Source organism: Thermodesulfobacterium sp. TA1 (assembly GCF_008630935.1).
GTDB lineage: Bacteria > Desulfobacterota > Thermodesulfobacteria > Thermodesulfobacteriales > Thermodesulfobacteriaceae > Thermodesulfobacterium.
This window is the reverse complement of record NZ_CP043908.1, coordinates 339,762-395,618: the sequence shown is the minus strand read 5'-3', so window position 1 is coordinate 395,618 and position 55,857 is coordinate 339,762. Positions and strand designations below refer to the sequence as shown.

Here is a 55,857-nt window from a genome sequence, read left to right as displayed (position 1 = left end):
CCCATTTTACTGTCAGGTTTAGTTACTGCCTTTGGTCTTCTTATTTTCGGACGGTTTATGCCACGAAAAACCTCCAAAGGCACTGAGATGTTAGAGTACTTAAAAGGTTATGAAGAATTTATTACTAAGGTAGAAAGGGATGTTATAGAAAAACTTTTCTCCCCTGAAAAAATTCCTGAAGTTTTTGAAGTCACTTTACCCTTTGCAATCGTCTTCGGAGAAGGTGATAAATGGGCAGAAGCCTTTGAAAGTTTGTTTACTAAACCACCAAGATGGTATGAAGGAACAGACAGTTTTTCAACCGTTTATTTTGCCCATTCCTTAAATAATTTCACCAGTCAAGCATCCCAAATTTTTACAACCTCACCTCGTTCTTCATCCTCTGGAAGTGGTGGAGGTGGTTTTTCCGGTGGTGGTGCAGGTGGTGGTGGAGGTGGCTCTTGGTAAAAAAATAATTATTTTAAAAATTTAACCACTCAAAATACTCCACTTATGCTACAATCTATGGTAGGGATTCAAAAAAACATAAACTTAACCTCATCAACAAAATAGAAATCAATACTTCAAAAAATGAAATAAAACCTCCATATCAGGTTTACTAACCTTTTATAAGGTTGTTAAAAAACTTTTATTATTAAGATTAGCAACACCTCGCAATCCCTTTTTAAGTAAGACAGGCTTCAACACTTTTTGTAGTTTTACATTAGAATTAATCTTTAAAACAGTTATTCTAAAAATCTTTGCTTTATTTCTTGATTAACTTAAAAATTGCTATGGTTTCACCAACAAATAAACCTTTTTTCTAACCGGTAAAATTTGAAAAATTTTAAAATCTTTTTCGTTTAAACCCAAAGATTCAAACCTTTTTTTAGATAGTAAAACCCATCGGTCTTTGAGCTCAAAAATCAAACGTTTATCACAAGGCTTTAGGTATTTAAAATCTAAAGTCTTGTATTTATATTTTCCGTAGTAAATTAAATGATGGGGTGCCTCCTCACAGAGGTATATCACTTCTCCTTTACCTACGGCTAAAACAAGGTTTTGGGATGCTTTTCTAAAATAATCTACCTTTTCTTTATGGTAAGAATAATAAAAAGCTGCATAAACCTGTTTAACAGAAAAAACACAAAAGACTAAAAACCACAAAAATCCTTGGTAAGAAACCTTTTTCCAAAACCTAAACCCAAAAGCCAAACTCCCTATTATCAAAACCCAAACAACTACCAAAGCCTCCCAATAATAAAACTTTCTAAGGATCAAATAACCTAAAAACATCACTCCTAAAGCTGCTAAAATCCAAGGTAAAAGCTTTACAAAAATTCTTAGCGACCGATTTAAAATTTCTTTTTTATATACAATAAGATACAAAAATCCGATAGCAGAAATAAAAACCAATCCTCCTATCGCTGGAAGCATATACCTAAGTCTTGCACCCAGAGAGAAAAAATGAAACATATAAGAAAACATAAACAAAAACAGAGAAAATATTATCAACTTAAAAAAATTAGGATGCTTTTTAAGAAAAACCTGGATAAAACCAGGGTCTTTAAACAAAAACAAAACAAAGATCCAAGGAGCATATCCTGTCAAAAAACCCAAGGTAAAGAATTCAAAATGTTCCCCCAAAGAGACTTCAGCCCCTGACAAAGCGTCTTTATATTCTCCTAACCAGGCAGAAAAAAGGTTTAAATCAAAACCTAAACTAAAGAAAAACCAAATTCCAAAAATCCCTAAGGTTATTCCTATACCTAAAAAATGAGGAAAGGTGAAGAGCTCTTTTAACTTTTTAAAATAAAAAAGATATGGTATCCAGGCTAAATAAAAGAAAAGTAAGGCATGAAAGGTTTTGGTTAAAACAGAAAACCCCATAAAAATGCCCCATAACAAAAAGCCCAAACATCTTCTTTTGGTCAGTTCATAAAAATAAAACCAAGAAAAAATACCGGTTGTGACCAAAAAGGTATAAAAACCGTCTATCTCAGCCCTTAGCCCCTTATCTATAACCTCAGGTATGGTTAAAAAAATTAAACCTGGTAAAAAAGGTAACAAGGAAAGAGCAGGTCCTTCCTTATCAAATCCTTCTTTTCGAAGGATTTTTATCCAAAACCAAGTTAAAACTAAAGAAGTAAGAATTATTATAAATGCAGAGCTAGCTCTGGCTGTAAACTCTGAAAAGTCTTTGGTAAGAAAAAACCACAGGGCAAGAAACCAATTATATCCAGATGGTTTTAAAAAATATGGTTCTCCAAAAAGTTTAGGAAAAAGAAATTCCTTGGTTTCAAGCATTTGTAAGGCAAGCAAAACCCTTCTTCCTTCTTCTCCTTGAAACTCTTTTTCTCCTATAAAAGGCAAGAAAAGAACTGTTCCAAAAATGATTAAAAACAGACTGATTTTTAAAAAGACTTTATTTTTCATAAAAATCTCTTAAACTTATAAAGCATATTACATTTTAAATTATCTAACAATCTTAGCAAGGAGGCAACAATTTGTGTTTTAAAGGTAAAAGCTTTAACATAGAAGATCCTTATCCCTTTTAGGTTTAAAACAAAGCTGAGGTGTATCCTTAAAAGGCAAGTTTTTTACCCTTTAACCAAAAAGAAGAAAAGTTAAAAAAAGCGCTAATTTAGCAGAGTTTTTTATGAAAAAAGAAAACGTTATTTTTTTAGCTTTATTGGTAATAGCCTTTTTTTTGATCTTTTGGAACTTGGGAGAGAGGCCTTTATTTGGAGTAGAAGGTAGATGGGCAGAAGCAGCAAGGGAAATGGTCCTTAGAAATTCTTGGTTTGTTCCAACCCTTAACTTTGACCCTCATATAACCAAACCTCTGATACCATTTTGGTTGATCAAACTTTCTGGAATGCTTTTTCAACAGTTTAACGAATTTTTCGTAAGGTTACCTGGGGCATTGCTTGCTTTTGCAAGCTTATTGGTTTTTTATAGAGGTGTAACCCATCTTTTTTCTTATCCTTGGAACCTTATAGCTACTGGACTTCTGCTTACTTCAATAGGATTTATAGAGTTTTCTCGTTTAGCCCAATCTGAGATTTATCAACTTTTTGGGATTATCGTAGGGATTACCTTTTATGTTTGCTTTAGAAATCAAAAAAGCTTTTTGGGATACTTAGGATTTTTTATCGGAATGGTTTTAGGTGGTCTCTCTAAAGGAATAACGTCTTTTGTGGTGCTAATTACCCTACCTCTGATAGACTCAATCCTTGAAAAAAGGTTTTTTCATCTAAATTGGAAATCCATTTTAGCAGCCCTTATAGCCTTAAGTCTATATTTTCTCCCTTATTACTTAACCTCTCAAGAACTAAAAAGCGAAATTCCCTTTTATCTATGGTTTAGAGAAAACCTAAAACAAGCAGTAGACCCTTATGACAACCTTAGACCCTTTTTTATCTATCTTTATTTTTGGCCTTTATGGTTAGCTCCTTGGTCTCTCCTTTTAATAGGGGCTTTGGTTAAATTTACCTCAAATTTCCAAAAACTATCTACCGAAGAAAAACTCTTTTTCTTAACCTCTCTTGCCATCTTTTTTATCTTTACCATAGCTAAAGCCCGAAGAGGTTACTACCTTCTTCCTATTTTACCCTTCTCTATAATCTTGATTACCTACTACTTAAAAAACCATTGCCATCAGTTTTTGCTAAAAACATACCAGCTACTAAAATATCCTCTAATATTACTACCTTTAGGGGCTTTTTTTATCCTTCTATCTTTAGGTCTAAAACCTTCTCTTGGCATAAGTTTAGGATTAATCTTAGGTTTTTTGATACAGGGTCTCATCTTTTTTTTACTTAAAAAAGAAAACCTTTTTAGTCTTATCTTACATTTTGCAGTGATTGAATGGTTGGTCTATGGTCTCCTTATACCTTATCACTCTAAAAGCTCAGAAAAAGAAGCAGGTATTTTTTTAAACACTCTTCTTTCTCAAAAGCAAAACGCTACGGTTTGTCAACTTAACCAACCGGTAGCTAATGTTTACTTTTATGCTCAAATTAACCAAAAAGTAGAGCCTTTTGTCGAGGGTAAAGATTGTGATATTATACTCATTCGAAAAAAGATACCTCAAGAGATAACAAACCTTACAGAAAAAGGATACAAGCTTACTACCTTTAAAGCTCAAAAAGACCCATCAAAAACCTATTATATCCTTTATAAACCTTTTAGATAGTTCTCTACTATTTTTCTTGCCTCTTTGTAATCTTTTATCCAAAAAAGGGTAAAATAAAGCCTTTTGCAGTCCTCAAAACCTAAATGTTCTGTTAGCTTTATGGCCTTAAGTTCTTCGTTTAGATGGGGAAAGCGATTTTCTTCTGTAGGAATTAATTCTTCTTTAGGAATGATTTTAATATAAATCAAAGACCTGGCAGCAAGCAGGTTTTCAAGCTTAGAATTTTCTTTTAACTTGAAGATATATCTTAAAGTTAAGAGTTCCCCTGGAGGAAACAAAAAAGGCTTTCCAGTAAGAGGTTTTAAAATGTCTTGAAGCAAGAAAACATGAGAAACCTTACCTAAATTTTTAGTTCTGACCTGTAAAATCTTTTTTAAATAAAGATGGATAGTACCTGCTTCTATATAAATCCTTTTACCTTCAGACAGGATGTTTAAAATTGCCTCGGCCCTTAATCGATCTCTTAATCTAAATCTTGCGGCATCTGCCTTAGAAAAAGCCTTTACACTTTCGATGATTTTTTCAAAATTTCGGCTTAAGGAAACTTCATAGAATTCTAAAAGCTTTCCTATAGCTTTCTTTTCTGACTCAGCTATCCTTTCTAAAAGTGCCTCATCTATAGTTTTTAAAGAATTAATTCCTTCTGCCTTTTCTTGTAAAAATTTAACCCCTTCCAGATATGGTTCTATCTGAAAAATTTTCTTTCCTTGGCGATAAAATTTTTTAAGAAGCTTAAGGGTTTGTTTAATAAACTCTGGAAACCAGAAGTCTACGTTTGCGACATATTCTTCTTCTGAAATCTTTCCTTCAAAAACCTCTCTTAATTTTTCGTTTGGTGGTTCTTCAAGAACGATAATTTCTGAATTCTCTATAAATCTTTCAGCTAAGGGGAGAACTTCGATCCTGTGAGTGGAAAAACCTATGGTAAGTTCTGTGTTTACCATTTTAACAATGCACTTCCAAAGGTAAAACCTCCTCCGAATGCAACCAGTAAAACCAAATCTCCCTCCTTAAGTTTCCCTTCTTTTTCTGCTTCATAAAGGGCTATAGGGATGCTTGCTGCTGAAGTATTACCATACTTTTGGATGTTTACAAAAACTTTTTCCTTAGGAAGGTCAAGCCTTTCTCTTAGATATTCTATAATTCTTAGATTAGCTTGATGAGGCACCAAAAGTTTTAAGTCTTCTTTAGAAAAGCCATTTCTTTCTAATAGTTCCAAAGCCAACCTCTCCATAATCCTGGTAGCAAACTTAAAAACCTCTCTACCCTGCATTTTTATATAATATTCTTCTTTAGGTAAACGTTCATCAAAGGGAGGAAAGGCACTTCCACCTCCTTTAAGCGTGAGTAAAGGCCATTGGGAACCATCTGCTCCGAGAATAAAATCTATAAGCCCTCTTTGGGAAGGGTTTGGACTTTTTCCTACCACTACAGCCCCTGCCCCATCTCCAAGAAGCACACAAATGGTTCTATCTTGCCAGTTGGTTTTCCGCGAGAGAGCTTCAGCCCCTATTACCAACACTTTCCAGTCAGGGTTTAGCCTTACAAACTGGTCAGCCACACTTAAAGCATAGATAAAACCTGAGCAGGTAGCAGAAAGGTCAAAAGCACCGGCTTTAGAAGCACCTAATCCCTCTTGAACCAACACCGCAAGCGAAGGAATTAAATAGTCTGGGGTTACGGTAGCACAAATGATAAGGTTTAATTCCTCTGGAGAAATCCCTGCCTTTTCTAAAGCCTCTTTGGAGGCTTTGATAGCATATTGACTGATGTTTTCTCCGTCTTCCAAAATATGTCTTTCTTTAATTCCTGTTCTTTCGGTAATCCATGCATCTGAGGTTTCAACCATCTTTTCAAGGTCCTGGTTGGTTAATACCTTAGGAGGAACAGCCATCCCTATCCCTAAAACAGCAGACCTAACCGCATTTAAACACACTCCTTTTCCTCCTCAACTAAATTTTCCTTAATGGCGCTCTCTAATTTTTCTACCAGGTTGATTTTGATGGTGTTTATAGCTACTTTAATAGCGTTTTTGATTGCCAAGGCATCAGACCTTCCATGAGCGATGATTACATTTCCTTTTACCCCTAAAAGTGGAGCTCCACCGTATTCTCTCCAATCAGACTTTTTCTTAAACCCATCTATCGCCTTTTTAGCCATTAAAAGTCCCAAAATAGAAAGCATCGATTTTTTTACCTCGTTTTTTAACATCTCTAAGATAACCTCAGCCAAACCTTCAGAAAGTTTAAGACAAACATTCCCAATAAAACCATCACAAACCACTACGTCTACTTCTCCACGATAAATATCTCTGCTTTCTATATTTCCTACATAATTAAGCTTAGATTGTTTAAAAAGTTGATGGGCCTTTTTTACCAGAAGATTTCCTTTACCAGACTCTTCTCCTATCGACAATAAAGCTATCTTAGGGTTATCCCTTTCCCAAACCTTCTCTAAAAATACTTTACCCATGATACCAAACTGAAAAAGGTCTATCGGTTTGGAATCCACGTTAGCCCCTACATCTATCAAAACAAAAGGATCTTTAACAGTAGGAAGTAAGGTAGCAATAGCCGGACGCCTAACCCCTTCTATCCTCCCTAAAATAAAAATACTTCCTGCTGCTACTGCCCCTGAGTTTCCGGCCGAAACAAAAGCCTCTGCCTCTTTGGTCTTTAAAAGTTCTATCCCTTTAAAAACTGAGGCCTCTCTTTTTTTCCTTAAAGCATCCCCTGGACTCTCATCCATATCCACCACTTCTTCAGTAAAAACCACCGAAACCCTGGGCTTCCCCACATACTCCCGCAAAACCTGTTCTTTCCCTACTAAAATAAGCTCTAAATCTGGAAATTCTTTAAGAGCAAGGTCTGCACCTCTAAGGATTTGGGAGGGAGCAAAATCCCCTCCCATCACATCTAAGACTACCCTATACATAGGTTAGATAAAAAACCTAAGAAGATTCTTTTTCCAAAACCTGTTTGCTTTTGTAATAACCACAGCTGGGACAAGCCCTATGGGGAAGCTTAGTAGACTTGCATCTTGGACACACAGAAAAAGAAGGGGCGTCTAAATGTTTATGAGCCCTTCTCATCCCTCTCCTTGACCTTGAAGTTTTTCTCTTAGGTACAGCCATGTTACTTACCTCCTCTTTTTTCCAAACTGTCCTTTTCTAATAATTTTTGCAATACTGCAAAAGGGCTATGTTTTTTATAAACCCCACAGCTACAGCTTCTTTCATTAAGATTGGCTCCACAGTAGTTACAAAGTCCTTTACAATCTTCTTTACAAAGTTTCTTATAAGGTAAAGACAACCAAATTTCCTCTCTTAAAAGGTCATAAAAAGAAATCCAAGAGTTTTCAAAAAAACTAACCTCCATCTCTTCATCAGAAAGTTCTTTTTCTTCCTCAAAATTAAGACTACTTAACGGCTTTAAATCTAATTCAAAAGAATGTTCTAAATCAAACTCAAACTCAGTTAAGCATCTATCGCACTCTAAAATTAAAGACCCTTTTATAAAGCCCTCTAATTTTACCTCAATCCCTAATTTTTTCAATTTTAAAAAACCAGAAAGGGGTTCTTTTATTTTAAAACCCTCTAAATTTTTTATATCGCCAAACTCAACCTTTAAACCTTCTAAAGGAATATCATCTAAACTAATGCCCCAATTTTTAAGTTCTTCCATGTTTTTCTTAAACCTCGCTTTTGTTTGTTTTTAAAATAACTCTTAATCTAAAAAAGTCAAATATTAGACAAAAGGATGACACAAAAAGAGTTTTTAAACTTTCTTAAGATTACGTTTTAAAAATTAACCTTTAAAATATCTTAAGTACAAACCTCCTATTAAAGGAATCCAAAAGTTGTCTCTTTTAGTTAAAAGTTCTGTAAAAGCAAGAAGAGTACTAAATCCTATATCTACAAGGGTTAAAGACCTTTTAACCGTATAAACTATAAAAAGCGTTATCAAAAGAAAAGTTACTCCTCCTTCCAAGGTCTTTCCACTAAATACTTTTATTCTTCCTATATAAAATCCAACCAAAGAGGCCATCGGATCGGCTAAAGTTAACACTAAAACCACCAATCTAAAATCTTGAATACCTACTAAACCATAAAGACAGGTTATCCCAACAAGATAAAACCAACCATCGCTTATCTTATAAAATTCTTCTTTTTTAAGGAGGGGTATCCAAATTCTTTTTAAAGGAAGATAATCATATAAAAAAAGTCTTAAAATTTCAAAAAGAGAAGATGCTATCAACAAACCTACTAAGACCCAGCTAAACGTTTTATAAGAAAGAACATAGGATAATCCCCAAAGAAAAACACCAAAAAACAGATGAAAAACCTTTCTATAAAAGTTCATTCCCATTCGATCGTAGCTGGAGGTTTAGAAGAGATATCATAAACTACTCTATTAACCCCTTTTACTTCGTTAATTATACGATTAGAAAGTCTTTCTAAAAGTTCATAAGGAAGTTTTACCCAGTCAGCGGTCATAGCATCTTGGCTCTCAACACACCTAATAGCCACTACGTACTCATAGGTTCTTGCATCACCCATAACCCCTACAGTTTTTACCGGTAAAAGCACAGCAAAGCTTTGCCATACCTGATAATACCAACCTGTATTAAGCATCTCCTCGGTAACTATTGCGTCTGCCTCTCTAAGGATGTTTAACTTTTCTTCTGAAACCTCGCCTATAATCCTTATAGCAAGACCTGGACCTGGAAAAGGTTGTCTCCAGATGATATGCTTAGGTAAACCCAAAAGCTCGGCTATCTTTCTAACCTCATCCTTAAACAGCTCCCGTAGTGGTTCAATAAGTTTAAGATGCATCCTTTCAGGAAGTCCACCTACGTTATGATGAGACTTTATCGTAGCAGAAGGACCTCTGAAAGAAACACTCTCTATCACATCAGGGTATAAAGTGCCTTGAGCAAGATAAACTACATTTTCAAATTTTTTAGCTTCTTTTTCAAAAACTTCTATAAAGGTTTCCCCTATAATCTTTCTTTTTCTTTCTGGGTCTTCAACCCCTTTAAGCCTTTCAAGAAAAAGAGAACTTGCGTCCACATAATCCACTTTTAGCCCTAAACTCTTCATCAAAGATAAGACCTCTTCAGGTTCATTTTTTCTCAACAGTCCATTGTTTACAAATATAGGTATCAATCTATCTCCTATGGCTTTATGGACTAAAAGTGCGGTAACGGTAGAATCTATACCCCCAGAAAGAGCACAAATCACCTTTTCATTTTCCTTAACCAGTTCTTTTATCTCTTCTACGGTTCTTTCTATAAAAGAAGGCATACTCCAGTCTGCCTCACAACCGCACACCTCAAAAACAAAATTTCCTAACACTTCTTGTCCTATCTCTGTATGGATAACTTCAGGATGAAACTGAACCCCATAAACAGGTTTTTCTTTATGAGCTATCGCGGCAAATGGTGTATTTTCTGTTTCAGCCAACACATAAAAACCTTCTGGCAAAACCTCAATCCTATCGCTATGGCTCATCCATACTTTATAAACTCCGCCCTTTTTCAACCCTTTAAAAAGGGCGTTTTCTTCTACTATTTTGATAAAAGCTGGCCCAAATTCACGTTTTTCGCTTCTCTCCACTTTCCCACCTAAAAGATGACTTATTAACTGTACTCCATAACAAATTCCTAAAACAGGAACACCAAGCTCAAAAATCTTAGGAGTTATAGTAGGAGCATCTATATCATAGACACTACTTGGTCCCCCTGAAAGAATGATACCTGACGGTTTAAAACTTTTAATCTCTTCTAAAGAAATAAAACAAGGTTTAATCTCACTATAAACACCTAATTCTCTAATCCTTCTTGCAATAAGCTGAGTAGTCTGGGAACCAAAATCAAGGATCAATATTTTGTTTTTCATTTCATTACCCTCAATTTTCTTAAAATAGCTATACCTGCTATCAAGGTCAAAATAAGGATTCCTATAGTAAATATCTCAAAAAGATAATATTTAAACCGCTCTGGTTCAAAAGAAGGAGTATGGGCTATTTCAAAACCTACGATCAAAAGCCTTCGCACTAAAGCAATGATACCTACCAATAAAAATGGTTCTAAGCACTTAATCTTGTATTCTTCCCCAAAAATTACCTGAAGGGTATAGAAAACCTCTAAAAACATCATAGCAATTAAAAACTTGTCTAAAACATAGATGATACCTTCGGTAAAATTAGGATAAGAAGGAAGGTTCCAAATGGCTTTAAATCCATAAAAAATAATAAAAGCGGTAGCAACCAATATTCCTAAACCAATAAAAACATAAAGAGCTCTTTCAAGCCTTAAGAAAAAGGATTGTACATAGTAGTTCCAACGTTCTAAGTTCATCTTAAATCGCTGTTTGGGAATTATATATAGTCATGGTTTTTAGAAGATCTTTATAAATAAGGTCTTCTAAAGCAAGGACTGCTATCTCTATCACCTTCTTAACCTTCTCTTTTTCTTCTTCGTTAAAAGGAGATAGAACAAATTTTACTGTATCTTTATGGTCTGGTTTGCCTATCCCAAGTTTCATCCTCGGAAAATCAGAGGATCCTAAAGCTTCTATGATCGAAACCATCCCCTTATGCCCACCAGCCCCACCCTTAGGAGCAATCTTAATCTTTCCTAAGGGAAGGTCCATGTCATCATAGATTACTAACAGATTGTTTAAAGGTATTCGTTCTTTTATCATCCACTTCTTGACCGCTCTACCGGAGAGGTTCATGTATGTCTGAGGTTTAATTAAAATGGCTTTATCTTTAAAATAAGCTACTTCACTTTCCATATCTCTATAAAACTCAAACTTAAGTCTATGCTTTTTAGCAAAGGCATCTAAAACTAAAAATCCAAAATTATGTCTCGTTTCTTTATATTCCTCTCCGGGATTACCTAAACCACAAAAAAGCCACATCGCACAAAATTATTAAGCTTCTTCTGAAGAAGCCTCTTCTTTCTCAGCACCTTCAGCCACTATAGTAATAACAGTCTCCTCAGGGTTGTCTAAAATCTTTACCCCATCAGGGACTTTTATATCTTTCACGTGTAAAACATCTCCTAAATCTAAACCAGAAATATCTATCTGAATTTTATCTGGAATGTCAGAAGGTAAACACTCTACCGTAATGGTATGCATAAAAACCTCAAGCACACCACCTTTAGTAAGTCCTACAGGACGCCCGATAAACTCTAATGGTACATCAATACTTATTTTTTCACCTTCCTTAATCGCTACAAAATCAAGATGAATGATTTTATCGGTAACAGGATGAAGTTGATAATCTTTTAAAATAGCTTGTATCTTTTGAACCTCTCCGTTTTGAACCTCCAAGTTAAAAAGCAAAGTTTCTCCTTTGTATTTGTGTAAAATACTTTCAAGTTCATTAGCTTTAACTGAAATAGAAACGGGGTTAAAATTGTGGCCATAAACTACGGCGGGAATTAAACCTTGTTTTCTTAACTTTTTGGCACACTCTTTACCTGTTTTGTCTCTTTTCAAAGCGGACAAACTAACCTGCCTCATTGTATCTCCTCCTCCTTTTAATTGACATTTTTTATACAAAAAGTGAGCTTATAGACTCATCGGTATTTATCCTTTTTATAGCCTCGGCTAACAAACCTGCCAAAGAAAGGACTTGTATCTTTTCTATAACTTTTGCTTCTTCGCTTAAAGGTATGGTATCACTTACCCAAAGGGCTTTTAAAGAAGAGTTAGAAATCCTTTCTAAAGCCTTTCCAGAAAGCACAGGATGAGTAGCCATTCCATAAACCTCCAAAGCACCTCTTTCCTTGATAGCATCAGCTGCTTGACACATAGTGCCTGCTGTGTCTATCATATCATCGACGATGATGGCTACTTTATCTTTTACCTCTCCGATGATATTCATTACAGCACTTTCGTTTGGACGTTCTCTTCTTTTATCGATGATAGCGATGGAGGCCTCCAACCTTTTGGCATACTCTCTTGCCCTTTCCACTCCTCCAGCATCTGGAGAAACGATTACCAGGTCTTTTCCAGCAAAATTCTCTTTTATATGTTTTAAAAAAACTGGCAGGGCATAAAGATGATCCACAGGGATGTCAAAAAAACCTTGGATTTGACCGGCATGAAGGTCAACGGTTAAAACCCTTCTGGCACCGGCTACTACTATCAAATTAGCTACTAATTTAGCAGAAATGGGTGTCCTTGGAGCGGTTTTCCTATCTTGCCTGGCATAACCATAATAAGGAATCACAGCAGTAATCCTTCTGGCCGAAGCCCTGCGAGCAGCATCTATCATGATAAGTAGTTCCATCAAATTTTCATTTACAGGAGGACAAGTAGGCTGAATGATAAAAACATCTGCCCCTCTTATATTATCTTTTATTTCTACAAATATCTCTCCGTCACTAAAACGTTTTACCACCGCCTTTCCCAAAGGTATATCTAAAAAACTACAGATCTTTTCTGCTAATACAGGGTTAGCATTACCAGATAAAACACAAATTCCTTTAAAATTATAGCCCCCCATAGCTTTTTTCTCCTCCTAACCTACTCCAAGTTTTGTACTAAAAAAACTCTTACTTTTCTAAACTTTTTCTTTAAAGCTTCATAAACGTAAAAAGGAAGTTCTTTCTCAAAAACTCCAAAAATTGTAGGACCTGTGCCGCTAAGGCCCACAGCACAGCAGCCACAGGCTTTAAGCTGGGCTTCAAGCTCCTTTAAAAAGGGGAACTTCTCAAAAACTAAGGCCTTAAAATCGTTTATTAATCCCTGAGGCTGTCTCCAGGGAGAATGTTCGGTAGAATAATAAACAGGATTTTTGGATTTTGTCAATCCTAAATTTTGATACGCCCATTTAGTACTTATCTCAAAGTCAGGACAAATCAATAAATACCATGCAGAAAAAGTAGGATAAGGGGTCAAAACCTCTCCTATCCCTTCGCCTAAGGCTGTAGCATAAGGACTTAAAAAGAAAGGTACGTCTGCCCCCAACTCCTTAGCTATATCATATAAAACCGGAGTTTGCTGATCGATACCATAAATATAAGCTAACCCCTTCAAAACAGTAGCAGCATTACTGCTTCCTCCCCCTAAACCAGCACCTATAGGTATAGTTTTTTTAATCGTTATATGGTGATTTTCTCTCAAGTTAAAAGCCTGCTTAAATTTAACATAGGCCTTGTAAACCAAATTTTCTTCAAGAGGAATGTTAATTCCCTTGGTTATAAATTCCAATCTAAAATCAGGGACACCTTTTTTAATTTCTATTTCATCAAAAAGGTCTATTTTTTGAAAAATCGTATAAATATTATGATAACCATCTTCTCTGCGACCTAATACCTGTAAAACTAAGTTTAGCTTAGCAGGTGATAAAAAGAGATATTTTTTCATAAAAATTATATCCCTTAGTCTGCAACTTTTAAAAATTTTAGCTTAAGTTCATAAAGAATAGTATTTAGAAGGCGTTCCTCATCAAGAGTTAAGTTGCCTTTAGTTTTTTCTTTTAACATTTCGATGGTGTCTATCGTTTGTTTAGCTAAAAGCAGATTAATTTCTTTTTTATTAGTAATCGGGTCTGGAAGTTCTCCTAAATGAATAAGGGCTGCGGTATTTAAAGAAAGAATAAACGTACTAAAGGTTATCAAGTTTGAAAAAAAGTCATCTTGGTCTCTACTCATATTAGCTTTTCTCCTTCTTTTTGGTGATAACATATTCGGTCTGGCTTGCATAAACACTTTTTACTGCTTTTCTTTCTGAAAGAACATCAGAAAGTTTCTTTATCCTTTCTGATGGATGAAACTCTTTAGCTTTTTCTAAAAAACGACGGGCTTCTCCGATTTTACCATCTATTAAATAATCTCTTGCTCTTTTCAAGATTGAAATCTCTCTCTGGGATTTTTGGGCTATTTTGTCCTGAAAACCAAAAATAGAAGGAAGTTTCATCACATCAAAACTTCCACAGTTTGGACAGGGCGGATAGTCTTCATCCATCCTCTGCAATTTTTCAAAAATTTCACCACAATTTTCGCACCTGAACTCATAAATTGGCATAACTTAATTATAATATCTATTTCTAAGTTTACAACATAAAAGATCTTGAGAAAAAAACAATCTAAGCTATATTTTTTTAAAATGAAAATCGTTAAAAATAGCTTTTATCCTAAAATAGGATTTTTTCTTTCTTTCTTTTTAGCCTTTGTTATCATCCTTGGATTTGTCTATTTATTAACTCCTCTTTTTTATATCATCTGCTGGGCTGGGATTATCGCTTTTTTTGTCTATCCTTGTTACCAAAAAATCTACCTAAAAACCAAAAGAAAAAATTTATCTTCTTTTATAGTCCTTTTTTTCTTAGTGCTGTTTGTAATAGGCCCGCTTTCTGTGGTTCTCTTAAATCTTTATCAACAAATTCTTTCGATTTTAGATTGGCTTAAACCTTTTACCCATCAAAGTATTTATGAGTTTATCGAAAAAACTAAGAAATATCCCAAGCTCTATGTTTTGTTTACTAAAATTTTGGATCAAATACAACCCTACTTACCTCAAATCCAAGAAAAGCTTACCCAATTAATCTCTTCGATCGTTCAAGCAGGATTTCTTTCGATAACTAACTTAGCCAAATTTTTATTTTCCATTGGGTTTCAATCAGCTTTTACTATCCTTACTTTACACTATTTTTTGATAGATGGAGAGAAGGTCATTAAAGAGATATTGTACCTTATCCCTGGACAAGATTTAGAAAAAAAGAAAATGTTAGAAAGGGTAAGTTTGATCTTAAAAGGTGTGCTGTATGGTAATGTTTTAACTGCCTTGATCCAAGGGATCTTAGCCTTTTTTATCTATTCTATTTTGGGTATACCTCAAAACCTATTTTGGGCTATCCTTACGATGTTAGCCTCTTTTATACCAGCCTTTGGGACCTTTCTTATTTGGGGACCTTTGGTTGGATATCTGTTTTTAACCGGAAGCTATATAAAAGGAATAATTCTCTTAGTTTTCTGTGGAGTTATCATTTCTAACTTAGATAACTTTTTAAAACCATTTTTAATCGGAGGAAAAACCAAAATACATAATCTTCTTATCTTTTTTTCAGTGCTTGGGGGAATTGTTCAATTTGGGATTTTAGGGCTTTTTTTAGGGCCACTTATCCTTGCCCTTTTTCTATCTATCATAGAAATTTACAAACACCATCTGGTTAATCACTTAACCGATCATTCTGATGTTAATCAAAATGAATAAAAAATGCCTGAATTACCTGAAGTAGAAACCATTAAACAACAATTAAAAAAAGCCTTAACAAACCAAAAACTGGTTGAAGTAAAGGTTTTAGACCCTGATTTTGTAAAAAAAATCTCACTTGAAGATTTATTTAGTTTAAAAGGAGAAAAACTTTTAGATATAAAAAGAAAAGGAAAATATTTATGGTTTGTGTTTGAAAAAAAGAATCTACTATGGCATCTTGGATTAACCGGAGGTTTAATCCTTTTAAACCGATGTAAAACTCAAATTAATCCTAAATTTTTACGTTTATCTTTAAACTTTGAAAAAGACACATTAGGTTATTTCGATATAAGAAAGTTTGGTAGAATAAAGGTTTTTGACCCAAAACATCTTCCTAAAGAAATATCTACTTTAGGAAAAGATGCCTTAGAAATAGACCAAGAAAATTTTGGTTTTCTTTTAAAAAATTCTTCAAAACCAGTAAAAACTTTACTTTTAGACCAAACTAAGATTTCAGGCCTTGGAAATATCTACGTAGACGAAGCCCTTTTTAGGGCTGGTATACATCCTTTAAAAAAGGCCTCTTCCCTTAATAAAGAAGAGCTAAACAGGCTTTACCATACCATCAAAGCCCTTTTACATAGGGCTATAGAATTGAGAGGATCTTCGGTTAAAGACTATATAGACGCCCAAGGGCAAAAAGGTAGGTTTCAAGAAGAGCACCTGGTTTATGGGAAAAAAGGTCAAATATGCCCGATTTGTGGGGAGACCTTACAATATATTAAAGTCAATCAAAGAGGAACCACCTTTTGTAAAAACTGTCAATCTTAAAAAAGTCTTAAAAAAACTTAGTTTTTACCCTTGACAAATAAAGAATAATCTTTTATAAAATTGAAAAATAAGAAAATTCTTCTAAAGGAGGGAATTATGAATAAGTCAGAATTAGTAAAAAGGATGGCAGAGCTTGCAGAAGTTCCCAAGTCTACTGCTGAAAAGCTCTTAGATGCTTTTATGGAGGCTGTAGGAGAAGCCGTTTCTAAAGGAGATAAAGTAGTTTTGGTAGGTTTTGGAACGTTTCAAGTGCTTAAAAGAGCTGAAAGGGAAGGTAGAAACCCCAGAACAGGCAAACCTATCAAAATTCCTGCTAAAAAAATTGTTAAGTTCAAACCTGGTAAAAAATTAGAAGATGCCGCTTCTAAAGCATAAAACTTAAAAGTCTTTTAAAATTTTTAACGGGGGATGCTCTCTCCCCCGTTAAAAAAATAATCTCCTGTTTCAGCTGATAATTTGTTTTGGTTATCAAGAATTATCTTTTTAAAGTTAAAAAAGTTTTTCTTTTCTAATCCTTGAGTAATTCCAGAAATATTGTTTAGTACCTCTTTAGTAGTAATAAGGATGATTTGAAAATGGGAATATTTATCTAACACCTTTAGTAGATTTTCAGTAAGGGCTTCTTTTTTTAAGAAATAGGCTTGATAAAAATTTTCAAAAGGAGGGAAGGCTTTTTTTTCTTGTTGATATTTTTCGTAAAGATAGGTTTTAAAAAGGGGGTTCATCAAGTCCATTTCTGGCAGGTTAGAAATTTCCTCTTGAGAAAGGTTTAAAAGACCTTTAGTCAACACCTTCTGAAAAAGCCCTTCCTCTACTCCTATGGTTAAAACCTTTATCTTTTTGGTTTTAGCTAACCTTAAAACTTCAATTAAGTTGTTAAAGTTTACATCAGATCCTGCCTTGGATAATTCTTTCTCTAAAATATCGATAGAAATTTTATTTTCAAAAAACTGGTCTATTAAAACTTGATAAGATAAAGGAAGATCTAAAGTAATGATGAGATTTTCGTTTAGCTGATGAAGATTTTCTAAAAATTCCTTATAAAACTGGGTAAAATCAGGGGAAGGATCTTGTTTTTCCTCTCCTATTAAGATCAACTGAGTGTTTATTAATTGGATCGCAAGCTCATAAGTGTTAAGCTTAGCCTTAGAATAATAACCTGCAGGTTTAAGCCTTACAGGGACTAATATGCCTTTTTGTGAACCTAAAGACCTTTTAAAAACTATTTTACCTGACTTTATATAGGCTTCAGAAAGAGAACTTAATTTAAACAAAAGGTTGATAGCCAACTCTGTTTCCTTAGCAGAAGAAGAAAAAAAATAACCTACCAAACCCTCTTTTTCAAAAGGGCAAGGAAATAATTTAAAATAAAATCCTTTATCTATCTCTTTTACCATCCAAGATAAAGGAAATTTATGCAAATAAATTACATTTTTACCTTCCTCGATAGGCACTTGAGCAGGATCTTTAACCGGTAATATCTTATATCCCTTGTTTCTCAAAACCTCTATTATTTTTTGATAAATAGGAAATTCTTCTTCTGGATAAAACACTATTCCTGGAATTTCTAACAACTTCTCTAAAGCCACATAATCTTCTCTTTTTTCTAAATATCTCCATATACTATAGTTTGGGTCTAAGTATACCTCTTCAGGTCTTTCTTTAATCCATACCTGAAAAATCTGATAAGGACTTAGCAGGGTTCTTTCAAAAGAATAGGTATTGTCCTTACAAACCACTAAAAACTTAAGCACCACTTCTCTTTCATTCTGAGTAAGGGTATAAGGAGAGTTAGACTTCCTAAAAGCTAAGGTTAGCTCATATCCTCCTTCCTTAGGCTGTAAGAATACCACCTCACCCTTTAGGTAGAGTTTTTTAAATTGAGAAAACTCTGGAAACGACATAAAAACCTCTGGAAAAGAGGACTTTAAATAGGCTAAAAGGTCTTTAAAAGTATGAGGAGTAAAAAGTTTGGTTTCGTAAAAATGTTTTAACCTACTTAAAAACGGTTTTTCTCCTATTTTTTGGCTAAGTTCTAAAAAATAAAAAAAACTTTGTCCATCTAAAGATGAAGTAATAAGGAGTTTTTTTCTAAGCTCCTCTTCTTTACCTTTGGCTAAGTCTCTCAAAAACCAAACAAGACCCTTTACCTTATGATCATCATCGTAAAATATTCCATCTCTTAAACGTTTTTCGGTTAATAAAGAAACAAAATCCCAAGGGGAGTTAAAACTTGAAAAATCAACCAAAAGGGTATTGGCATAATCTATTTTGTTTTTTTGTTCCTTTCCTACTAAAACCCATAGATTAGAAAAGGGATAAACCTCAGAAAAATTTTTCTCTAATAGTCCTAACTCAGTTTTAACCTTTTGGAACCAAGAAGAAAGTTCATCTTTAGAAAAAAATTTTTTATTGTCTATGAAGCAAATAGAAAACTTCAAGTTTTTATAAACTAAAACCGAAGGGCTTATAGGTTCTTTAGAAAGGATAAGAACCGGAGATTTTATCGGTTTTGAATTTTTAAACTGATATATCCAAAATTCTCCTTCTTCTTTTACTTTGTAATCTTCTGAAAAAATAAAGGCAAAATAGCTCAATTTTTTAGGTATCTTTAAAACTATATCATAGGTAAAAGGTTCTTCAGGTAAAGGGATAAACTGTTCTACTAAGTTAAAGGGTACTACTATAAAATTAACAGGACGTTCAAAGGATAACAGTAAAGGACTGTTTGGTTTCTCGGATAAAAGGCTAAAAACTCCTTCCTTAAGAGAGGTAAGAGATAAAGAATTTTCGCCTAAGGTTCCTTCTTTAATTATAAGAGATTTCGTTCTAAAAGTATAAACTTTTTTTTCCTGTAAGAAGGTTTGTAGAGTACCTACTATGGTATTAGGTTTTATCTCTAAATAAACTGTAAGGTGCAAAGGATTAAAATTAGCCCCATATAATGGGGTTAACCTTAAAAATATTCCACAAAGGGGTAAAAATAATAAAAAAATTTTTTTATTCAGCTTTAACATGTTGCCTCTTTTTGAAAAAAAAAATTTTTGAAATATAATTAGAAATACTATAACTTAACTCAGGAGATTTGTAAAGGTTATGAAAAAACCAAGAGTGCTTGTGCTTTGGGGTTATGGAATAAACTGTGAAATAGAGACCTACCATGCGTTTGAATTAGTGGGCGGATCTCCGGAGATAGTACATCTTTCTGAGATTTTTTCCGGGGAAAAAAATCTTCTTGACTATCAAATCATCTGTTTTCCAGGAGGTTTTTTAGACGGAGATCATTTAGGAAGCGCCCAAGCCTGTGCCCACAGGTTTAGACATTTAAGACTAAAAGATAAAACCTATCTTTGGGAAAAACTGATGGCCTTTTTAGAAAAAGGTGGGCTTATCCTTGGAATATGTAATGGGTTTCAGTTGTTGGTAAAGATGGGACTTTTACCAGGAGGAAAATATTTAGGAGAAAGAAAGGTTACCCTCACTTATAATGACTCTGGAAGGTTTGAAGACAGATGGGTCTACCTAAAAGTAAACCCAAAAACTCCTTGTGTTTTTTTAAAAGGTTTAGACGAACTTTATCTTCCGGTAAGACATGGCGAAGGCAAGTTTATTCCTGAAAATATAGAAGTACTTAAAGAAATAAAGTCTCAAGGGCTGATTGCCCTTCAGTATATACATCCTGAAACTAAAATTCCTACCTTAGAATATCCTTACAACCCTAACGGTGCGGTTGAGGCAGTAGCAGGGTTAACAGACCCTACAGGACGTATCTTTGGGCTTATGCCTCATCCAGAGGCATTTAACCACCTTACCAACCATCCTCGTTGGACCCGAGAAAAAAACTTAGCGGTTGCCGGGCTTGAAATTTTCAAAAATGCCGTAAACTGGGTTAAAGACCATCTACTTTAATGTCAGCTAAAAAAATAGCCAAGTTTATCAAGTTTTTTTTACACCACTGGAAAAAAAGAGGTTTTTTAATTACCTTTCTGTTTTTAGGACTTTATTTAAGTTTTTTTTGGGCCTCACCTTACCTTTTAAACTTTCTTCAGCACTTTTACCGACAAAAGTTTGTTTTTTATAGCCTTTCAGAACCTCTAATTTCTTTCCTAAAATTCTCTTTAGTCCTTACTTTTCTCGTTAGCTTTCCTTTGATTTTCTATCTTTTTCTTAGAGGCTTAAACCTTGTATTTAACCTTAAAAAAAAGTTTTTCTTGATATTCTATCTATTAGGTTTAGGGCTCTTTTACTTAGGGGCTTTGTTTGCTTACTTTATTACCCTTCCATATGGGATAAAATTTTTACTCTCCTTTCGCACAGAAAAAATAGAACCTTCCATTTCCTTAGGACATTTTGTTAATTTTTTTTCTTTCTTTGTGCTTGCCTTTGGGTTAATCTTTGAGTTACCTCTTGTATTAGCCTTTTTTTCTATAATAAAGGTTTTAAATCCTTATAAAATCACCCGATACCGTAGAGAAGTTTTTTTTGGAATAGCCGTTATTTCTGCCATGATAACCCCTACCCCAGATGCTTTTAACATGGCTCTTTTAGCTATTCCTCTTTATGTGCTTTTTGAATTAGGGGTATTTCTTTCCAAAATGTTGCTTAAAACAAATATCATAACAGAAATAAAAAACGACGAGTTTGAGGTGGCTTCCCCAGAAAATATGCGAGAAATAAAATAACTCAACGTTTTCTAAAAGGTAAATAAATAAAATTAAAACACCTTTTTAACACCTTGACAAACAGATAATTTATATTATTTTTGTTATTATAATAAGGGCCCGTAGCTCAGATGGTTAGAGCCACCGGCTCATAACCGGAAGGTCCCAGGTTCGATTCCTGGCGGGCCCATTAAAATTTAAATTTCATATGTCTTTAAAAACAAAAGATTTTTATAACTTTCTAAATCAAATTGCTCCTATTTACATAGCAGAACCACAAGATAATAACGGCCTACAAGTTGGATCCTTTGAAGCTAATGTCGTGGGAGTTTTGTTAGTAGTAGACCTTACAGAAAAAGCTATAGACTATGCTATAAAAAACAGGCTCAACCTTATCATAAGCCATCATCCTTTTATTTTTAAACCGCTAAACTCTATCATCAAGGAAGACCTAAAAGGTAGGCTTATTTACCGATTAATTCAAAAAGAAATAAACCTTATTTCTTGGCATACCCCTTTAGACAAGATAGCTGAAGGAGTTTCAGAGGCTTTTCTAAAAGCTTTAAACCTAAAAGGAGACAGGTTTATTTATGAACAGGAAAAAAATCAAAAAGTTTTTGGGCTCGGAAGGGTTGTATATTTAAAAAAATCTATTAAACTGCAAGACTTAGCTAAAAAAATAGGAAAGGCTCTTAAAAGCTGGGTCATGGTAGTTGGAGACTTAGAAACCCCGATTAAGGCTTTTGGGGTATGTGGAGGTTCTGGAGCCTTTTTAAAGGATGAGCTTAAAACCTTAGGGATTAACACCCTGATAACCTCAGATGTAAAATATCATACAGCTAAGGATTCGTTGGAAGAGGGTTTTAATTTTATCATAGTCGACCATGGAGTAGCAGAAAGTTTGGTGCTTGATTGGTTAAAAGAAGTTCTTGTTAAGTTTATAAACACCTCACAAACTAACCTCAAAATAGAAATCTTTAAGGAACCAAGTCCATATAAAATATTGTCGGAGGAGGTTAAATGCAAGAAGAAATCTTACGATTGATAGAGCTTCAAAATTTAGACTTAGAAATACTTAAGATAGAAAAAGCTGTTCAAGAGGTTCCTCAAAGCCTTCAGAAAGTTCAAAAAGAAAAAGACCAGTTACTAAACAAGATAGAAAACCTTAAAAGCCTCTTAGACGAAAAAAATAGACAAAAAAATCTTTTTGAAGAAGAGTTAAAACAAGAATACCAAAGACTTAAAAGCACTCAAGCACGGTTGGTCCAGATAAGGGGTACTAGGGAATACCAACTGCTTTTAAGAGAAATAGAAGAAATTAAAAAAGCTAACAAGCAAAAAGAAGAGGAACTCTTAAAGCTGATGGAGGAAATAGAAAAGCTTGAGCAAGAAAAAGCCAAACTTGAAGAAGAATTTACTAAAGTAGAAGATATTTTTAACCAAGAAAAGCAAAAGTTTGATGATTACTGTAGCCAACTAAATCAAGATAAAGAAAAACTCTTAGAAAAACGGATAAGTTTAAGTAAAAAAATTCCGTCAAGACTTCTTAAAAAATATGAACTTTTAAGGGAAAGAAAAGGAGGATTAGGGATAGCACCTGTTGACAACTATGTATGTGAAGGTTGCTATATGGCTATTCCTCCGCAACTCTACAACGAGATCCAAAGAGACAATAGATATTATGAATGTCCTCATTGTAAAAGACTTATTTTTTATAAAAAATTTTATTTTCCTGAAGAAAGTGCTGAACCCGTGCTAAAAGAGAAAAATGCCTCCTCAGCTTCTTAAACTTGAAAAAGACCTTTCTAATTTAGAAGATATAGCCCAAAGGGTAGCTATATTTTTAGAAAAGCATAATGTAGGTGTAATACCTACAGAAACCCTTTATGGATTGGCTGCAGACCCCTTTTCCCAAAAAGCATTAGAAAAGCTTTTTTTGATAAAGAAAAGACCGCAAAAAAAACCTATTCTTCTTTTAATAGAAGATATAGAACAACTGTACTTTTTGGTCGAAGAAATTCCACCTATAGCAGAAAAACTTATAGAAAAATTCTGGCCAGGACCTTTAACCATAGTTTTCCCTGCTAAAAAAAATCTTTCTCCTTATTTAACCGCTGGAACAGGAACTATCGGTATAAGGCTTTCTTCTTCTCCAATAGTAAAAGCCATCATTAAAGCCTTTGGCAAACCTATTACCGGAACTAGCGCCAACCTTTCAAACCAACCTGCCTGTTCTTCTCCTGAAGAAGTTATGGATCAACTTTCAGGATTGGATTTTATAGTAGACTATGGATATTTAGAAACTAACGCTCCCTCTACTGTAGTTTCTGTGGTAAACAATCAACTTTCTCTGATAAGAACAGGAGCTATACCTTTTAAAGATATATTGACTTTTTTTCTATAAAATTACTCCTCAGCAAGTTCTATTTCTATATATGAATGGCCGCATTCATAACATTTTACATCTAACACGCCCTCTAAAAAAGCTACATAAAGAGTATCTCCACCGCAGACCTTACAAAGGTCTGCTATATTTTCCTCTTCTATCGCCTTTATAATATCCTCTTTAAAATCCTCTGGGATATCTGGGTCAAAAATAACCTTCACCCTAACCTCCTAAGAGTTCAATTTTTAATTAATCTTATCAAAATTTTTCATTTTGTAAAGCTAATTTTCACCGGTTTTTTAAATTTTTTATTCATCTTTTGTAAAGACTGTTTCTTTCAAATATTCTACCCTTTTTTCTGGATAGTCTATCAAATAGTGTGTGCCACGCGATTCCAAACGTCTTTGGGCAGATTTTACGATAATCTCAGCTACGGTACATAGGTTTTTCAACTCCATTACATCAAGGTCTAAATAAAGACCTCCCCAGTTTTCCTCTAATTCCTTTTGGATAAACTCAAGTCTTTTTTTAGCAAATTCTAACATTTTTAAGCTTCTTACTATACCTACAAAATCCCACATCACTTTTCTTATCAAATCCCAGTTATGGGAAACAAAAACCATCTCTTCTTTAATTTCTTTGATGACGGGGTCTTTAATTTTAGGTACATTAAGGGCACTTTCTTTTAGATTAGGCCAAAGTTCTCTTATTTTAAGACTTGCCTGATGTGCAAAACAAATTCCTTCTAAAAGAGAATTAGAGGCTAATCTGTTAGCTCCGTGAAGGCCTGTATAAGCACATTCTCCTATAGCAAATAGATTAGGTATATCAGTCTGTCCCCAAAGATTGGTGTAAATTCCTCCACAAAGGTAATGGGCAGCAGGCACTACAGGAATAGGTTGAGAGGTAATATCTATTCCATATTTCAAACAGGTTTCGTAGATATAAGGAAATCTTTTTTTAATATAATCTGAAGGTAAATGAGTAATATCGAGATAAACACACTCCGCTCCGGTCTTTTTTAATTCCATGTCTATGGCTCGGGTAACCACATCTCTTGGAGCTAACTCTTTTCTTACAGGATCATATTTGTGCATAAACCTTTTTCCTTCAGCATTAAGAAGGACTGCACCTTCACCCCTTAAAGCCTCTGAAATAAGAAAATTTTTGGCCTTAGGATGATAAAGACAGGTAGGATGAAATTGAATAAACTCCATGTTGGCTATCCTACATCCTAAAGAATAGGCTATAGCGATACCATCTCCGGTTGAAGTATCAGGATTGCTAGTATAGAGATAAACCTTACCTACCCCTCCGGTGCAAAGCACTATTACTTTAGCCAATATCATCAAAGGTTTAGATTGGTTAAGGTCAAGCACTAATCCACCTATTACTTTAGAACCTCTCTCTTCATCCTCAGTAAGAAGCTTTACCACAAAATGGTTTTCCAATATCTCGATATTGGTTTCCTCAAAAACCCTTTCCAGCAAGGTTTTTTCTATAGCCCTTCCGGTATAATCTCCTACATGAAGAATACGTCTCCTTGAATGACCCCCTTCTAAAGTAAGATGATATTTTTGAGGATTTTCTGGGTCTCGGTCAAAACAAACACCCCAGTTGATTAGGTCTTTTATCCTTTCTGGAGCAGACCTAACTACCAGTTCTACTGTTTCCCTTTTGCATATGCCGTCACCTGCTATCATGGTATCTTGAATATGAAGGGCAAAGCTGTCATCTTCTCCCATCACGCAGGCAATCCCACCCTGAGCGAGAGAGGTTGCGGTCTCAAAAACCCGTTTTTTAGCAAGCACAGTAATATGTCCTAAATCCTTCAATTTTAAACCTAAGCTTAATCCGGCAATACCAGTGCCTACTATCAAAATATCGGTTTTTTTAACTTCCATCCTTTATTCCTCTTTTTGATAAACTAAGTGTGGCTTCCTCTGAAGCAACACTTCAAGGAGTTCTGGTCCACTTTTAATATAATTAGGCGAACGATAGGCCTCTTTTTCACAAAATTTCACCTCTTTTTTCTTTTCTTTATCCTTTACAGAATCAAAAATAGCAAAAGGCACAGGTTTTGATGAATGAGTCCTGATAGAAATAGGGGTTAGGTGATCACAACAAACAAGTATTCTATATTTGTCTGTAATCTCTATAATCCTTTCCATAAAATAACGCACAACCCTTCGGTCAAACTCATTAATGGCTTTAATCTTCTTTTCAAGAGAACCTTCATGGGAAACCTCATCAGGAGCCTCAACATGTATCACTATAAAATCATGTTCTTTTAATGCCTCTATGGCATAATCTACTTTACCTTCATAATTGGTATCCAAATATCCTGTAGCCCCTGGAACATTTATAATTGTCATACCTGAAAGCACAGCCAATCCTTTTATCAAATCTACCGCTGAAATAACCGCCCCTTTCAATTGCCATTTTTCCTCAAACGGCTCTAAAGAAGGAGTTCTACCCTGTCCCCAAGGCCAGATGGAATTAGCAGGGAGCAGATTTTCTAGCTTTCTTCTTTGATTTATAGGATGTTTTTCTAAAATCTCTATGGCTTTTAAAATATAGTCTTTCAAAAACGGTTCTTCGTCATATGAATTAAACGCAAACCATACGTTTTTGCCTAAAAGGTCATGTGGTGGATAGGTATGAAGACCTCCAGAGCCACCTCTCCAAATTAAAATATGCCTATAACTTACACCAGGGACGATTTCTATCTTTTCGTTAGATAGGTTGCGGTTGATTGCCTCAATCAACTCTATAGCCTCTTCTGTAGAAATATGCCCTGCAGAATAGTCTTCCATGATAAGCTCATCTCCTTCAAGCTTAAGGGTTACGAGATTACATCTATAGGCTACGTCTTCTGGTTTAAGAATAATACCACGGCTGGCTGCTTCAATAGGTCCTCTTCCTGTATACTTTTCCTCTGGAGGATAACCTAAAAGCCCCATGATGGCTACATCTGAACCAGGATGCATTCCAGGTGGAACGGTTTGACAATACCCTATCATCCCATAAGAAGCTATAAAATCCATTCCAGGAGTAATGGCTACCTCAAGGGGGGTTTTCCAGTCTAGCTCCTTTACCGGAAAATCTCCCATCCCGTCTCCTATAATTATTACATACTTATAACCTTCTAAACTTTCTTCGTTTAACTCTTTTTCTTCTAATTCAACTTTTTCTAACCCATCTTGTTCTTTTTTCTTTTTTCTTCCCATAAATCCCTCCGTTTTTAAAAAATCTTAGCTAACAAAAAGGATAGTTTAAAAAATAAGAAAAAAATTAAAGTTAACAAGACCTGAGAAAAAAAATCGGTAGGTGCAATAAGCAAAGATAACCCATAACAAAAACCTAAAAAATAAAGTCTACGTCTTTGATAAAACTCCTTGGTTATGATTCCTTCTTTAATAAGTAAAGCAAAAAGCAAAGGAAGTTGAAAAAAAACTACCGAAAAAAGAAGCACCCTTAAAACAAAAAATAAAAAATAATTTATCTTAAGATTAGCCTCAAAATTGCTACCAAAAAATAAAAAAATTTTTATAATAAAGGGGATAAAAACCAAATATCCTACCGCAAGCCCCAATAAAGCAAGACCTAAAGAAAGAAAAAAAACTTTTTTAAAAAATACCTTTTCTGGTTCGTAAAACTCTGAAGAAATTACCTTCCAAAGCTTTAGCAGAAAAAAAGGTAAGATTACGATAAGGGCTAAATAAAAAGAAGCTCTTAACAACACAAAAAGAGCCTCTTCTAAAGAAGTAAATACTAAAGGCTGACCTTCGATTACTTTAAAATAAGGAAAAAGTAAATAAGGGAACAAATATGGTAAAGCCAAAAAAAAACCAAACCACAGCAATAAAAAAGTTAAACCATAAAAGATTATCTCTCTTCTTATTTTAGCTAAAACATCTACCGCAAAAATTTTAGGAAGGTTTATCTTGCTCATCCTTTTTCGTAAGGCCTTTTAAAGGATCTTCGTAAATTTCTTTTATAGGTACATCTATAACAGAGGTTGCCTCTTCTTTTAAGGTTTCTATTTCCTTTTTAGCCTCTATTATCTCTTTTCCTACCTCGTCAACCTCAAGCTCTCTCTTTATCTCTTCTATACTTTTTCTAAGCTCTATAGAAAGTTTTGCCAAAAATTTCCCCAGTTCTGGTAGTCTTTCAGGTCCAAGCACAATAAGTGCCACCAAAAAAAGAACTACTAACTCTGAAAAACCTATGTTAAACATAAGCCTGTCCTTATCGATATTCTCTTGGTATAGCCCTTCCTAAACCACAAAGAAGCTCATAACAAATAGTTCCTCCAAGCATAGCCAGTTCCTCAGCAGGAACCTCTCGGTTGTCTCCACCAAGAAGTATAATCTCTTCTCCTATTTGAGGAGACTCAATCTCAGTTAAGTCAACATAAAGGGCTTTCATAGAAACTGTACCTACTACCTGCACCCTTCTGTCTCTAAAAAAGGCAAAACCTTTATTTCCAAGACTTCTTAAATATCCATCTCCGTAGCCTACCGGTACTATACCTAAAAGGGTATTCCTTTCTGCCTTAAACGTAGGACCATAGCCTGCATAATCTCCTTTTCGAAGTTTTTTTAACTCAACGATACGTGACCTTAAAGTCATCACAGGATATAATTTAATCTTCTCCTTAGCGGAAAGGTCTGGATACCCTCCATAAAGACTAATTCCTGGCCTTACTAAATTTCCCTTTTCAGATGAAAAAATAATCCCTCCTGAGTTTGCAAAATGCACATAAGAAGGAACAAGGTTTGCCTGATGTAAAATCTCTAAAGCCTTTTTAAAATTAGAAAGTTGCGATTGGGTAAGTTCTGAGTCTGGTTTTTCAGAACAAGCAAGATGAGTCATAATCCCTTCTAAATGTAAAAAACTGCTGTTTTTAATCTTATCTATCGTCTTCGTTAACTCTTCTTTACTTATTCCAAAACGATGCATTCCCGTATCTACTTTGAGATGAAAACTAATTTTTTTTTCGTTTTTTTTACCTAATTCCTCAAGCCATTCTAAGGCCTTAAAATTAGTAACCACCGGGGTTATCTCAAGGCGAAACATTTCTTCTAACCAGTCCTTTTCAAATCCAGAAAGGAGAAGTAAGGGGTGTTTAAAACCTGCCTTTCTTAAAAAATAAGCCTCTTGAGGTTCAGAAAGCCCGAAACCCCAAACACCTTCTTTAGCAAGGGTTTTAGCCACTTCTATAAGCCCATGCCCATAGGCATCATTTTTGATAACAGGAAGGACTTTAGTCCCTTCGGGTAAAAGCCCTTTTAAAGCTTTTAGGTTCTTTTTTAGATTTTCTAAAGAGATTTCTAATTTTTTATACCAAATAATTTTTATCCCTCCTTAGTTTTCTTTAATACTTCTTTCACGTAATCTGAGGCAGAAAGTCCTGCTACGCATCCCTCTCCTACTGCCTTAGCCAACTGAAGAGGCGGACCGGTAAGGTCTCCGCAGGCAAAAACCCCTTTAATGTTGGTTTGCATTTTTCTATCTACTTTGACATAGCTAAAGGTCTCTGGGTCAAGCTCAATACCTATAGGGGCGAGAAGCTCTATAGGGCCTTTTGCGCCTATCTCTATAAATATTCCGTCTAATTCTATTTGAGACCCATCTTCTAAAAAAATTCCTTTTACCTCTGTCTCTCCTACAATCTCTACCGGTTTTTTTTCTAAAACTTCTATCCCCACAGTCCTTAATTCAGAAAGTTCCCCTTCAGAAAAAGGCTTTAAACCGTAAAAATAAACTTTTTCAGCAAATTTTTTTAAAATCTTAGCTCCGTGGATGGCAGCACTACCATCTCCTAAAACCACAACTTTTTTCCCTTTATAAAACCAGGCATCACAGTCAGCACAATAAGAGAGCCCTTTACCTACAAACTTCTCTTCTTGTTTAAACACCTTCTTTTTTCTTTTCACTCCCATTGCAAGCACTAAAGAAAGAGCAGTAATCGTTTTTTCTTTTTCAGTAGTAAGCTTAAAACCTATTTCTAAGGGTTCTATAGCTACTAAATCCTCAAAAACTAGGTCTACGCCTACCTTTTTTATAGCCTTCAAACCTTCTTCAAGCAAAACCTTTCCGTCTATTTTTTCGGAAAAACCAAAGTAGTTTTCTATATGTGCCTGCCAAAGAGCACTTTCTTCCAACTTTCCCAATAAAACTACCTTATGTTTCCTTCTGCCGGAATGTAACCCTGCCTGTATTCAGCAGGGCCTATTCCGATAACGGCTATCTCATATTCATAGGCTAAACTCATGAGTTTTATTCCTCCTTTTTTACTTCATCTACATTTTTAGGTAGATTCTTTTCTAACCATTCTATTTCCTCTTTTATTTTATACTCCTCGTTTAGCCAGTTGTAAAGGTCTGCAAATTTACATTCCTTAGAACAAAAGGGGCGATAAGGATTATCCTTTAGGTTTGTTTTCTTTTTGCAGACAGGACATTTCATATGTTTTCCCGATAATATGAAGTTTATATAACCAACCAGACCGCACGGTCTTCAAAATAGGTAGCTACCTTATGACTTACCGAACCGAGGAATAACTTGGTTAGCCCTCCTCTTCCCCTTCTTCCAAGAACTATATTAGAATAGCCTTCTTTTTTAGCCATCTTGATGATTTCTCCTGCCGGGCCAAAAAGTCCTCTTTTCATGACCAGTTTTACCCTTTTATTGTCTAAACCATTTTCTACAAGAAGATTATTGGCTTTAACTAAAAAATCTTGGTATTCAGGATGGGTTATTTTTTTTAAAGCCTCAACAAAGGATCCTTCAAAAGTTTGATTAGATGAAAAAGGATAAAAAATATGAAAGAAAGTAATCTCAGCCTCTGGATGAAAAGAAAGGATAAAACTTACATAATCTACCACTTTTAAACCCATTTCCCCAAGGTCTAACCCTACTAAAAACTTTTTATTCCATTGTTCTCCTCTGATTAGCCACACCGGTATACAACATCTTTCAAGCAATCTATGGGTTACCCCTCCGATAAAATAAGTACTCAGTTTAGAAAGCCCCCTTCTTCCCACTACTATCGTATCAAAAAGATTTTCTCGAGCTACTCTTAAAATATCATCCGCCAGATGTCCTACACGAAACTGCACCTTAAATGAAACCTTTCCTTTTACGTATTTTTCCAAAGAATTAGCTACCTCTTTTAATTCTTTTTCTGCGTTAAGAAAAACCTCTCGAGCCCTTTTTTCTATTTCCTCTTCTTTTTTAAACTTTTTAATAAGACTAGTCTCCCACTGAAGAGAACCTATATCCGGATGTTCTATCAACTTAAGGATAGTTATGTCTATCTCTGTTTGATGAAAAACCTGTTTTAAATAAGATAAAGCACGATAGCTTGAAGGGCTTCCGTCATAACATAATAAAACATGAGGAATAATCTTGGAAAGGTCTTTTTTTTCTTCCGTTTTTTTTTCGTTAAACATGTAAACTTTCAGAAAGTTCTTTTTTAGCGGCTTCTATAACCTGCTTTACTACATTAAACCCTGTACCACCCCAGATTTCTCTTCTTTTTATGGCGTTTTCTATGGTAAGCCATTCATAAACGTCTTCTTCTATTTTATCAGAAAACTGTTTAAATTCATGAAGGGTTAAATTTTCTAAGTTTTTACCTTCTTTTTCAGCATAGTAAACTATTTGTCCGGTTATATGATGAGCCTTTCTAAAAGGAATGCCTTTATAAACTAAATAATCAGCCAATTCTGTAGCCAAAAGATATCCTTGAGGAAGATGTTTTTCTATGTTTTCTTTTTTTAAAACCAGCCCAGCAACCATCAAAGACATAAGCCTTAAACATTGCCAGGTAGTCTTAACAGCCCTAAAAACCGGAGGTTTATCTTCTTGCATGTCTCGGTTATAACTCAACGGAAGTCCTTTCATCAATCCCCAAACTTGGGTAAAAGCTGCCTCTACTGAGGAGGCCTTACCACGAATAAGCTCAGCTCCGTCAGGGTTTTTCTTTTGAGGCATAAGAGAACTTCCGGTGCAAAACCTATCAGGGAGGTCTATAAAAGAAAACTCAGGACTCATCCAAAGAATAATCTCCTCACACCAACGAGAAAGGTCTACCATAATAAGGCTCAATATAAAAAGAAGCTCTAAAGCAAAATCTCGAGAACTAACCGCGAAAACACTATTTCTGGTTGGCTCTAAAAATCCAAGCCTCTGAGAAAGCTTTTTTCGGTCTATCCTAAACGCACAACCAGCAAAAGCAGAACTCCCAAGAGGGCAGATTTTGAGACGCTTTTCGTAGTCTTCTAACCTTTGAAAATGGAGCCTCATCATTTCATAATAAGCCATTATCCAATGAGAAAAAAGAACCGGTTGGGCATGCTGAAGATGGGTAAATCCAGGCATTACTATTCCATAATACTCTTCTGCCTTGGCTACGATGGTCTCCATCAAACCTTTCAGCTCAACCTTTAATTCCTTTACTCGGTCAACTAAATAAAGCCTAAAATCAGTTACCACCTGCTCGTTTCTACTTCTTCCTGTATGAAGTTTGTAAGCTACCTCCCCTATTTTTTCAAATAAAGCCTTTTCTATGTTCATATGTACGTCTTCATATTCTTTACGAAAAACAAACTTTCCGGACTTAAGTTCTTCCTCTATCTCAAGGAGACCTTTTTGGATGGCAAGAAATTCTCCTTCTGAAACCACGCCTGCCTCTTTCAAAGCTTCGGCATATGCAAGGCTTGCCTTTATTTCATACTGAGCTAATTCGTGATCAAAAGAAACAGACTCAGAAAACTCTTCAAAAAATTTATCAACCTCTTCTTGAAACCTTCCACCCCAAGGCTTTGTGTCTATCCCCTTCATAGCTTTTTCATTTTAACCTTTTTTTAAAAAATGAAAACTCTTTTTAAACGATCAAAAAATTCTTAGATTGAATTTTCTAAAAAAATTTTTATTTTAATATAGAAGGGATTAAAAATGAGACAAGCGCTTTTTTATAAAACTTTAACAGAAAAAAAAGTCCAATGTAATCTATGCAATCATCGATGTATAATACCTAAAAACGGTGTAGGTCTTTGTGGGGTTAGAAAAAACGAAGAAGGCATACTCTATTCTTTAGTTTACGGAAAAGTAATAGCTCAACATTTAGACCCCATAGAAAAAAAACCACTTTATCATTTTTTACCAAGAAGCTGGAGCTACTCTATCGCTACGGTAGGGTGTAATTTTAGGTGTACCTTTTGCCAAAACTTTGAAATTTCTCAATATCCTCATCTTTACGACGGTATCGCCGGAAAATTAACTTCCCCTAAGGAAGTAGTAGAAAGGGCTTTAAAAGAAGAAGCAAAAAGTATATCTTATACCTATACAGAGCCTACGGTTTTCTTTGAGTTTGCTTATGACTGTGCTAAATTAGCCTCTAAATATGGACTTAAAAACGTGTTTGTTTCTAACGGTTACATGAGCAAAGAAGCCATAGACTATATCAGTCCTTACTTACACGGAATAAACGTAGACCTAAAATCCTTTAGAGAAAATTTTTATCGCAAGCTTTGCAAGGCTAAACTTCAACCTGTGCTTGATAATTTAAAGTATCTAAAGAAAAAAGGTATTTGGGTAGAAATAACTACTCTTATCATACCAGGAGAAAATGACGACCCTTCTGAACTTAGAGACATGGCTATCTTTATAAAAACTGAACTTGATGAAAACACCCCGTGGCATCTCTCAAGGTTTTATCCCCAATACCAGATGCTTGACAAGGACTTTACCCCTATAGAAACCTTACAAAGGGCCTATGAAATAGGAAAAGAAGTAGGATTAAACTATGTATACATAGGTAATGTTCCAGGCAATCCTTATGAAAACACCTATTGTCCTAAATGTCAAACCCTTTTAATAGAACGAAGAAGTTTACGAGCTTTAAGGATTAACCTGCAAAACGATGGACTTTGCCCTGTCTGCGGATTTTCTATTGCAGGTATATGGCATTAGTCGATAGTCTTCTTTTTAACTGACCACAAGCTGCAGAAATCTCAAGGCCTTTACTTTTTCTTACGGTAGTAAGGATGGCATGGTCTAATAAAAACCGTTGAAACCTTTCTACCTGTTTTTCGTCTGGCCTTTCAAAAGGAAGTTCTGGATGAGGGTTATAAGGAATAAGGTTAATCTTAATAGGAAGTCCTTTAAAAAGTTTTACAAGTTCCTTAGCATGTTGAAGACTATCGTTTACATCTTTTAAAAGAATATATTCTATAGTAGTACGTCCGTTTTTTACTCTGGGGAAAGTTTTGATAACCTCTAACAGCTCTTTAAGAAGATATTTTTTAGCTACAGGAATAAGGTTCTTTCTTAATTCATCGTTAGGAGCATGGAGAGAAACCGCTAAAGCAGTCGGGAAATCGATGGCTAATTTTCGGATTTCCTTTACCAACCCTACCGTAGAAATGGTCAACCTCTTTTTGGAAAAATTAAACCCTAAAGGATGGGCCAGGATTTTTAAAACCTTTATCAGGTTTTCATAGTTAGCTAAAGGCTCACCCATTCCCATAAACACAATATTTCTTAAAGGTAAAACACTGCCTTTTTCTTTAAGATATAAACGTCCTATAACTACTTGAGCAAGTATCTCATACACCTCTAAATTTCTTTTAAAACCCCCTTTAGCAGTAAGACAAAACTTACAACCCATCGCACAGCCTACCTGGGTGGATACACAAAGAGTATAATGATCCCTTTCAGGAATAACCACAGTTTCGATGATTTCTCCGTCTCTTAGCCTTAAGGCAAATTTAGTTGTTCCTTCTGTATCTGAGATTTTTTCTATTACTTCTGGCAATTCTAAAGAAAAATGGGTAGAAAGCTTTGTCCTTAATCCCTTAGGGAGATTGGTCATCTGATCAAAATCTGTAGCCTCTCTACAGGTAATCCAATGAAAAATTTGTTCTGCACGATATTTAGGCTCATCAAGGCTTAAAATTAAAGTTTCAAGTTCTTCTAAGGTATAATTTCTTAAGTTTAATTTTTCCATTTTTTACAATTCTAAAGGTTTTACCAAATAAACCGTATTTAATTTTCTTAGTTCTTCTAAAGCCTCTATGGTGGGAGGTTGGTTTAAGCTAAGCAAAATAACGTTGGTTTGTTTCATCGGGTCTTGTCCTACATACATTCTCGCGATGTTAAGGTTGTGTTTACCTAATATGGTTCCAATCTGTCCTATAACCCCAGGCTTGTCTTCATTAAAAATATAAAGCATGTGGCCTTCAGGTAAAGCGTCTAACCTAAAACCGTTTATCTTAACTATACGAGGTTCTTTTTTACCAAAAAGGGTCCCTTCTACGATGGTAGTTCCTTCGGTATGAACTACCTTAAGGCTTATAAGGGATGTAAAGTCTTCTGCCATCTCTATCTTAGATTCTATAACTTTGATGTCCCTCTCTTTAGCCCTGATAAGGGCATTTACATAATTGACATCTTCTTTTAAAAAGGGATAAAGAAGTCCTTTTACCAGGGCTATGGTAACCGGTCTTATGTCTAAATTAGATATTTCACCTTTATAGCTTATCTCTATTTCCTTAATAGCCCCCTCAGTAATCTGAGAAGCTAAAAGACCCATCTTTTCTGCAAGAGTAAAGAGAGGGCCTATGACCTTTAAAGCCTCTGGACTAATCGAGGGCACATTGACCGCATTTCTAATTATGCCTTTTGTCAAGTAATCTGATACCTGTTTAGCTATCTCTACAGCTACTACCTTTTGGGCTTCAACAGTAGAAGCCCCAAGATGAGGGGTGCCTATAAAATTTTCTAAAGACAACAAAGGATGGTTAGGGTCTACAGGTTCTTTTTCAAAAACATCAAGGGCTGCACCGGCTACCTTACCAGAAACCATAGCCCTATACAAAGCTTCTTCGTCTACAATACCACCTCTGGCGCAGTTAATAAGATAAACACCGTCTTTCATTAAAGCAAAGGCTTTATCATCCACTAAATGATAGGTTTCTTTGGTCAACGGGGTGTGAATAGTAATAAAATCTGCTCTTTTGAACAACTCTTCTAAACTGACCAACTCAATACCTTTTTTTTCTGCAGCTTCAGGGGTTACAAAAGGGTCATAGGCAATAACCTTCATTTTAAGCCCTAAAGCCCTTTCTGCTACGATTCCACCTATCCTTCCTAAACCAACGATGCCTAAGATTTTATTGTTTACCTCTATTCCTATAAACTTTTTTTTCTCCCATTTTCCTGCTTTAATAGAAGCTACTGCCTGTGGGATCTTTCTTGCTAAAGCAAAAAGAAGGGCTAAAGCATGTTCAGCTGCTGCCAAGCTGTTGCCTCCAGGCACATTCATTACCACTACTCCCTTTTCATTGGCTGCCTGAAGGTCTACGTTGTCAAGCCCTGTGCCTGCCCTACCTATGACCTTAAGCTTTTTAGCTTTATCTAAAACCTCTCTAGTTACCTTAGTAGCACTTCTTATAATAAGCCCGTCAACCTCAGCAATAAGGTTTAAAAGCTCTTCATAAGGTAGCCCAGGTTTATAAATAACTTCTAAACCTTGTTCTTCAAGAACTTTTATACCCTCTTCTGAAAGGGCGTCTGAAATAAGAACTTTCATCTTTCTTTTTCCTCCTTTAAAAACTTTAATTTTAAAATTAAAAACCTTTTTGTTTTAAGCCTGAAAATATTTTTGTCTTAAATGTTCAAAAATAACTTGTTCAGATGCTTTAACCCCAACACCTAATTCTACCTGATACCCAAAAAGATTTAGCCCTACCTCTAAGGCAGAGATAGCTATAAGCAGGTCAAATAAGGACTGGTCTCCCATATGGGTTATTCTTATAATCTTTCCCTTTAAATGGTCCTGACCTCCTGCAAAAATAATCCCCAGTTTGTTCTTAAGAAAGTTTATTAGGTCTCCTGTTTTAACCCCTTCTGGAACCTCTATTACCGTTAAGGATTCAGAAGGCACCTCTGGGAAAATTTTAAGTCCTAAGGCTTTTACCGCCTCTCTACAAGCGGTAGCCTGTACGTGATAATGAGTAAAAAGCTCTTTAAGACCTATCTCTTTTATCCTCTGTAAAACTACCTGTAATCCCAAGAGAAGACTTACTGCTGGAGTAAAAGAGGTAGTATCCTTTTCATAGGCTTTTTTTTCCTTTTGTAAAGAAAAATAATATTTAGGTAAGGTTGACCTTTCTGAAAAACTTATGGCTTTATCAGAAAAAGCTATAAAAGAAAGTCCTGGAGGAAGGCTTAAAGCTTTTTGAGAACCAGTGATTACCACATCAAGTCCCCACTCATCCATAGGAAGGTCAAAAACCCCTAAACCAGTAATAGCATCAACCACTATCACCGTTTCTCTATCTTTGGTAAGTTGGGCAATTTCTCTTACAGGATGTTTAACCCCTGTAGAAGTTTCACAGGCTTGTAATAAAACACCTTTAACATTAGGATGCGAGTTTAAAACCTCTTCTACTTGTTCAGGTCTTACTGCTTTCCCCCAAGGTAATTCTATTACTATAGGATTAAGTCCATAAGTTTTAGCTAACTCAAACCAGCGCTGTCCAAACTTCCCTGCAGAAACCACCACTACCTTATCTCCTGGAGAAAAGAGGTTTAAAATAGCTGCTTCCATCGCACCGGTTCCAGAAGAAGCAAAAAAGTAAACATTGTTTTTGGTTTGAAAAAGATATTTTAAATTTTCTCTTATCTCTTTTAAAATCTCAGAAAATTCTGGAAGCCTATGATGGGTCATAGGCTGAGCCATCGTTAAAAGAGCTTTAGGAGGAACAGGAACAGGCCCAGGGGTAAAAAGATATTTTTTAGACAAAAAATCCATTTGAACCTCCCTTAAAGTTGTTTAAACACTATTTTATTAGTATTACATCAAAATACAAGAGAAAACTTAAATTTCTATGTCTAAAATTTCAAAATTTTTTATTCCAGAAGGAGTTTTTACCTGCACCTCATCTCCTATCTCTTTTCCTATAAGTGCTTTAGCTATAGGAGAGTTTACCGAGATGATACCCTTTGAAGGTTCGGTTTCATAAGGTCCTACTATCTTGTAAACCACTATTTCGTCAGTATCTAAGTTTAGAAGTTTAACCTTTACCCCAAACTGTACTCTTTCAGGTGTTTTAGTTAAAGGTGGGATCACTTCAGCATTAGCCAAAACCCCTGAAAGCTCTTGTATCCTACCTTCTATATGGGCCTGTCTTTCCTTAGCTGCCTCATATTCAGCATTTTCTGAAAGGTCTCCGTGTGCCCTTGCCTCTTCTATGGCTTTAATTACCTTTCTCCTCTCTACTTTGATGAGGTGCTCAAGCTCTTTTTTTATTTTTTCTAAACCCTCAGGTGTAAAAGGTATTTTGTTCATGACAAATTCCTCCCCCTTTTCTTTTTTACTTAGTAAAATTAGTCTTGAAAACTCAAAAAAGAAAATTTACTTAGTGTCTGAAAGCCCTTTGTCCTGTAAATTTCATAGCAATCTGATATTCGTTACAAGCCTCTATAACCTCCCAGTCTCTTACTGAACCCCCTGGTTGTAAAATCGCAGTAACCCCTTGTTTAGCTACCACATCTACCGAATCCCTAAACGGCAAAAAACCGTCTGAAACCATGACTGCCCCAATCAAACCTGCCTTTTTTTGTTTAGTCTCTTCATCTATCTGTTCTTTTTGTTCTTTTGGACGCAAACCCTTATCAACTTCTAACTCTAATTGTTTGTACGGAATACCATATTTCTCATAACAAAGAAGGTCGGCAAACTTGGTGTACGCCTTAAAAATAGCTATTTCAGTACAGCCTACCCTATCTTGTTCTCCAGTTCCTATGGCTACCGTACATTCATCTTTTACGAAAAGCACCGAGTTAGAGGTAACCCCAAGTTCTACCGCCCAACCAAAAAGCATGTCTCTAACCTCTCTCTCATCAGGTTCCCTTAGGCATCTATATTCTATACCATCTTTTACCACTACCGCAGGCTTTAAATCTTCAGGACGGTTAATCTTATTACTCTGAGAAACTTGCACTATAAGACCACCATCTATCAGGCTTTTAAACTCTACTGTCTTATAATTTCGGTAATCCTGAAGTTTATCCATCCTTTTTATCCTTACAATCCTTAAAGACTTCTTAGCCTTTAAAACCTCTATTGCCCCATCTTCGTACTCTGGTGCTACCACTACTTCAAAATACTGAGAAGCTATCGCCTCAGCACAAGCCTTATCTACCGGTTTGTTTAACACCACCGCCCCACCAAAAGCTGCAATTCGGTCAGCTTTAAAGGCTCTTAAAAAGGCTTCCTCCAAACTACTGCCATAGGCTACTCCAGAGGGATTATTATGCTTTATGATAACACAACAAGGTTTTTCGTTAAGATACCTAATGATGTTTAAACCACTGTCTATATCCGTAAGATTGGTCTTACTAGGATGTTTCCCAAACTGAATAAAATCTTGTTCTTTTAAAGATGAAACCAACCCTAAGTTAGGATGGATAAACTCGCATTCTCCAAGCACCAAATTACCGGCTACCAATTCATAAAGAGCCGCTTCTTGGTCTGGATTTTCTCCATATCTTAAACCTCGCCTTTCCCAAACCCCTGGTTCAACCTCTATCTCCCAGGTTCTCTTTTTATATATTAAAGTTTGGTCCCCAAAAGTTATCCTTATCTCAGAAGGAAAATGGTCTGTAACTATCGTACGATACATCTTTTTCAAATCCTCAGCCATAGTTTACCCCCTAAAAAAATTAAAATAAATAATATAAAAACTTATCTAATTTGTCAAGAAACCCTTCGTTTTAAAGATATCAAATACCTTGCCATATCTTCAGCTATCCTCCAACTAGCCCCAGGAGGACCTATTTCTTTTTTTAAAACCGACAGATCTTCCTTTATTTTTTTCTGTTTATCTTGGTCTTTCAAAAGTTCAATCAAAGATTGGGCTATTACCTTTTCTTGCTCTTTAATCCCAACTATTTCCTGATAAACTTCTTTTCCCAATATAAGATTAGGAAGGCTGATAAAAGGCACCTTAACCAACCTTTTAGCCAAGGTTAACATCCAAGAAGGAAGAGAATAGGTTACTACAGCAGGGGTTCCGATAACCGCAGCCTCTAAGGTTATGGTTCCTGAAGCCAAAAGGGCTGCTGTTGAGTGTTTTAAAACCTCATACTGAGTATTTTCTATTACTTTTAATTCTTTCCTTGCGCCTTCCCAAATAAAGGAATCCTTTAATCCCAAAGCCTTAACCATTATCCCCTGAACTTCAGGTACTCTTTCTTTTACTATTTGATAAACCTTTAAGAAAAGGGGAACATGTCTTTGAATTTCCTTTTCTCTGCTTCCAGGAAAAAAACTTAAGATAGGTTTTTCTAAGTCTAAACCATAAATCTCAAAAAGCATCTCCTTAGATAGGTTAACCTTAATAAGGTCTAAAATAGGATGGCCTAAAAAAACAGTAGGTATCCCCTGAGAACTAAAAAATTCCTTTTCAAAAGGCAAAACCACATAAAGCCTGTCTACATACCTTTTTAAAACTTTAATCCTACTTTTATGCCAAGCCCAAACCTGTGGGGCTACATAATAGATAACCGGATATCCCATTTCTTTAGCTAATTTAGCTATCTTTAGGTTAAATCCAGGAAAATCTACCAAAACTACCACATCTACTAATTTTTTGGCTAAAAATTCCTTTATTTTTTTGTATACAAACCAGTATTTTTTAAGTTCAGATAGATTAGGAAGCCCTACTAAAGCTAAAGGCTCAGCAGAAAAAAGTATGTCTATTCCAAGACTTCTCATCTTAGGTCCACCTACACCTACGAACTGAAAAGCTGCATTGATCTCTTTTATCCTCTTGATTAAAAGAGAACCATATAAATCTCCAGATAATTCCCCGGTAAGGATAAAAATCCTACAAGAAGCCTCTGAAGTCATAGAAACCTTCTAAGGTTTTGGTCTACCTGGTCTCTTATCTTAAACGCTAACTCTAAAGATTTCAAACCGTCTTTTCCATTAGGAGAAAGAGGCCTTCCAGCTAACACCCCTTCTACAAAAGAAACAAGTTCCTCTCTTAAAGGGTCATCTTCAGGAAAACTCTTTTTTTCTTGTATATATTCTCGGGTGATAGGATTAACCTTTACATATAGGAAACTTTTTTCAAGGGTGTCAATCACTGAATAAGTTCCTTTTTCAAATATACGCAGTTTCCTTTGTCTGGTTAAAGACAAACGGCTGGCGGTAAGATTGCAAGTAGCGCCGTCATCGAAAACCAACCTAACGTTTACTATATCTGGAAGGTTGGTAAAAAAAGGCGCCCCTACCGCATGAATAAACTCAACCTTTCTACCAGGTTTTAACATAAGCACTAAATCTAAGTCATGAATCATCAAGTCTAAAACCACGTCTATGTCTAAATTCCTTTCAGTAAAAGGAGAAAGCCTGTGGGCTTCTATAAAAACCGGATTTTTTACCTTGGAAACCGCTTCTTTTACCGCCCCTTGAAACCTTTCTATATAACCTATCTGTAAAGGCACTCTTTTTTTCTCAGCAAGATTTACCAAATCTTCTGCTAATTTCAAATCATTAGTAATCGGTTTTTCCAAAAAAACCGCTTTTTCTTTTTCAATAAAGAATTTTGCTATTTCATAATGGGTAAAAGTAGGAGTAACTATAGCTACAGCATCTACCAACTGAACGATCTCTTGATAGTTAGAAAATACATTAGGACTTTTTCCTATTTCTCTTAATCTCTTAACCACTTCTTGAGCTTTTTTAGGGTTTATGTCTACTAAAGCTACTAAATCTGCCTTTTCTATTTGCGAAAGTTTTTCTGCATGGAACCTTCCTAAATGGCCTGTACCGATTACTCCTACCCTAAGTTTCTCCATTTTCTCCTCTATAGCCTATGATAACTATCCCATGTTTATCTGCAAGTTCTAAGGCTTTTTCTTGCTGAAGAAAAAAGGTTTTCTCTGCTTCTAAAGCTAAAACTTTAGCTTTAGCTTTTACAAGATTTTCTATAGTCTTAAACCCTACTACCGGAAGGTCCAACCTCAAGTCCTGTATGGGTTTAGCCACTTTAACCACGACCGTATCTTTTTTTAAGCTACCAGCCCTTAAAATGGTAGCGTCTGTGCCTTCCATAGCTTCCACAGCTACAGTCATCTTGTTTTTTACCACCACACACTGTCCTATATCTAAAGCCCCTATCTTTTTAGCTATAAAAAAACCGTATTTAATATCTTCCCATTCTTCTTCGTTAGGGATCCTTTTACTTAAAACTCCTTCTGGGGTCAAAAATTCTCCTAAGAACTCTGCAGGACCTCTTACCTTAAACCCTTCTTTTTCTAACTCTTCCACTACAGCCTTTAATATGGCGTTATCTTCTCTATTTTTAAGCCGCTTCCACAAAAAAAAAGCCTTTAGGTCTGGTATTCCTATCTTTAAAGCTTTACTTTTATCTATCTTTCCTAAGAAAACCAAGTCTCTTATCTGTTCTTTTCGAAAAACACTAATAAGTTTTCCCAACTGTCCTATCCCAATTTCTTCTACTTTATCTACCAAAGGAACAAGCTTTCCCTTTTGTTCTTTAGAAAAACAAACCGCTACCACTTCATATCCCTGTTTTTTTAAAGTGCGGGCTAAAATCAAAGGAAACTCACCTTCACCTGAGATAAGACCTATCGATCGGGTTTCCATAAGCCTTAAAAGGCCTCTTCGCCTTCGAAAGGTTTTCTCCGCATAATACCTTGACGCGAGGGGTTCTCTAAAAATTGGATAAGCTCCTTAACCACTGGGTCGTCATTAAAAATCTCTTTTAACTCGAGTGCCACTTCTTTAATAGTAGCAGGTGCGTCAAGGAAAAAACCTATGGCTTGAGAAATTTTTCTTATATCTTCTTTAGTAAACCCTGCCCTCCTTAAACCTACTAAATTTATTCCTTGTATCTTACCGGGCACCCCAAAAATCTTTACATAAGGAGGGACATCTTTATCGATACCTGTCATAGCACTTATAAAGGCATAAGAACCTATCCTGCAAAACTGATGTACCGCAGAAAAACCACCCATAACCACCCTATCACCTACCCTTACATGCCCTCCTAAGGTTGCAGCGTTTGCCATCACTACATAATTCCCTATCTTGCAGTCGTGGGCAATATGAACATAAGCCATTAAAAGACAATTATTTCCTATTCTGGTAATACCATCATCATACAAAGTTCCTCTATGGATGGTAACAAATTCCCTGATAACATTTCCATTTCCTATTTCTACCAAGGTTTCCTCGCCCTTATAACCTAAATGTTGAGGGTCAGTACCTATAACAGCCAAAGGACCTATAACGTTATTCTCGCCTATTGTGGTGTTTTTTTCTATATAAGAGTTAGCCTTGATAACCGTCCCTTTTCCTATAACAACTTTAGGACCAATATAAACATTAGGGCCTATTTCTACCCCTTCGTCTATTTCCGAAGAAGGGTCTACATAAGCGGTAGGATGGATTTTAGCCATGATGTTTAATCCTCCTCTTTTAAGCCTGCGATCAACTCTGCCTCGGCTACTACCTTATCACCCACCTTAGCCACGGCATAAGTTTTAATAATATGACCTTTTTTCTTAAAACCTTTAGCTTCTAAGATTAAAGTATCTCCTGGATATACCGGATGTCTAAATCTTACCTTATCAGCCCCTGCAAACACAAAAAGCCTATCTTTGTATTCCGGAAAAATCACCTTAAGTCCTGCAGCAGCCGCTTGAGCCATTGCCTCTAAAATTAAAACTCCCGGCATTATAGGATTCCCAGGAAAATGGCCTTGGAAGAAAGGCTCATTAATGGTTACGTTTTTCAAAACCTTTATATACTCTCCTTCCTTATCAAGTTCTAAAATTTTATCTATTAGTAAAAACGGATAACGATGAGGAAGGAAGCTAAAAATTTCTTTAGCCTTTATTTCCATCACTATCCTCCGTTGTAAGAATTAGTTTTTATATTATCATAGAAAAACAAATCTTAAAAGAAGGAAAAAATTAAATGGAAAAAAAGTTTTGTATTTCTCAAGAACAAGAAAAGGCTTTGCTGAACCTATTACAACAAGACTTTCCGATAGAAGAAAGACCTTTTCAAGGCTTGGCTCAAAAGTTAAATCTTTCAGAAAAAACAATCATAGAAGTTTTAATAAACTTACACAATAAGGGAATCATCAGACATTTTGGTGCCACGGTAAACTCGGTTAAATTAGGATATTTTACCTGCCTTTGTGCAGCCTCTATTCCTAAAGATAAAATAAACATAGCCTTTGAAATCGCTGAACTTCCAGAGGTTACCCATGCCTATCTTAGAGAACATAGACTAAACTTTTGGTTTACCGTAGTTACCCCTTCAGAAAGTAAATTTCAAGATTTAATAAACACTTTAACTCAAAAATATCTGATAGAAATCAAAACTTTTCCTGCAATAAAGAAATTTAAAGCTAAGGCAGTTTTTAACCTTTAATCCTTATTTCATCGCTGCCCCAGCTACCGTTCCCAACACACTAATAGGAACCTGTTCTTCCACTCCTTTCGCTGCTCTATTAACGCTTTTTAAAGTCTTTTTAGCTTCTACATAAAGAGAATCATCTTTTAAAAGTTTACCTAAAGTCCCTTCTCCCCTTTCTATCCTTGCGGTTATATCTTTTAGATTTCGAGATACTTCTTGTAAATCTTTATACAGGCTCTCATCATGCATTAGTTTCCCTAAGGTACCCTCTCCTCTTTCCAATTTTTTTGAAACCTTTTCTAAATTGGCTACCGTTTGGGTAAGACTTTTATAAAGTTGGTCGTCTTTAACCAATTTACCAAGGGTTCCTTGCCCACTTTCTATCTGTTTAGCGATTAACTTTAAATGCTCTGTCGTATCCTTAAGATTGGCATAAAGGCTATCGTCTGTAACCAGTTTACCCAAAGTTCCCTGTCCTTTTTCAATCTTAGAAGCAATACCCTTAAAACTTTCAGAGGCTTCTTTTATGTTAGCCACCAAAATTTTAAGATTTTGTTTTCCTTCTTCAGTACCTAAAAGTTCTTTCAACCCTTCTACTGTAGGTCCTAAGTTAGCCAACAAATCATCTACCGAAATCGCACTATGGGTATTAGCTATCATGCTTTGGGGTGCAAGATAGTTTTTTGAAAAACCTGGTTTTATCTCTACAAATTTATCCCCTAAAACCCCGTAAGTTTTTATGTAAGCCTCTGCGTCATCTTGCACTTTATACTTACTATAGATTAAAAGTTCTACCTTTGCCTTTCCTTCAGGGGTAAGCTCTATATTCCCTACCTTACCTATGTTTACTCCAGCCATCTCTATTTTAGCTCCTTTAGCCAGCCCTGAAACGTTTTCAAAAACTGCATAAAGTTTATAACTGTCTTTAGGGGTAAAAAACTCCTCCCCAAGCTTAAAGGTAAGATAAAAAAGGGCTAATATACCTATTAAAACAAAAAAACCCACCTTTATTTCTGTAGACCCTTTAGTTGTCATGTCTTCACCTCCTCTTTTCTATAACAACGCGCTTATTAAAAAGGTTTTAATAAACTCTTCTTCTGCCTGTTTTATCTCTTCGGGGGTTCCCATTTTTAGGATAACCCCTTGATGTAAAAAAGCAATATAGTCTGCAAACTTTAAAGCTAAAGCTACATCATGGCTTATAATCGCACAGGTAAGCTGATATTTTTCCTTTATTTCTTTTATCAGTTGTAAAATAGAAACCTGTAAAATAGGGTCAAGTCCGGTGGTAGGCTCATCAAAAAGGATGACTTTAGGTTTTAAGGCAAGGGTCCTGGCTAAAGCTGCTCTTTTTTTCATTCCTCCTGAAAGCTCAGACGGAAATTTGTTTTTTGAAGTAAGAAGTCCTACTGCCTCTAAAAGCTCATCCACTTGGGTATCTATTTCTTTAGGACTTAATTTAAAATGTTCCTTTAAAGGGAAAGCCACATTTTCGCCTACCGTCATAGAATCAAACAAAGCCCCTTCTTGAAACAAGAATCCTATGTTTTTTCTGACCTTTTGCAATTCTTTTTCAGAAAGCTTGGTTATATCTTGATTTTCAAACCAAATCTCTCCTGCATCAGGTTTAAGCAACCCTACTATATGCTTTAAAAGAACGCTTTTACCGGTTCCACTTTGTCCCATGATAAAGGTGATGCTGTTTTCAGGGATGGTAAGGTCTACCCCTTTTAAAACTTCAAACCCGTTAAAACTTTTTTTAAGACCTTTGATGACTATCATCTATACCTCTAAAAGAAAAGAGTGGTTAAGATATAATCCATCACCAGAATACCTACCGTAGAAACTACCACCGCTTCGGTTGTAGCCCTGCCAACCCCTTCAGCTCCTCCTCTTACATTATATCCCTTATACCCGCATACACTTACCAAAAAGGCCCCAAAAAAGATAGACTTTATGATACCACTCATGATGTCTTTAAACTCTACCATATCAACCATTCTGGCAGTAAGAAGCCCAGGGTCTATCTTTACCAAAAAAACCCCTACCACATATCCACCTAAAATACCGATTAAATCGGCTATTGCGGTAAGCAAAGGCAAAACCAAGATAGAAGCCCAAAGCCTTGGGCTAAGAAGATACTGAATAGGGTTAACCGCCATAATTTTAAGGGCATCAATCTGTTCGGTAATCCTCATACTTCCAAGCTCTGCACAGATAGCCGAACCAGCTCTGGCTACCACTACTATGGCGGTAAGCACAGGGCCTAACTCTCGAGTAAGGGTTAAGGCTACTGCTCCACCTAAGATACTTTGAGAACCTACTTTGGCAAGGGCAATGTTTACTTGATAAGCGGTTACCATCCCTGAAAAAAGAGCAGTAAGAAAAACCACCCAAAAAGATTTAACCCCTATAAACTCCATATGTTTAATCAAAAGTCTAAACCTAAAAGGAGGAATAAAAAAATAAACCAGACTTTTTAAAAAGAAGAGAAAAATTCCACCGGCATCTTCAACAACTTTTAAAAATCTTTTTCCCAGATACTGTAAAAAGTTCATTCTAAGATAGCTCCTTTTGCCCCTGATTGTACTAAACTTTGATATTTTTTCAATACTCCTTCTACTTTTTTCTGAAGTGGCTTCCATTTTTTCTTACGTTCTTCAAGCTCCTTTTCTGAAACTTTAAGCTCAAGCCTTCTCTCAGGGATGTCTATTTCTATCAAATCCCCATCCTTAACCAAAGCAATAGGACCTCCTTCGGCAGCCTCTGGGGAAACATGGCCTATACAAGCCCCTTGGGTTCCTCCGCTAAACCTACCGTCAGTAATAAGGGCTACAGAACCACCCAACCCCATCCCTACTATAGCTGAAGTAGGAGAAAGCATTTCTCTCATTCCAGGTCCACCCTTAGGACCTTCATATCTTATAACCACTACATCTCCTTTTTTGATTTTTCCTGCTAAAATGGCTTGATACGCCTCTTCTTCAGAATTAAACACTCTAGCAGGACCGGTGTGTTTTAACATTTCCGGCAAAACTGCACTAGTTTTTACCACCGCCCCTTCAGGGGCCAAATTACCATAAAGAATAGCAATTCCACCTTCTTTCTGATAGGGATTCTCTACCGACCTTATCACTTCTCTATCCAGGACCTCTACATCCTTTAAAAGCTGTTTTAAGGGCTTTCCAGAAACGTTTTTTACGTCTAAATGTATAATACCTAACTTAGAAAGCTCCTTTAAAACCGCAGGAATACCACCGGCAAAATGTAAATCTACTACACTGTGGTGCCCTGCTGGAATAAGCTTAGATAGAACCGGCGTTTTTTTAGAAATCTCATCAAAAACCTTTAAATCTAAATCTACTTTAGCCTCCTTTGCTATAGCCATAAGATGTAAAACTGTGTTGGTAGAACACCCAAGGGCCATATCTACCGCTATGGCATTTTCAAAAGATTTTTTGTTAATAAGTTTCCTGGGGGTAAGTCCTTTTTCTACCAATTCTATGATTTTTTTTCCTGTTTCTTTAGCTAAACGGATACGATCAGCAAACACCGCAGGTATAGTCCCGTTACCTGGTAAAGCTATCCCTATAGCCTCAGAAAGACAATTCATGGAGTTAGCGGTGAACATACCTGCACAAGAACCACAGGTAGGACAAGCACAGCTTTCAAGTTGTTTAAGTTCTTCTTCTGTCATCTCTTTTTTTTGAACCTTCCCAATAGCTTCAAAAACGGAAATAAGATTAACCTTATGCCCTTTATAAATCCCTGTAAGCATCGGACCACCTGCTATCATGATAGCAGGAATGTTTATCCTAAAAGCAGCCATCATCATACCAGGGGTTATTTTATCACAACTGGTAACAAGAACTAACCCATCAAAAGCATGGGCATGAGCCATGATTTCTATAGAATCTGCTATAATTTCTCTGCTGGGGAGAGAATATTTCATTCCTTCATGGTTCATCGCGATCCCATCGCAAACCCCTATCACTCCAAACTCAACAGGCACCCCTCCTGCTTCTCTTACACCTGCTTTAACCGCTTCTACTATCTGCCTGAGATGGATATGTCCTGGAATGATTTCATTAAAAGAATTAGCGATTCCTATAAGAGGTTTGTTTAGCTCTTCTTCAGTAAAACCTAAAGCTTTCAATAAAGACCTATGAGGAGCTCTTTCTATACCCTTTTTGATACGGTTGCTTCTCATCTTTTCCTCCACTTTTAAATAACGATATAAGTTATTTTATGAAATTAAATCTTGATGTCAAGAAAAAATGTATTAAATTTTAGAAAAACTTTTTCAGGAGGATTTTAGAAATGATTAAAGAAGCCGTAGAACAAGCTTTGGCTAAGGTAAGACCTATGTTGCAGGCTGATGGGGGAGATGTAGAATTGGTAGAGGTTACTCCAGAAGGAGTAGTTAAAGTAAGGCTAAAAGGCGCTTGTGGGTCTTGTCCTATGTCTACCATGACCCTAAAGATGGGTATCGAAAGATACCTTAAAAAAGAAGTCCCTGAGGTAACCGAGGTAGTAGCAGTTTAATTTTTTATACATCTTAATCTCAAAAGGGGTGAAAAAGGTATGGCAAGAGTTACGATAGAAGATTGTTTAAAAAAGGTACCAAGCAGGTTTAAATTGGTACATTTAGCTATAGAGCGGGTTAAACAACTAAAAGAAGGGGCTGAGCCGCTTTTACAAGCTGACAACAAAGAAATAGTATTATCGCTTAGGGAAATAGCCGCTGGGTTGGTTAATTTTGAAAACATAAAACAGCTTGGCAAAAAAGAAAAAACTACCTCACCTTATGAGCTTGCCGAGATTTTAAAGCAAAGAGGCTCTTCTAAATAAAGGATGAAATGTCTTACAAAGATTTTTACGAAATTTTAGGGGTTCCAAGAAACGCCTCTCAAGAAGAGATAAAACGGGCTTATAGAAGGCTTGCGCTTAAATATCACCCAGACAAAAATCCTGGTAACAAAGAGGCTGAAGAAAAGTTTAAAGAAATTTCTGAGGCTTATGAGGTTCTTTCTGACCCAGAAAAAAGAGCTATTTATGACACCTACGGTTATGCAGGGCTCAGTTCTTCAGGACATAGAAGGTTTGAAGACATAAACGATATCTTTAAGACTTTTTCTGACATTTTTGAAGACTTTTTTGGTTTTACCTTTGAAGAAAAAAGTCATACCAGACCCAGAGATGGGGCTGACCTTTCCTATGAAGTAGCGGTTGATTTAGAAGACCTCTTTTCAGAAAAAGAGGTTACGCTTGATATAGAAAAACTTGACCTATGCGATGATTGTGGAGGCTTAGGTTATAATCCAGAAAAGGGAATAAAGGTCTGTGAAACCTGTAAAGGTAAGGGTAAGGTAGTTTATACAGAAGGTTTTTTTAGGATAGCCTATGCCTGCCCAGATTGCAGAGGAAAAGGTTCAACTTATGTAGAGGCTTGTAAAAGGTGTAACGGTTCAGGCAGAGCATGGAAAAAAAAGCAGATAAAAGTGGTTATTCCTGCCGGGGTAGAGGATGGAACCATCCTTCGGATTTATGGAGAAGGAGAGGCTGGGCTTTATGGTGGTAGGCCAGGTGATCTCTATATAAGAGTAAAGGTTAAACCTCATCCTTTATTCTATCGTGAAAAGTCTAATCTTATAGGGATTTTAAAGGTAAATTTTATTTCTGCCATCTTAGGAGATGAAGTAGAAGTACCTTTTTTCCATGAAAAATTAACGGTTAAGGTTCCCCCTGGTTCCCAACCAGGGGATGAAATCGTGATAGAAGGTAAAGGCCTCCCTGACCCAAAAACCAAAAAAAGAGGAGACTTTATCCTTAAGCTACAAGTAGAGCTTCCTAACAAAGTTAAAGAAGAAACTAAAAACCTTCTTTACCAAATTGCAGAAAAAGAAAATATCGACCGTTCCACCAACAGATTAGAACCTTATCAAAAACAAGAAAAAAAGAAAAAGGAAAGCTTCTGGAAAAGGTTTATCTTTGGAAGTAAATAATGGCTGATTTTACTCACTTAGACCAAAAAGGTAATCTCTTCATGGTAGATGTTGGTGAAAAACCATATACCGAAAGGATAGCCATAGCTAAGGCTGAGGTAGTTTTTCCTGAAGAAGTTTATCCCAAGGTATTATCTCAAGACATACCTAAAGGAGACTTTTTGGCTTGTGCAAAAGTAGCAGGTATCTTAGCGGCAAAAAAAACCTCAGAACTTATCCCTCTTTGCCATCCTTTACCGATTACCAAAGTAGACCTACAATTTAAGTTTATCCCTGAAAAATTTTCTATTGAAATCGAAGGTATGGTGAAAACCGTAGGACAAACGGGAGTGGAAATGGAGGCTTTAACCGCAGTAAGCATAGCGGCTCTTACGATTTATGACATGTGTAAATCATTAGACAAACGCATAAAAATCACCAATGTTAGATTGGTTTATAAAACCGGAGGAAAAAGTGGAGAGGTAGTTTTAGAAAAATCTGTTTAAGGAGTCAACTATCAGAAAATAGGAATTAAACATGAGAGACCTCCAGAACAGGGAACTTAGAAAAAGCAGGATTAAAGAAAGTTTTTTTTCTACAAATTGCATAGATAACTCTTATAAGTTTGTTTACAACTGCTATCATAGCTTTCTTATAACTGCCAAAGTTTTTCTTCTTACGTATAAAATAGGATCTGAAGTAAAAATTCCATTTTACTACACCTACCGCCATCTGGAAAAGAACATTTCTGAGAAAGCTCGACCCTTGCTTAGATATGCTCATCTTAGCTTTATACTTACCAGATTGTTTTGTTACTGGGTCTGTGCCCGCAAACTTTATGAGCTTTTTGGCATTAGAAAATCTTTTTACGTCTCTGATTTCAGCCAAAAAGAGACTTGCAAGTTTAGAGGAAATACCTTTTATAGAGGAAATGAGCTTAATTTGTTCTTGCTGGTCTTCATCCATTTTCTCTACAAGCATCTCTTCAAGCTTTTTTATTCTTGGCTCAAGGAAAAAGAGTTTTTCGATGTAGATGATAAGAGTTTGAGAGAGATAAGGATTGTCAACCCCGATAGAGTTTTTAGCAAGGTTTATGACTTCATCGGGAGAAAAGGAAGGGGTTTTACCTTTAGGAACAGAGGATTTAATAATTTCGGAAATTTCATTTGGTTTAGCTTTTTTAAGGGTTTTAGCAGAGGGGAATTTAAGGAGTATGTTAAGGAAGGAGTGGGAGTAAATATTAAAGTGCTTTTCAGCTTCTGGGAAAAGAACAGTGAGGGCGTATTTGATTTGAGTTTTAGCTTCAGCAAGTTCATGTTTAAGTTTTTGGATAAGACGAGAAGCACTACGGAGTTCAGAGTTTTCAGGATAGGATTTAAGGAATTCAGGGTTATTAAGAGCGAAGAGTGCAAGGATTTTGGCATCTTTTGTGTCGTATTTAGAGGGGTTGTTAGCGGAGATAAATTCAAAGAATCTGTGGACGATTTTAGGGTTAAGGATGAAGGTTTGGATATCTTTTTCAACGAGGAAGCAGTAAAGGGGGATGTGGAACCTACCAGAGGATTCCATAACAACGATAGGGTCAGAGAGGGTTTTGAGAAGGTTAAAGAAATCAGAGAAGCCTTGAAGAGACATAGAGAGTTTGCCGGAGGAGAGGGTTTTAGCTTCATGGTTAAGGATGCAGAAGTGGAAGTTATCTTTAGAAATGTCAACACCGATGTAATGGGTCATGATGCTACCTCCTTTTTAAGATTTTTGTCCCTCACACCATCCTCCCGAGTAGCTGGGGCTTTGGTAGCCCAACCAACTTATCGGGTGTTGAGGGACAGAGGGACATACTCCTTAAGAGGCTCAAAGGCCTACCAAAAATGGAGTCCCTGTCCCTCTCTAACTTATAAGCTTTTGTTTTATTATACAAAACAAAATGTGTTAAACAAACCTTAACATAAAAATTGCAGGAGGAGTTTTAATGGATAAAGAAAAATTAGCCATGTTTAAAGAACTTTTGCTAAAACGTAGAGAAGAGATTTTAAAAGAGGTATTAGAAACTAAAAAAGAACTGGTAGAAGAATATGAACCTTTAGCAGATGCTATAGACCAGGCTACCCGTGAGAGCAACCTAGCTTTTGAACTAAGGTTAAGGGATAGGGAACAAAAACTGCTGAAAAAAATAGACAAAGCCTTAAAAAAAATAGAAGAGGGCACTTATGGTATATGCGAAGCCTGCGGAGATGAGATAGACGAAAAAAGGCTATTAGCAAGACCTGAGGCTACTCTTTGTATCGAATGTAAAAAAGCACAAGAAAGAATAGAAAAAATTAGAGGAGAGTAGAAAATTCAACCTTTGTGAAATCGCAAGAACGGTTTATAGAACTTCTTGAGGTTTCTCAAAATAATCTTAAAGGTTTTGATTTAAGGCTACCTCTTTATCGTTTAATAGCGGTTACCGGAGTTTCTGGGTCTGGCAAATCCAGTTTAGTTTTTGATACCCTTTTTGCTGAAGGTCAAAGAAGGTATATAGAAACCTTTTCTTCTTATGTAAGGCAATTTTTTGAAAAACTCCCTAGGCCTAAGGTTAAAGCCATCTTAAACATCCCGCCTGCTCTGGCCTTTCCTCAAGGTAATTACATCAAAACCTCACGTTCAACGGTAGCTACACTTACCGAAATTAGCCATTTCACCAAAATGCTTTATTACTATAGTGGGGTTCCTTTTTGCCCCAATTGTAAAGAATACCTTCTTCCTAAAACACCCCAAGCTATAGCTAAAGAAATCATCGAAAGATTTTATCAAGTCCCTATTTATCTGACAGCACCTCAAAAAACCCAAACAAACTTTGAATATCTTAAAGATGGCTTGCTTTCTGCAGGGTTTTCGAGGGTGTTTTTAGACGGAAAGGTTTGTGAAATAGACGAATTAGAAGAAGCTCCTGAAGAAATAGACGTGATAGTTCACCGATTAAAGCCTACAGAAAAGGATCTACCTGACTTGTCATCCTCGGTTGAGATGGCTTTTAAGCTTGCTCCTTGGATAAAAGTTAGAAGTGTTTATGGAGAAGAGATAGAGTATACCCAAGAAGAAGCCTGTCCTAAATGTGGCTTTAAGGTTCCTGAGAAAAGCCCTAACTTATTTTCTTTCAATAGTTCCTTAGGGGCTTGTCCTCAGTGTAAAGGATTTGGCAATCTTTTAGTCTTAGACTTTGATGCCTTGGTAAAACATCCAGAAAAACCTGTTACTAAAGGTGCTATACCTATTCTTGATTTTCCTTTTTTGTTTGAGGTAAAACTGGACCTGATAGAATTTTTAAGGTCCCAAAGTATAAACCTAAACCTCCCTTTTAAATCCCTTCCTGAAGAGGTTAAACAAAAAATCTTTTGGGGAGAAGGAGAATGGTATGGACTTAAAGAACTTATAGATTGGCTTGAAAGTAAACGTTATAAACCTCACATAAGAATTCTTCTTTCTAAATTAAGACGAGAGGTGGTTTGTCCTGTATGTAAAGGGACTCGGTTTAACCCGCAAGCCTTAACGTTTAGGGTTAACGGCTTAACCATAGGGGATTTTTATGGGTTAGAGGTTAAAGAGGCTGTCAATTTTATTAAAAACTTTTTAGGACAAAATCTTCAGCCTGCAGAAGAAAGGCTTGCTAAAGAAATATTAAGACGTCTTTCCTATCTTGAAGAAGTAGGACTTTCTTATCTTTCTCTTAACCGTGCAAGCAAAACCCTTTCTGGGGGTGAAACTAGCAGATGTCTTCTTACCAGGGCGCTTTCCTCTAATTTGGTAGAGACCCTTTATTTAATAGACGAACCAACTACCGGACTTCATCCCAAGGACACACAAAAAGTGCTCTTTCTACTTGAAAGTTTAGTCTCTAAAAAAAATACCGTGGTAGTGGTAGAGCATGACCCTGAAATTATAACCCAAGCTGATCTTTTAATCGACCTTGGTCCAGAAGGAGGACAACAGGGAGGGCATCTCCTATTTTTTGGACCTCCAAAGGAAATTTTTGCCCGACAAACCCCCACCTCTGAGGCTTTAAAAGAAATTACCCAAAGAAGAAAACCTCCTTTAAACGACTTTAACCCTTCAGGTTTTATTAGATTTTATGGGGCTAAAAAACATAACCTTAAAGGGTTTTCTTTTTCTATTCCACTTAGAACCATCATCTGTATTGTGGGAGTGTCTGGATCTGGTAAGTCTACCCTTTTAGAAGAAATAATTTACCAAGGTCTTCTTGACATAAAAAACCAAAGCTCGTTAAAGACCTGCGAAAAAATAGAAGGAGCTAACCACATAGACCAGGTATTATATCTCACCCAAGAGCCCTTAGCCCGTTCTCCGCGTTCGATAGTAGCCACCTATTTAGACATCATGATTTATCTACGAAAACTTCTTGCCAGCACTAACACCGCCAAAAGGTTAGGATATCCCGAAACTTTCTTTTCTTTTAACTCTGAGTATGCCCAATGCCCTGCGTGTAAAGGTCTTGGTTTTGAAGTAATAGAGATGCAATTTTTATCAGACCTCACCATTCCTTGTGAAGTTTGTAAAGGAACAAGGTTTAAAGAAGAAGTTTTAGAGGTTAGATGGAGAGGTAAAAACATCGCCGAGATGTTAGACCTTACGGTAGACCAGGCTTTAGAGTTTTTTGGAGGGCATGAACCTCTAAAAAAAACCCTTACTGTATTAAAAAACCTTGGGATAGGTTATCTCAAGCTTGGGCAACCCCTTTCTACCCTATCAGGAGGAGAAGCACAAAGACTAAAGATAGCGGAACTGCTTTCTAAAATAAAAGGAGAAAAGTGCTTGGTCCTTCTTGATGAACCTACGGTGGGGTTGCATCTTAAAGACGTTAAAAACCTGATTTCTTCCTTAGAATATTTAAAAAGCTTAGGGCACACGGTTGTTGTGGTAGAACATAACCCTGAACTTATCCTAAATTCTGACTGGGTGTTAGAGCTCGGTCCTGGTGGAGGGGAAGAAGGAGGAGAACTTCTTTTTCAAGGGACCATCGCTGAATTTCTTCAAAACCGTAAAGTTCAGACCCCAACCTCTATTTATTTAAAGGATTATCTGCAGGGACTAAACCTTAAAGAAAAGGCTGAAAACCCAAAAACCTATCACTACGAAGAAGACCTTATTAAACTAAGGGGTATAAGACACCACAACCTAAAAAACATAGACTTAGACCTACCGAGGAAACAGTTTATCGTAATTACCGGTGTTTCAGGTTCAGGCAAGTCCACCGTTGCCTTTGATGTGGTATTTGCTGAAGGGCAGAGGAGGTTTTTAGAAACCTTACCAACCTATCTGAAACAGTTTTTTAAACTTCATGAAGAAATAGATTATGACCTGATTTCAGGTATTCCTCCTACGGTAGCTTTAGAACAGAGGTCAGGGGAACTTTCCCCAAAGTCAACGGTTGGCACCTTGACAGAGATATTACCCTACCTCAGGCTTCTTTATGCCAAGGTTAGCAAGGCCTTTTGTCCCCGGTGTGGAAGAGAGCTTAAACCTCGCAACCCTGAGGAACTTTTTAACCTGGCTTTAGTGTTTTTAAAACAGGAAAACCCTGACAAAATAACTCTGCTTGCCCCGTTGGTAAAACATCGTAAAGGGGTATACAAAACCCTTTTTGAAAAACTCCTTGCTTCCCTTTATCATAAGGTAAGGATAAACGGGGAATTTTACCAGATTCCTCCTATTCCAATGCTTTCAAGGTTTAAGGAATATACGATAGAGGTGGTATTAGCTCAGGATATAGATTGGAGGGGAGATTGGTTAGAAAAGACTTTTTACCAAGGGCTTGAGATTGGAAAAGGAGAAATTTTGATAAAAACCGATAAAAAGGAGGTGCTTTTTAGTCAAAAAAGGACCTGTCCCTCTTGTATGATAAGTCTTCCTGAACCAGACCCACTGCTTTTTGCTTTTAATTCCAAAGTAGGTGCCTGTAGCACCTGCGGTGGGCTTGGCAGGGTGGAGGGGCAGACCTGTCCTAATTGTCAGGGTTCAAGATACCGTAAAGAGGTATTTTTTTATAAAATAAACGGACTTTCTCTTCCTGAAGTGGCTAACCTTAGTCTGTATGAACTGAAAGATTTCTTACAAAGGCTTCAATTTGAAG

The 55,857-nt window shown here is 36.0% G+C and carries 60 protein-coding genes and 1 tRNA gene (2 of these 61 running past the window's edge); 20 read left to right on the top strand and 41 right to left on the bottom strand.

From position 1 onward, the window contains the following. A protein-coding gene (locus F1847_RS02095; RefSeq protein ID WP_150071456.1) for a DUF2207 domain-containing protein crosses the window boundary here: on the top strand, positions 1 to 447 show its end. Its footprint begins 1,257 nt before the window's first position; 447 of the gene's 1,704 nt are visible here — the last part of the coding sequence; its start codon lies beyond the left edge, outside the window; its stop codon occupies positions 445 to 447. A 324-nt stretch (positions 448 to 771) separates the two neighbouring features. On the opposite strand, the gene F1847_RS02090 is transcribed toward F1847_RS02095, so the two are convergent. Next, on the bottom strand, positions 772 to 2,415 hold the full coding sequence (locus F1847_RS02090; RefSeq protein WP_150071455.1) for a glycosyltransferase family 39 protein: 1,644 nt from the start codon (positions 2,413 to 2,415) through the stop codon (positions 772 to 774). A 223-nt stretch (positions 2,416 to 2,638) separates the two neighbouring features. Between F1847_RS02090 and F1847_RS02085 the strand changes: the two genes are divergently transcribed. Continuing rightward, the gene (locus F1847_RS02085; RefSeq protein WP_150071454.1) at positions 2,639 to 4,177 is read left to right on the top strand and encodes a glycosyltransferase family 39 protein; all 1,539 of its coding nucleotides are present in this window, start codon (positions 2,639 to 2,641) and stop codon (positions 4,175 to 4,177) included. Here F1847_RS02085 and F1847_RS02080 read toward each other — a convergent pair. From F1847_RS02080 to F1847_RS02015, 14 genes are all read right to left on the bottom strand, one after another. After that, on the bottom strand, positions 4,159 to 5,121 hold the full coding sequence (locus F1847_RS02080; protein ID WP_150071453.1) for a hypothetical protein: 963 nt from the start codon (positions 5,119 to 5,121) through the stop codon (positions 4,159 to 4,161). The two genes, F1847_RS02085 and F1847_RS02080, sit on opposite strands and share 19 nt — an antisense overlap. Further along, entirely contained in the window at positions 5,115 to 6,071 is a 957-nt protein-coding gene (locus tag F1847_RS02075) for a beta-ketoacyl-ACP synthase III (protein ID WP_240702872.1), read from the bottom strand. The genes F1847_RS02080 and F1847_RS02075 overlap by 7 nt, the downstream gene beginning before the upstream one ends. A gap of 32 nt (positions 6,072 to 6,103) precedes the next feature. Then, positions 6,104 to 7,111, bottom strand: a complete 1,008-nt coding sequence (gene plsX, locus F1847_RS02070) for a phosphate acyltransferase PlsX (protein WP_150071451.1) — start codon at positions 7,109 to 7,111, stop codon at positions 6,104 to 6,106. A 16-nt stretch (positions 7,112 to 7,127) separates the two neighbouring features. Beyond that, on the bottom strand, positions 7,128 to 7,310 hold the full coding sequence (gene rpmF, locus F1847_RS02065; protein ID WP_150071450.1) for a 50S ribosomal protein L32: 183 nt from the start codon (positions 7,308 to 7,310) through the stop codon (positions 7,128 to 7,130). Between the two features lies 1 nt (position 7,311). Then, a complete protein-coding gene (locus F1847_RS02060) occupies positions 7,312 to 7,860 on the bottom strand; it encodes a DUF177 domain-containing protein (protein WP_150071449.1) in 549 nt (182 codons plus the stop codon). 123 nt (positions 7,861 to 7,983) lie between these two features. After that, positions 7,984 to 8,538 (bottom strand): hypothetical protein, encoded by a 555-nt coding sequence (locus tag F1847_RS02055; protein ID WP_150071448.1) that lies wholly within the window; start codon positions 8,536 to 8,538, stop codon positions 7,984 to 7,986. Continuing rightward, positions 8,535 to 10,076, bottom strand: coding sequence for a glutamine-hydrolyzing GMP synthase (guaA, locus tag F1847_RS02050; RefSeq protein ID WP_150071447.1), 1,542 nt, complete (start codon positions 10,074 to 10,076; stop codon positions 8,535 to 8,537). Before guaA ends, F1847_RS02055 begins: the two co-directional genes overlap by 4 nt. Beyond that, the gene (locus tag F1847_RS02045; protein ID WP_150071446.1) at positions 10,073 to 10,537 is read right to left on the bottom strand and encodes a phosphate-starvation-inducible PsiE family protein; all 465 of its coding nucleotides are present in this window, start codon (positions 10,535 to 10,537) and stop codon (positions 10,073 to 10,075) included. The genes guaA and F1847_RS02045 overlap by 4 nt, the downstream gene beginning before the upstream one ends. 1 nt (position 10,538) lies before the next feature. Then, the gene (pth, locus tag F1847_RS02040) at positions 10,539 to 11,102 is read right to left on the bottom strand and encodes an aminoacyl-tRNA hydrolase (protein WP_150071445.1); all 564 of its coding nucleotides are present in this window, start codon (positions 11,100 to 11,102) and stop codon (positions 10,539 to 10,541) included. A 12-nt stretch (positions 11,103 to 11,114) separates the two neighbouring features. Then, a complete protein-coding gene (locus F1847_RS02035; protein WP_150071444.1) occupies positions 11,115 to 11,711 on the bottom strand; it encodes a 50S ribosomal protein L25/general stress protein Ctc in 597 nt (198 codons plus the stop codon). Between the two features lie 31 nt (positions 11,712 to 11,742). Next, positions 11,743 to 12,699: a ribose-phosphate pyrophosphokinase gene (locus tag F1847_RS02030; protein ID WP_150071443.1), complete on the bottom strand. Its 957-nt coding sequence runs from the start codon at positions 12,697 to 12,699 to the stop codon at positions 11,743 to 11,745. Between the two features lie 20 nt (positions 12,700 to 12,719). Further along, positions 12,720 to 13,562, bottom strand: coding sequence for a 4-(cytidine 5'-diphospho)-2-C-methyl-D-erythritol kinase (gene ispE, locus F1847_RS02025; RefSeq protein ID WP_150071442.1), 843 nt, complete (start codon positions 13,560 to 13,562; stop codon positions 12,720 to 12,722). 14 nt (positions 13,563 to 13,576) lie between these two features. After that, positions 13,577 to 13,849 (bottom strand): DUF1844 domain-containing protein, encoded by a 273-nt coding sequence (locus F1847_RS02020; RefSeq protein ID WP_150071441.1) that lies wholly within the window; start codon positions 13,847 to 13,849, stop codon positions 13,577 to 13,579. Between the two features lies 1 nt (position 13,850). Continuing rightward, positions 13,851 to 14,222 carry a zinc ribbon domain-containing protein gene (locus F1847_RS02015; protein WP_150071440.1) on the bottom strand — a complete coding sequence of 124 codons (372 nt, stop codon included), beginning with the start codon at positions 14,220 to 14,222 and terminating at the stop codon, positions 13,851 to 13,853. An 81-nt stretch (positions 14,223 to 14,303) separates the two neighbouring features. Between F1847_RS02015 and F1847_RS02010 the strand changes: the two genes are divergently transcribed. From F1847_RS02010 to F1847_RS02000, 3 genes are all read left to right on the top strand, one after another. After that, a complete protein-coding gene (locus F1847_RS02010; protein WP_150071439.1) occupies positions 14,304 to 15,410 on the top strand; it encodes an AI-2E family transporter in 1,107 nt (368 codons plus the stop codon). 3 nt (positions 15,411 to 15,413) lie between these two features. After that, on the top strand, positions 15,414 to 16,223 hold the full coding sequence (mutM, locus tag F1847_RS02005; protein WP_150071438.1) for a DNA-formamidopyrimidine glycosylase: 810 nt from the start codon (positions 15,414 to 15,416) through the stop codon (positions 16,221 to 16,223). Between the two features lie 96 nt (positions 16,224 to 16,319). Further along, complete coding sequence (locus F1847_RS02000) at positions 16,320 to 16,598, top strand: HU family DNA-binding protein (RefSeq protein ID WP_150071437.1); 279 nt, start codon at positions 16,320 to 16,322, stop codon at positions 16,596 to 16,598. Positions 16,599 to 16,621: 23 nt separating this feature from the next. On the opposite strand, the gene F1847_RS01995 is transcribed toward F1847_RS02000, so the two are convergent. Beyond that, positions 16,622 to 19,240 carry a ChaN family lipoprotein gene (locus F1847_RS01995; protein WP_150071436.1) on the bottom strand — a complete coding sequence of 873 codons (2,619 nt, stop codon included), beginning with the start codon at positions 19,238 to 19,240 and terminating at the stop codon, positions 16,622 to 16,624. A gap of 79 nt (positions 19,241 to 19,319) precedes the next feature. Here F1847_RS01995 and F1847_RS01990 point away from each other — a divergent pair, with 79 nt between their 5' ends. The 6 genes from F1847_RS01990 (at position 19,320) to F1847_RS01965 (ending at position 23,288) form a co-directional block, all read left to right on the top strand. Then, on the top strand, positions 19,320 to 20,132 hold the full coding sequence (locus F1847_RS01990) for a phosphoribosylformylglycinamidine synthase subunit PurQ (protein WP_150071435.1): 813 nt from the start codon (positions 19,320 to 19,322) through the stop codon (positions 20,130 to 20,132). Further along, entirely contained in the window at positions 20,132 to 20,905 is a 774-nt protein-coding gene (locus F1847_RS01985) for a twin-arginine translocase subunit TatC (protein WP_150071434.1), read from the top strand. Before F1847_RS01990 ends, F1847_RS01985 begins: the two co-directional genes overlap by 1 nt. 95 nt (positions 20,906 to 21,000) lie before the next feature. After that, positions 21,001 to 21,074, top strand: a tRNA-Ile gene (locus tag F1847_RS01980). 18 nt (positions 21,075 to 21,092) lie between these two features. Continuing rightward, on the top strand, positions 21,093 to 21,929 hold the full coding sequence (locus tag F1847_RS01975; protein ID WP_150071433.1) for a Nif3-like dinuclear metal center hexameric protein: 837 nt from the start codon (positions 21,093 to 21,095) through the stop codon (positions 21,927 to 21,929). Then, positions 21,905 to 22,672, top strand: coding sequence for a zinc ribbon domain-containing protein (locus F1847_RS01970; RefSeq protein ID WP_150071432.1), 768 nt, complete (start codon positions 21,905 to 21,907; stop codon positions 22,670 to 22,672). The genes F1847_RS01975 and F1847_RS01970 overlap by 25 nt, the downstream gene beginning before the upstream one ends. Then, entirely contained in the window at positions 22,653 to 23,288 is a 636-nt protein-coding gene (locus F1847_RS01965) for an L-threonylcarbamoyladenylate synthase (protein WP_150071431.1), read from the top strand. The genes F1847_RS01970 and F1847_RS01965 overlap by 20 nt, the downstream gene beginning before the upstream one ends. A 2-nt stretch (positions 23,289 to 23,290) precedes the next feature. On the opposite strand, the gene F1847_RS01960 is transcribed toward F1847_RS01965, so the two are convergent. The 10 genes from F1847_RS01960 to argH all read right to left on the bottom strand — a co-directional run bounded on the left by F1847_RS01960 (position 23,291) and on the right by argH (position 32,123). Beyond that, the gene (locus tag F1847_RS01960; protein WP_150071430.1) at positions 23,291 to 23,491 is read right to left on the bottom strand and encodes a hypothetical protein; all 201 of its coding nucleotides are present in this window, start codon (positions 23,489 to 23,491) and stop codon (positions 23,291 to 23,293) included. An 87-nt stretch (positions 23,492 to 23,578) separates the two neighbouring features. Next, positions 23,579 to 25,174: an L-aspartate oxidase gene (gene nadB, locus F1847_RS01955; RefSeq protein WP_150071429.1), complete on the bottom strand. Its 1,596-nt coding sequence runs from the start codon at positions 25,172 to 25,174 to the stop codon at positions 23,579 to 23,581. A gap of 3 nt (positions 25,175 to 25,177) precedes the next feature. After that, positions 25,178 to 26,500 (bottom strand): cofactor-independent phosphoglycerate mutase, encoded by a 1,323-nt coding sequence (locus F1847_RS01950; RefSeq protein ID WP_150071428.1) that lies wholly within the window; start codon positions 26,498 to 26,500, stop codon positions 25,178 to 25,180. A 14-nt stretch (positions 26,501 to 26,514) separates the two neighbouring features. Then, on the bottom strand, positions 26,515 to 27,225 hold the full coding sequence (locus F1847_RS01945) for a twin-arginine translocase subunit TatC (RefSeq protein ID WP_150071427.1): 711 nt from the start codon (positions 27,223 to 27,225) through the stop codon (positions 26,515 to 26,517). Further along, positions 27,203 to 27,511 carry a Sec-independent protein translocase protein TatB gene (tatB, locus tag F1847_RS01940; protein WP_150071426.1) on the bottom strand — a complete coding sequence of 103 codons (309 nt, stop codon included), beginning with the start codon at positions 27,509 to 27,511 and terminating at the stop codon, positions 27,203 to 27,205. The genes F1847_RS01945 and tatB overlap by 23 nt, the downstream gene beginning before the upstream one ends. A 10-nt stretch (positions 27,512 to 27,521) precedes the next feature. Continuing rightward, a complete protein-coding gene (gene alr, locus F1847_RS01935) occupies positions 27,522 to 28,604 on the bottom strand; it encodes an alanine racemase (protein WP_240702871.1) in 1,083 nt (360 codons plus the stop codon). A 26-nt stretch (positions 28,605 to 28,630) separates the two neighbouring features. Continuing rightward, positions 28,631 to 29,449 carry an NAD(P)/FAD-dependent oxidoreductase gene (locus F1847_RS01930; RefSeq protein ID WP_168194234.1) on the bottom strand — a complete coding sequence of 273 codons (819 nt, stop codon included), beginning with the start codon at positions 29,447 to 29,449 and terminating at the stop codon, positions 28,631 to 28,633. Between the two features lie 106 nt (positions 29,450 to 29,555). Further along, positions 29,556 to 29,744 (bottom strand): DNA gyrase inhibitor YacG, encoded by a 189-nt coding sequence (yacG, locus tag F1847_RS01925; protein WP_150071423.1) that lies wholly within the window; start codon positions 29,742 to 29,744, stop codon positions 29,556 to 29,558. Between the two features lie 23 nt (positions 29,745 to 29,767). Continuing rightward, a complete protein-coding gene (locus F1847_RS01920; protein ID WP_150071422.1) occupies positions 29,768 to 30,730 on the bottom strand; it encodes a universal stress protein in 963 nt (320 codons plus the stop codon). After that, on the bottom strand, positions 30,723 to 32,123 hold the full coding sequence (argH, locus tag F1847_RS01915) for an argininosuccinate lyase (RefSeq protein WP_150071421.1): 1,401 nt from the start codon (positions 32,121 to 32,123) through the stop codon (positions 30,723 to 30,725). Before argH ends, F1847_RS01920 begins: the two co-directional genes overlap by 8 nt. Positions 32,124 to 32,237: 114 nt before the next feature. On the opposite strand from argH, the gene amrS reads away from it, so the two are divergent. Further along, on the top strand, positions 32,238 to 33,254 hold the full coding sequence (gene amrS, locus F1847_RS01910; RefSeq protein ID WP_150071420.1) for an AmmeMemoRadiSam system radical SAM enzyme: 1,017 nt from the start codon (positions 32,238 to 32,240) through the stop codon (positions 33,252 to 33,254). On the opposite strand, the gene rlmN is transcribed toward amrS, so the two are convergent. The 10 genes from rlmN to fabZ form a co-directional block, all read right to left on the bottom strand. Next, on the bottom strand, positions 33,232 to 34,290 hold the full coding sequence (rlmN, locus tag F1847_RS01905) for a 23S rRNA (adenine(2503)-C(2))-methyltransferase RlmN (RefSeq protein WP_150071419.1): 1,059 nt from the start codon (positions 34,288 to 34,290) through the stop codon (positions 33,232 to 33,234). The genes amrS and rlmN overlap by 23 nt on opposite strands. A 3-nt stretch (positions 34,291 to 34,293) precedes the next feature. Further along, entirely contained in the window at positions 34,294 to 35,874 is a 1,581-nt protein-coding gene (gene serA, locus F1847_RS01900) for a phosphoglycerate dehydrogenase (RefSeq protein ID WP_150071418.1), read from the bottom strand. Between the two features lie 54 nt (positions 35,875 to 35,928). Further along, the gene (locus tag F1847_RS01895) at positions 35,929 to 37,098 is read right to left on the bottom strand and encodes an alanine--glyoxylate aminotransferase family protein (RefSeq protein WP_150071417.1); all 1,170 of its coding nucleotides are present in this window, start codon (positions 37,096 to 37,098) and stop codon (positions 35,929 to 35,931) included. A 66-nt stretch (positions 37,099 to 37,164) separates the two neighbouring features. Then, positions 37,165 to 37,635 (bottom strand): transcription elongation factor GreA, encoded by a 471-nt coding sequence (gene greA / locus F1847_RS01890; protein WP_150071416.1) that lies wholly within the window; start codon positions 37,633 to 37,635, stop codon positions 37,165 to 37,167. 70 nt (positions 37,636 to 37,705) lie between these two features. Continuing rightward, a complete protein-coding gene (locus F1847_RS01885; RefSeq protein WP_150071415.1) occupies positions 37,706 to 38,992 on the bottom strand; it encodes an IMP cyclohydrolase in 1,287 nt (428 codons plus the stop codon). A 53-nt stretch (positions 38,993 to 39,045) separates the two neighbouring features. Then, positions 39,046 to 40,200: a lipid-A-disaccharide synthase gene (gene lpxB, locus F1847_RS01880; RefSeq protein WP_150071414.1), complete on the bottom strand. Its 1,155-nt coding sequence runs from the start codon at positions 40,198 to 40,200 to the stop codon at positions 39,046 to 39,048. After that, a complete protein-coding gene (locus tag F1847_RS01875) occupies positions 40,197 to 41,153 on the bottom strand; it encodes a Gfo/Idh/MocA family protein (protein ID WP_150071413.1) in 957 nt (318 codons plus the stop codon). Before F1847_RS01875 ends, lpxB begins: the two co-directional genes overlap by 4 nt. Next, positions 41,140 to 41,964, bottom strand: a complete 825-nt coding sequence (locus F1847_RS01870) for an LpxI family protein (protein ID WP_150071412.1) — start codon at positions 41,962 to 41,964, stop codon at positions 41,140 to 41,142. Before F1847_RS01870 ends, F1847_RS01875 begins: the two co-directional genes overlap by 14 nt. Before the next feature lie 5 nt (positions 41,965 to 41,969). Then, positions 41,970 to 42,779, bottom strand: coding sequence for an acyl-ACP--UDP-N-acetylglucosamine O-acyltransferase (gene lpxA / locus F1847_RS01865; RefSeq protein WP_150071411.1), 810 nt, complete (start codon positions 42,777 to 42,779; stop codon positions 41,970 to 41,972). A 5-nt stretch (positions 42,780 to 42,784) separates the two neighbouring features. Beyond that, entirely contained in the window at positions 42,785 to 43,225 is a 441-nt protein-coding gene (fabZ, locus tag F1847_RS01860; protein WP_240702828.1) for a 3-hydroxyacyl-ACP dehydratase FabZ, read from the bottom strand. A gap of 74 nt (positions 43,226 to 43,299) precedes the next feature. Between fabZ and F1847_RS01855 the strand changes: the two genes are divergently transcribed. Then, the gene (locus F1847_RS01855) at positions 43,300 to 43,761 is read left to right on the top strand and encodes an Lrp/AsnC family transcriptional regulator (protein WP_150071409.1); all 462 of its coding nucleotides are present in this window, start codon (positions 43,300 to 43,302) and stop codon (positions 43,759 to 43,761) included. 3 nt (positions 43,762 to 43,764) lie between these two features. Here the strand turns inward: F1847_RS01855 and F1847_RS01850 are convergent, their stop codons facing one another. From F1847_RS01850 to ilvD, 4 genes are read right to left on the bottom strand one after another with little or no spacing between them, the layout of a single operon-like run. Then, the gene (locus F1847_RS01850) at positions 43,765 to 44,781 is read right to left on the bottom strand and encodes an MlaD family protein (RefSeq protein ID WP_150071408.1); all 1,017 of its coding nucleotides are present in this window, start codon (positions 44,779 to 44,781) and stop codon (positions 43,765 to 43,767) included. Between the two features lie 18 nt (positions 44,782 to 44,799). After that, positions 44,800 to 45,528 carry an ABC transporter ATP-binding protein gene (locus F1847_RS01845; RefSeq protein ID WP_150071407.1) on the bottom strand — a complete coding sequence of 243 codons (729 nt, stop codon included), beginning with the start codon at positions 45,526 to 45,528 and terminating at the stop codon, positions 44,800 to 44,802. A gap of 8 nt (positions 45,529 to 45,536) precedes the next feature. Further along, positions 45,537 to 46,304, bottom strand: a complete 768-nt coding sequence (locus F1847_RS01840) for an ABC transporter permease (RefSeq protein ID WP_150071406.1) — start codon at positions 46,302 to 46,304, stop codon at positions 45,537 to 45,539. Next, entirely contained in the window at positions 46,301 to 47,956 is a 1,656-nt protein-coding gene (ilvD, locus tag F1847_RS01835; RefSeq protein ID WP_150071405.1) for a dihydroxy-acid dehydratase, read from the bottom strand. The genes F1847_RS01840 and ilvD overlap by 4 nt, the downstream gene beginning before the upstream one ends. A gap of 110 nt (positions 47,957 to 48,066) precedes the next feature. On the opposite strand from ilvD, the gene F1847_RS01830 reads away from it, so the two are divergent. The 4 genes from F1847_RS01830 to moaC are packed head-to-tail and all read left to right on the top strand — an operon-like array spanning position 48,067 to position 50,236. After that, a complete protein-coding gene (locus F1847_RS01830) occupies positions 48,067 to 48,291 on the top strand; it encodes a NifU family protein (protein ID WP_206202414.1) in 225 nt (74 codons plus the stop codon). A gap of 39 nt (positions 48,292 to 48,330) precedes the next feature. After that, positions 48,331 to 48,597, top strand: a complete 267-nt coding sequence (gene rpoZ, locus F1847_RS01825; protein WP_150071404.1) for a DNA-directed RNA polymerase subunit omega — start codon at positions 48,331 to 48,333, stop codon at positions 48,595 to 48,597. An 8-nt stretch (positions 48,598 to 48,605) separates the two neighbouring features. Then, positions 48,606 to 49,751 (top strand): molecular chaperone DnaJ, encoded by a 1,146-nt coding sequence (gene dnaJ / locus F1847_RS01820; RefSeq protein WP_150071403.1) that lies wholly within the window; start codon positions 48,606 to 48,608, stop codon positions 49,749 to 49,751. After that, on the top strand, positions 49,751 to 50,236 hold the full coding sequence (gene moaC / locus F1847_RS01815; protein WP_150071402.1) for a cyclic pyranopterin monophosphate synthase MoaC: 486 nt from the start codon (positions 49,751 to 49,753) through the stop codon (positions 50,234 to 50,236). Before dnaJ ends, moaC begins: the two co-directional genes overlap by 1 nt. Before the next feature lie 25 nt (positions 50,237 to 50,261). Here the strand turns inward: moaC and F1847_RS01810 are convergent, their stop codons facing one another. Next, on the bottom strand, positions 50,262 to 51,461 hold the full coding sequence (locus F1847_RS01810) for an IS110 family transposase (RefSeq protein WP_150071129.1): 1,200 nt from the start codon (positions 51,459 to 51,461) through the stop codon (positions 50,262 to 50,264). Between F1847_RS01810 and F1847_RS01805 the strand changes: the two genes are divergently transcribed. The 3 genes in view from F1847_RS01805 to uvrA are tightly spaced (at most 25 nt apart) and all read left to right on the top strand, a layout consistent with a single transcriptional unit that may run on beyond the window. Then, complete coding sequence (locus F1847_RS01805; protein WP_150071130.1) at positions 51,417 to 51,674, top strand: hypothetical protein; 258 nt, start codon at positions 51,417 to 51,419, stop codon at positions 51,672 to 51,674. The genes F1847_RS01810 and F1847_RS01805 overlap by 45 nt on opposite strands. Before the next feature lie 25 nt (positions 51,675 to 51,699). Continuing rightward, positions 51,700 to 52,062 carry an RNA polymerase-binding protein DksA gene (gene dksA / locus F1847_RS01800; protein ID WP_150071401.1) on the top strand — a complete coding sequence of 121 codons (363 nt, stop codon included), beginning with the start codon at positions 51,700 to 51,702 and terminating at the stop codon, positions 52,060 to 52,062. Between the two features lie 14 nt (positions 52,063 to 52,076). After that, positions 52,077 to 55,857, top strand: partial view of an excinuclease ABC subunit UvrA gene (gene uvrA, locus F1847_RS01795; RefSeq protein WP_150071400.1) — the 5' portion only. 1,469 nt of this gene lie beyond the right edge of the window; the window shows 3,781 of its 5,250 coding nt (coding positions 1–3,781); it begins with the start codon at positions 52,077 to 52,079; the stop codon falls past the right edge of the window.

What these genes read in the sequence shown, in the direction of transcription:
- F1847_RS02090 (WP_150071455.1), bottom strand. Translation starts at nt 2,415, where the DNA reads ATGAAAAATAAAGTCTTTTTAAAAATCAGTCTGTTTTTAATCATTTTT.
- F1847_RS02085 (WP_150071454.1), top strand. Translation starts at nt 2,639, where the DNA reads ATGAAAAAAGAAAACGTTATTTTTTTAGCTTTATTGGTAATAGCCTTT.
- F1847_RS02080 (WP_150071453.1), bottom strand. Translation starts at nt 5,121, where the DNA reads ATGGTAAACACAGAACTTACCATAGGTTTTTCCACTCACAGGATCGAA.
- F1847_RS02075 (WP_240702872.1), bottom strand. Translation starts at nt 6,071, where the DNA reads ATGGCTGTTCCTCCTAAGGTATTAACCAACCAGGACCTTGAAAAGATG.
- plsX (WP_150071451.1), bottom strand. Translation starts at nt 7,111, where the DNA reads ATGTATAGGGTAGTCTTAGATGTGATGGGAGGGGATTTTGCTCCCTCC.
- rpmF (WP_150071450.1), bottom strand. Translation starts at nt 7,310, where the DNA reads ATGGCTGTACCTAAGAGAAAAACTTCAAGGTCAAGGAGAGGGATGAGA.
- F1847_RS02060 (WP_150071449.1), bottom strand. Translation starts at nt 7,860, where the DNA reads ATGGAAGAACTTAAAAATTGGGGCATTAGTTTAGATGATATTCCTTTA.
- F1847_RS02055 (WP_150071448.1), bottom strand. Translation starts at nt 8,538, where the DNA reads ATGAACTTTTATAGAAAGGTTTTTCATCTGTTTTTTGGTGTTTTTCTT.
- guaA (WP_150071447.1), bottom strand. Translation starts at nt 10,076, where the DNA reads ATGAAAAACAAAATATTGATCCTTGATTTTGGTTCCCAGACTACTCAG.
- F1847_RS02045 (WP_150071446.1), bottom strand. Translation starts at nt 10,537, where the DNA reads ATGAACTTAGAACGTTGGAACTACTATGTACAATCCTTTTTCTTAAGG.
- pth (WP_150071445.1), bottom strand. Translation starts at nt 11,102, where the DNA reads ATGTGGCTTTTTTGTGGTTTAGGTAATCCCGGAGAGGAATATAAAGAA.
- F1847_RS02035 (WP_150071444.1), bottom strand. Translation starts at nt 11,711, where the DNA reads ATGAGGCAGGTTAGTTTGTCCGCTTTGAAAAGAGACAAAACAGGTAAA.
- F1847_RS02030 (WP_150071443.1), bottom strand. Translation starts at nt 12,699, where the DNA reads ATGGGGGGCTATAATTTTAAAGGAATTTGTGTTTTATCTGGTAATGCT.
- ispE (WP_150071442.1), bottom strand. Translation starts at nt 13,562, where the DNA reads ATGAAAAAATATCTCTTTTTATCACCTGCTAAGCTAAACTTAGTTTTA.
- F1847_RS02020 (WP_150071441.1), bottom strand. Translation starts at nt 13,849, where the DNA reads ATGAGTAGAGACCAAGATGACTTTTTTTCAAACTTGATAACCTTTAGT.
- F1847_RS02015 (WP_150071440.1), bottom strand. Translation starts at nt 14,222, where the DNA reads ATGCCAATTTATGAGTTCAGGTGCGAAAATTGTGGTGAAATTTTTGAA.
- F1847_RS02010 (WP_150071439.1), top strand. Translation starts at nt 14,304, where the DNA reads ATGAAAATCGTTAAAAATAGCTTTTATCCTAAAATAGGATTTTTTCTT.
- mutM (WP_150071438.1), top strand. Translation starts at nt 15,414, where the DNA reads ATGCCTGAATTACCTGAAGTAGAAACCATTAAACAACAATTAAAAAAA.
- F1847_RS02000 (WP_150071437.1), top strand. Translation starts at nt 16,320, where the DNA reads ATGAATAAGTCAGAATTAGTAAAAAGGATGGCAGAGCTTGCAGAAGTT.
- F1847_RS01995 (WP_150071436.1), bottom strand. Translation starts at nt 19,240, where the DNA reads ATGTTAAAGCTGAATAAAAAAATTTTTTTATTATTTTTACCCCTTTGT.
- F1847_RS01990 (WP_150071435.1), top strand. Translation starts at nt 19,320, where the DNA reads ATGAAAAAACCAAGAGTGCTTGTGCTTTGGGGTTATGGAATAAACTGT.
- F1847_RS01985 (WP_150071434.1), top strand. Translation starts at nt 20,132, where the DNA reads ATGTCAGCTAAAAAAATAGCCAAGTTTATCAAGTTTTTTTTACACCAC.
- F1847_RS01975 (WP_150071433.1), top strand. Translation starts at nt 21,093, where the DNA reads ATGTCTTTAAAAACAAAAGATTTTTATAACTTTCTAAATCAAATTGCT.
- F1847_RS01970 (WP_150071432.1), top strand. Translation starts at nt 21,905, where the DNA reads ATGCAAGAAGAAATCTTACGATTGATAGAGCTTCAAAATTTAGACTTA.
- F1847_RS01965 (WP_150071431.1), top strand. Translation starts at nt 22,653, where the DNA reads ATGCCTCCTCAGCTTCTTAAACTTGAAAAAGACCTTTCTAATTTAGAA.
- nadB (WP_150071429.1), bottom strand. Translation starts at nt 25,174, where the DNA reads ATGGAAGTTAAAAAAACCGATATTTTGATAGTAGGCACTGGTATTGCC.
- F1847_RS01950 (WP_150071428.1), bottom strand. Translation starts at nt 26,500, where the DNA reads ATGGGAAGAAAAAAGAAAAAAGAACAAGATGGGTTAGAAAAAGTTGAA.
- F1847_RS01945 (WP_150071427.1), bottom strand. Translation starts at nt 27,225, where the DNA reads ATGAGCAAGATAAACCTTCCTAAAATTTTTGCGGTAGATGTTTTAGCT.
- tatB (WP_150071426.1), bottom strand. Translation starts at nt 27,511, where the DNA reads ATGTTTAACATAGGTTTTTCAGAGTTAGTAGTTCTTTTTTTGGTGGCA.
- yacG (WP_150071423.1), bottom strand. Translation starts at nt 29,744, where the DNA reads ATGAAATGTCCTGTCTGCAAAAAGAAAACAAACCTAAAGGATAATCCT.
- F1847_RS01920 (WP_150071422.1), bottom strand. Translation starts at nt 30,730, where the DNA reads ATGTTTAACGAAAAAAAAACGGAAGAAAAAAAAGACCTTTCCAAGATT.
- argH (WP_150071421.1), bottom strand. Translation starts at nt 32,123, where the DNA reads ATGAAGGGGATAGACACAAAGCCTTGGGGTGGAAGGTTTCAAGAAGAG.
- amrS (WP_150071420.1), top strand. Translation starts at nt 32,238, where the DNA reads ATGAGACAAGCGCTTTTTTATAAAACTTTAACAGAAAAAAAAGTCCAA.
- rlmN (WP_150071419.1), bottom strand. Translation starts at nt 34,290, where the DNA reads ATGGAAAAATTAAACTTAAGAAATTATACCTTAGAAGAACTTGAAACT.
- serA (WP_150071418.1), bottom strand. Translation starts at nt 35,874, where the DNA reads ATGAAAGTTCTTATTTCAGACGCCCTTTCAGAAGAGGGTATAAAAGTT.
- F1847_RS01895 (WP_150071417.1), bottom strand. Translation starts at nt 37,098, where the DNA reads ATGGATTTTTTGTCTAAAAAATATCTTTTTACCCCTGGGCCTGTTCCT.
- greA (WP_150071416.1), bottom strand. Translation starts at nt 37,635, where the DNA reads ATGAACAAAATACCTTTTACACCTGAGGGTTTAGAAAAAATAAAAAAA.
- F1847_RS01885 (WP_150071415.1), bottom strand. Translation starts at nt 38,992, where the DNA reads ATGGCTGAGGATTTGAAAAAGATGTATCGTACGATAGTTACAGACCAT.
- lpxB (WP_150071414.1), bottom strand. Translation starts at nt 40,200, where the DNA reads ATGACTTCAGAGGCTTCTTGTAGGATTTTTATCCTTACCGGGGAATTA.
- F1847_RS01875 (WP_150071413.1), bottom strand. Translation starts at nt 41,153, where the DNA reads ATGGAGAAACTTAGGGTAGGAGTAATCGGTACAGGCCATTTAGGAAGG.
- F1847_RS01870 (WP_150071412.1), bottom strand. Translation starts at nt 41,964, where the DNA reads ATGGAAACCCGATCGATAGGTCTTATCTCAGGTGAAGGTGAGTTTCCT.
- lpxA (WP_150071411.1), bottom strand. Translation starts at nt 42,779, where the DNA reads ATGGCTAAAATCCATCCTACCGCTTATGTAGACCCTTCTTCGGAAATA.
- fabZ (WP_240702828.1), bottom strand. Translation starts at nt 43,225, where the DNA reads ATGGAAATAAAGGCTAAAGAAATTTTTAGCTTCCTTCCTCATCGTTAT.
- F1847_RS01855 (WP_150071409.1), top strand. Translation starts at nt 43,300, where the DNA reads ATGGAAAAAAAGTTTTGTATTTCTCAAGAACAAGAAAAGGCTTTGCTG.
- F1847_RS01850 (WP_150071408.1), bottom strand. Translation starts at nt 44,781, where the DNA reads ATGACAACTAAAGGGTCTACAGAAATAAAGGTGGGTTTTTTTGTTTTA.
- F1847_RS01845 (WP_150071407.1), bottom strand. Translation starts at nt 45,528, where the DNA reads ATGATAGTCATCAAAGGTCTTAAAAAAAGTTTTAACGGGTTTGAAGTT.
- F1847_RS01840 (WP_150071406.1), bottom strand. Translation starts at nt 46,304, where the DNA reads ATGAACTTTTTACAGTATCTGGGAAAAAGATTTTTAAAAGTTGTTGAA.
- ilvD (WP_150071405.1), bottom strand. Translation starts at nt 47,956, where the DNA reads ATGAGAAGCAACCGTATCAAAAAGGGTATAGAAAGAGCTCCTCATAGG.
- F1847_RS01830 (WP_206202414.1), top strand. Translation starts at nt 48,067, where the DNA reads ATGATTAAAGAAGCCGTAGAACAAGCTTTGGCTAAGGTAAGACCTATG.
- rpoZ (WP_150071404.1), top strand. Translation starts at nt 48,331, where the DNA reads ATGGCAAGAGTTACGATAGAAGATTGTTTAAAAAAGGTACCAAGCAGG.
- dnaJ (WP_150071403.1), top strand. Translation starts at nt 48,606, where the DNA reads ATGTCTTACAAAGATTTTTACGAAATTTTAGGGGTTCCAAGAAACGCC.
- moaC (WP_150071402.1), top strand. Translation starts at nt 49,751, where the DNA reads ATGGCTGATTTTACTCACTTAGACCAAAAAGGTAATCTCTTCATGGTA.
- F1847_RS01810 (WP_150071129.1), bottom strand. Translation starts at nt 51,461, where the DNA reads ATGACCCATTACATCGGTGTTGACATTTCTAAAGATAACTTCCACTTC.
- dksA (WP_150071401.1), top strand. Translation starts at nt 51,700, where the DNA reads ATGGATAAAGAAAAATTAGCCATGTTTAAAGAACTTTTGCTAAAACGT.